The sequence below is a fragment of the Mycobacterium sp. 852013-50091_SCH5140682 genome, assembly GCF_001665685.1.
GTDB lineage: Bacteria > Actinomycetota > Actinomycetes > Mycobacteriales > Mycobacteriaceae > Mycobacterium.
Genome location: NZ_LZTB01000029.1, coordinates 1 through 55,244, shown reverse-complemented (window position 1 = coordinate 55,244; position 55,244 = coordinate 1). Strand labels below are relative to the sequence as shown.

The following is a 55,244-nucleotide window of genomic DNA, read 5'->3' as shown; positions in this document are numbered from 1 at the left end:
ATGAGGCCGCACGGGCGACGGGGTCCCTGCTGGTATCGGCCGCCGACGTGACCCGGGGTCACGATATTTGCGCGGCCGATCCATGGGTTTACGGCTATACCTTCTCCGCAAGCCCGCTGAAGTACGGTCCGATGGCCTATCACCCGACTCTACGAGCCATGACCGAGATCGCAGCGCAGATCAACAGAACTCTCGATTCGAGATAGCCGCCCGCGCAGTCGCATTCGCCGGAGCCGGCCGGCCCTATGCCGAGGCTCCTCTGGCGACGCCGAGTCGCTCGGCAATCTGATCGGCAGTCTGCAGACCGGTCAGGATGGCGCCGTTCATGGTCCCGACCCACTCGCCCGCGGTTTCCGTGCCCGCCCAGTGGATGCGCCCGTGTGGCGTGGTGAGGGCCTCGCCGTAGCTCACCGTTGCGAAGGGCGGCGCGGCCGGATGCGGGCCACCCGGGGCGAAAGGTTCTGTGCCCCAACAGTGATCGATGTAGTCGATGGGGCTCCCGGCGTGTGGGCCGTACAGGTCGACCAACTGGTCGAGCACCAGTTTCCGCCGAACGTCCGGACCGAAGCCGTCGTACACCCGAGCGGTGCAGAAGACCATCAGGATGCCCGGCCCGTCATCGCTGGGCGAGACGTCGAAGGTGATGAACACCGGCGCGGTATCGGTCACTGCCTCACCCGAAAGCCCCTCAGACCGCCAGAATGGCTTGTCGTAGGCGACGAACGCCTTGCTCAGCGCGCCCATTGGAAAGCTCGTCGTGAGTCCCTCAATCTTTTGCGGCAAGGCCGGTTGGTACTCGATGTAAGCCCGATGCTGGGGGGCCGCCGCGACGATGGCGTACTTGGCATTGATCACCGCCGTATCGGTGTAGACCGTGACGCCGTGATCGTCTTGGGAGATCTGACGGACCCGGGTGTCCAACACAATTCGGTCGCCGAGCTGCTCAGCGAGCCGCTTGGCAATCTCTTGAGTGGTTTCGGTGACTCGATACTCGTTCTGCCCGCCTTCGACGGCGAGCATGTGGTCGAGCCCGCCCACGGCCTGGATATAGCGCAACACATGCAGCAATGACACGTCTAGTGGGCTGCAGCCCCACTGCACCTTGGTGACGATGAACATCAGCGCGCGAGTGCTGGTCACGGCCTGCTGCTGGTCGAGCCATTCGCCGAACGAAATCGCGTCGAGTTCGCCGGCGTTGGGTGAATTTCACGCGGCATCGACATCGATGGTTTCCAGCAGGTTGGTCATCTCCCCTTGGATGCGCCCCAGGTCCTCCAAGTCGACCGGGTCGACCATCGGAAGGGTGCCCGTCCAAGGGCGACGCTGCCCGGCCATCCACAAGAGGTTGACGCCTTCATCGAACTGCGGGGTCAGCGAACACCCCAAGCGCTCCATCAGGTCACGGATCGCGGTGTGGCGCTGCGCAACCCACGTCGCACCCAGGTCGACCTTGACCCCGGCGACCTCGCCTGTGAAGGAACGGCCACCGACCCGGTCACGGCCTTCAATGACGAGAACTGATGCACCCTGACTGGACAGCCGATCCGCGGCGCTCAAGCCGGCGAAGCCCGCTCCGACAACTACGACATCGACTGATGCCACCTGCGCGCCGCCCTCCTGCGGTACCGACATGGTCTGCTCTTTCATGGTTTCCTCCGTCGCTCGGCATGATGCGTAACGGATTGCCTTGGCAATCCGCATATCTCGCAACTGACACGACCAGTGTCGCCAGCGCTGGCCCGGGGCCGCCACGGCAGTGCCCACCAGTTTCTGGCGCGAAGAGGTGCATGGTGCACCAAAATCGTTGACTTTCGCGCTCCGATTACGACGTTTGGCCCCGGGGCATGCCGGACCCGCGGTCTATTGCCCGGGCGTTGCGGCTTGGTCAGCGGGCGCGGGCTGGGCCGGTGGCTCCAGTTGTGGGTAGCTCGGCGGGGTCGCGTTGGTAACCTCACCGGTGGGCACTCCGGTCTTCGGCGGCGCCCCGGTGGGGCTCTCCAACAGCGGCTGCGGCCAAGGTCCTGCGCTGGAGACCATTCCCGGCAGGGTTCCGGTGTCGGACTGCAAGAGGGCCGAGGCGCTGTCGGGCGGCACGATTCCGCCTTGCACCCCGTAGCGCATGTTGGTGTAGTTCAGGATGAACGACTGATTCGGCACCGGAGGACCAGGCTTGCTGTTGGGCAGACTCACGGTGGTCTGGGTCGGATCAGCAGTGGGCCCGCTGGTTCTCACCCCGCGGGTGTCGGTGGTGTGCGGGGGATAAGTGTATGCGCCCGTGCCGAATTCGTAGGTGTAGGCGCCCTGGTACGGAATGCCGGGCACGCCTGGGACAAACGGCAGAATCGGGGGATCGGCACTCGCGATCCCGCTGCCCGCCGAGCCCATTGCCAGGATCATCGCGCCGCACGCGACGCATTGACGGATTCGAAGTGGTGCCACAGACCTCTCCTTTCTCATGTTGACGGAGTTCAGATCTTGATCGGATCGCCGTAGATGGCGTACGAAAAGTGGCTGGCGGCAGTCGAAATGCGCAAGTACGCGTATGAACGAATGTTGACGTCGCCACCGCATGCGTCGGCTTTGACGTGAAGGTTGTCAACGCCGAGCGACGCGGTGTTGCCGGGGCTCAGTGCCATGTTGGTCATCGGCAGGTCGACGATCACGCCGGGTTGGACGATGGTTTCCAAGAATCCGGCGACGCCGGCGCTGCCACCGACGGTGGTCGGGGGAAGCCCGACTGCACCAGCGACGCCACCGGTGCCACCCACCACCAGACCCGCGGAAACGTCCGATTGGCATCCCAGCTGATAGCCCAGGATGAACAGGCTGTCCTGGATCGGGCTCGCGCCACCGGTCGCCGTGGCCGTCGCCGTCGCGGTGACAAACGCCTCGCGTGAATTGGACGCCGCAGCAAGGTTGGGAACGGAATTCACCACCTCGTCCTTGATCTGCAGGTCGAGCTGCCAGCCGTCCGGCGAAGTCTTGTCATAGACCTGCGGAGCCATGTGGATCGGCTCAGCCTTGACGGCAGGCGCCGCGGACAAGCTCGCTACCCCCATGGCCACAGCCGCAGCCGCGAGAACGGGCGAGGACGAAAACCTCAGCCTCACGTTGTATTCCTTTCATGTTGTTGGTGATGTCAGGTGTGCGGCCGGATCTGAGTCCGGGTGCCGAGTAAGGATTCAGCCGATACTGTGCCGGGCATCTGCTTTCTGGCTCTGGCTTCTTTTCGGGCCCGTGGCCACGTTGTGGTTGTGCAGTGCTCGGTAGGCGAGAAAGTAGATGAGGCCCTGGCTTCCCCACGTGATCAGAGCGGCGGTGTAGAAGAACGTGCGGTTCTGGTCGTCAAAGGGGAGGGGGAAGAAGTCGTAGCTCATCGCGATGGCTGAAGCCGCAGCGGTGACCAGACCGGTTGCGACGGCGAGCTTTTGGGCACCAGACTCCCAGAGTCTCTTGACGAAGTACGCCAGGAACGCGGTCGTGAGCAGGTTGACCACGACATAGAACGTTGCCGGAGCGACGTGGAGCGTCTCGTCGTGAAACTTCCGGAGGAACACGCCACCGGCGATGGCGAGCCCGAACACGCCGATCTCGACGGCAATCGTCGGCTTGTATCGATGGGTGACGGCCATCAGACCCATGACGAGGATCAGCGTGAAACCGAACGACCGGGAGAACGCGTCGAGGAAAAAGGAGATGTCGTAGGCGACGCCGCCCTCTGCGGGGCCGAGTAGAGACCCGATGAGGAAATTGGTGGCGGACACGCCGACGACCAGACATTCAAGGCCGAGCAGGTAATTGCCGTAGGTTCGGATGAACTTCCATCCGAAGCAGTAGCCGACGGCAGCCAACCAGACAGCGGCGGTAAGGAAGATGAGATCCTTCATCGCAGTGATTCCTCTCGAAGTGCAGATCGCGGTGGGATCGACGTGCAACTGTCGCCGTTCAGTGACCCCAGTCACAACGACAGGGCGCACCTGCTTTGAGCCGGAAGAGGTGCAGCGTGCACACATCCGAGCTCAGGGGACACGGCGCTGCAGCCGGTCGAACCAGCGAAGTGCGGGCAGCGCCAACAGCGTTGCAGCGGCCAGAGCGAGAAACGCGGTCGCCGGATGCGTGACGAGCAATCCGACAGCCGTGGCGAGGACGACGCCGCCCAGATTGCCCGCCATCCAGATGAGCCCGGCTGCTGTGCTCTCGGCGTCGGGGGCGTGCCGCTCACTGAGAGCCAGCACGATGGGCAGTGCCGGAAGGAGGAGGAAACCGACCCCGATCAACGTGAGGAACCCCATCGTCGTGCTGGGGACCAAGGCCAAGTGCACGCACGCCACGGCCGTGAAACCGATTCCCACGCCCATGATTTGGACCTCCCGGCCACGCCGATCCGCCCAAACCGGCACGGCGGCGCAGCCGATGACACCGGCGATCATGGTGAACGCCAAGATGAGCCCGGCAGTCGACTCTGAGACTCCGGCCGGTTCCAGCAGTGGCTGGACGAACGTCGCGAGCGCGATGAACGTACCCATCGGGATGGCTACGACAGCGCACAAGCGCCGCAGGTAGCGGTTGCCGAATGCGGTGCGGAACGCACGAAGGCCACCGGTCGCGCGAATGGCCTCGGCACCTCCCAGCGGCTGCGAGAAGCGCAGCGCCCCAAGCAGACACAGCCCGGCATCCAGCGCCAGCAGGGCGGTGATGATGGTGAGGGCATGGATGTTGCGCTCGCCTGGCAAGCACGCGCCGAGCAGATATCCCACGACCATCCCGCCGAAAGTGGCCGACGATGCGACGGCAATTCCGACTGTGCGGTCCTTCACGGCGAGATAGCCGACAGCGAGCCCCGGGATGGCGTTGAGGACGAAGGGCTGTCCGACCGCGGCAACAACCTGTCCGGTCAGTGCCCACGTGAAGTCGTCCGCAATCAGCCTCACGAATGCTCCGCAGGCGGTGAGGATCGCGCCGGCGATCAGGGCGGGCCGGAAGAACCGATCCAGCGTGAGGCCTGCCGGGATGGCGAGCAGCACGTAGATCAGCGGAAAGACCTGAGACAGCCAACCGATTGAGGCTACTGAAACTCCGAAGTGCCGCGCGGCGTCGTCGGTCACCGGCGCGTAGTTCACGACGAGCGCCTGGGTGGCGGCGGCGAGCAGTCCATACGCGACGAAGACGGACCACCGGCTCTTCGCGTGCTCCGCGATGCCGGGTTCTTCGAGTGTTACCTCCGCACGCGTAACGGTGACTCGCTCCTCGGCAGGAGGTGTCCGGGTTGGGCTTTGTAGACGAAATGCGTTGCGTTTCTGGGCAGTACGTCGAATCACGACCAGCGCGACGGCGGCATGCGTCGCCGTCGCCTCGGCCAGACTCATCCGGCGTTCTTCGTCTGATCACCCGCGGTGGCATCGGCGGTCACCACGGCGCGGTCGGTGATCGTTGACTTCCGGGGACCCGCATCACCCGCGGCGATGCGCCGACGAAGCACGAACAGCCACCAGCCGAAGCCCAGGGCCAGCAACACCGCCAGCGGAAGCAGGTTGGGCCGGAAGTCGGGCAGCAGAACCAGCGCGGCCAGCACGATTGTGAAGCTCGCGAGGCCAAGAATGTGGATTGGCCTGCGGAAGCGTCCGAGGTCGAAGAAGCCCGGTTCCGATTTCGGGAACGTGCCGCGGGCGTCGGCAACGAGCATTCCTGCCGTGGTGAGGATGTAGACCCCGACATATCCGATGGTTGCCATGCCCAGGATGTAGGCGAATGCGGCTTCGCTGAACAGTGCTGTGACCAGGAAGAACGCGGAGACTGCTGCCGATCCCCACACCGCGGAGGTCGGGACCCGGTGCTTGGCGGACACCGTGTTGAACACTCGCGCGAGTGGCGTCATGTTGTCGCGTGACATGGCGTAGAGCAGGCGGGTCGCGACGAGCATGTTTGCCAACACGCACACCAGGATGTTCGTCAGGGCGATGGCGACGACGAAGTCTGCGAAGTGCGGAGAGATCTGTGAAGCGATGATCTCTTCGATGGGTGTCGCACTTCCGTTGACGGCCTTGCGATCTCCCGTCGCCAGCAAGAACGTGACGTACATGAAGAACTCGATCACCGCGGCCGTCCCGAGCGCCATGAACATCGTGCGCGGGATCACTCGACGCGCGGCCCTGGTCTCTTCCGCGATATCGGCCGGCGCCTCCACGCCGAGCAGTCCGAACAGCGCGCCCAGGCTCGCGACCATCCAGGCGAACATGTACGGCGACGTAGCCGTGTCACCGTGCGACGCCAAGTAGCTCAGTGGCTGGCCGGCGTGCCTGAGGAGCACGACGAAGATGAGGACGAAGGCCGTAACCCCTACGGTCAGAAAGATTTCGAGAATGACACCGAGGTTGTTGATCGCCGTCGCGAGTCGAATGCCGTAGACGTTGATCAGGACACAGACCAGCAGAACGATCGCGGTGGTGCCGACCAACTCGGGGGTGGTCGCGTTCCAACCGATGAGCCCGGCGAAGTACGTCGAGAAGGTGTAGGCGACCCCGGTGAATCCGGAGATGAAGCCGATCAAACCCAGGTAGCCCGTGAACCACCCGAGGCTCGGATGGACGAGCCGACTGGTCCATTGGTAGGCGTAGCCGGCAAGCGGGAGTTTGACCGCGAGGTCGGCCGCGATCATCGCCCAGATGGCGAAGATGACGACGACAACGGGCACTGTCCAGACAAAGGCGGGTCCAGCGGTGCTCAGGCCGAAGCCGAAGCCCGCATACACCGCTGTCGTCGCACTGATCACGGCGAATCCGACGCAGAACGAGGCGAATGGACTTACTGATCGGTCCAGCTGCTGGGCATAACCGAGCTGCTTCAGGACCAGGTCTTCCTCGGCAGTCATGAGACCTACCTATCTGAGCGTCCGGCGACCAGCCGGAGGTGGATGTGATGCGAGAACTGCGAGCGAACGAATATTCGTTCGTATGAGTGACGTACGCTACTTTCGCCCGAGCGCCATGTCAACGGTCGGCTGATCGCGGGACTCGCCAGTCGGCGGCGGAAGCGCGAATTACCTTGGCGTGCTTAGGGTGTGCGCCTCGTCGGGCGCAGTAACTGCAGCGGCGAACGGTATGCGCCGCTGTCTCGGTTCAGTCGGCCCGATGTCCGACGAGCATCGAGCGCGCCATCTGCCAATGCAGCTCGGCGACTTCCTCGGGCTTCATCGGGCCGTCGGTCTGGAACCAATTCGCGACACGATCACACATGGCGATGATGGCGATCGAGACAATCGTGACCTCGGCGTGCGGCACCTCGGGGGCGAAGGCTGTCACGCGGTCGCACACCAGATTCAAGTAGGCGCGTTGCGCGGAGAGCAGTCTGTCGTAGTCATCGGTCGACAGGAACTGGCCGGCGGTGGCCGTGTTGAGAACGAGATCCGCGACGCGAGCAATGTGCATGTTCTGGATTTGGTACAGCACGTGTCGGCGGACCGTCTCCCGCAGTTCTTCCTCGGGATCGAGGCCGCTCACGTCCGCCGCGTTGTCCATGAAGTCGGCCAGCACCCGGGAGACCGCCTCGGTGAGGATCGCTTCCTTCGAGGGAAAGTGGCTGTACAGTCCAGGCGCCTTGATGCCGGCGGCTTCAGCGACTTCCCGAACGGTGAAGGCGCCGAATCCGCGATCGGCGACGATCGTGATGGCGGCTGCCAGGATCCTCTCGCGCATGACGTCCGGATCGAAAACCCGGCCGAGGCTCGCGATGGCTGCTGAACGGTCCAGCTCCGGGGGGCTCGCGGCATGCCGGGCCGAGGAACCTCTTGCGGATGTCATGTGTCCTCCAGATAGCCGGGTCGGTCCAAGGTTACGACCCTCGGGTCGGGCCTGAATTCGGTGGCCCGTGCGGTACCGGCACATGAATGCAGGGCGAACTGTTGACGGGAACCAGTGTCGAACGTAGCCTAACGAATGTTCGTTCGTAAACTTGCGTGATGAATCCGCACCGACTGGCGTACCTCGGCGAGGGCGCGATCTTGGAAGGGGCACGACATGGTGTCTGTAGGTATTGCCGGCGTGGGGCAGATGGGCGGAGCCGCTCTGCGGATCTTGCTCGACCATCTGCCCGATGCGCAGTTCTTGGCGATGGACCGTTCGCCTGAAGCGCTCCGCCGCGCTGAGGCGCTCGACCCGAGACGCGTTCGAGGACAGATGGTCGACGTCACCACGGGGACGGTGGAGCTGGACGGGCTTGACTTGGTGCTCAACATGTCTGGGCCGTTCTATGCCGGCTCGGGCAGCCTGGCCCAAGCAGCGTTGAGGGCGGGCACGACGTACATCGATATCGGTGACGACCTCGAGGCGACCGAGACGGTCCTGGCTATGGACGCCGATGCCAAGCGCGCGGGCGTCGCGCTCGTCAGCGGTGCGGGATGGTCCCCCGGAGTATCGAACTGGTGCGCCGCCCGACTGCTTGACGAATTCCCCGACAGTGACGGCGTCCAGGTGGTGTGGGCGACTCACGAGCGGGACCCGGGAGGACTCGCTCCGTTGCGCCACATGCTCCACATGGCGGTCACGCCGTGCCCCGTTTGGCGCGACGGGCAGTGGGTGCAGTCGCCGGGTTTTGTGCCGGAAACAGCCGCGACGTTCACCTTCCCCGATCCACTCGGCGTCATCCAGGCATATGACACCGCTCATCCAGAGCCGAGGACCCTCGCCAGATTCTTCCCCCGGTTGCGAAACGCCAGTTGCAAGGGGTCATTGCGCCCCGACTGGGCCAACGCAGCATTTTCGACGCTGGGGCGCATCGGATTCGGCCACGATGACGTCGTGGTGAACATCGCCGGACAGGATGTGGAACCGGCGGAGTTCCTCTGGAAGATGATGTGGGCACGGCACGAGGCATCGGCCAGACCGAAGAGCGGTAAACCGTTGACGGCGCTGTTGATTCAAGTTCTCGACGGGCCCCGCGTGCAGGGTGCCGTTGCACTGATCGATGACGCTCCGATGTCGCGTGGTACGGGCCTCGGTGCGGCGGTCGCCGCACTTTCGGCGCTGCGGGAATGTCCTCCGCCGGGAGCGTGGGGGCCGGAGATCGTCCCCTGGCAGTTCGCCCTCACCGAGTTCGAGAGAATCGGACGCTCGCTGGGCGGATTCGGGCCGGGTATCCAGAGCCTCGCAGCCGAATCTGCACCCCTTTCGTCGCCTGCCGGAGTCTGAGGGATCTCGATGACGCACTCTTCGGACACCGAGCACGCGAGCCTTGCCGAGACGGTGGCTCGCTGGGCGGCAACACGACCGACAGCCGTCGCATTACGGTGCGGCGGAACGGCTCTCACATGGCTGGAACTCGACGAAGCGATGACCCGCTTCGGTGCCGCACTGCGTACTCGCGGTGCGCGAATCGGCGATCGTGTCGTGTTGCTCGGAGAGAACAGCCTGGAATGGGTCGTCGCATTCCTCGGGTGTCAACGCGCACGCCTGATCGTCGTTCCGATGAACACCCGGCTCGCACACAGTCAGATCGCGGCGCAGGTCGCCAAGGTCGACGCCAAGGTGGTGCTTCACGACGCAGGCCTCGTCCCTCCGGACCTACTCGCTTCGACCGGCGCTCAGTGCATCGAGCTCGAGGCGCTGCTACGGGAGGAGGGACTGGTTCCCCCTGATCAGGTTGCCGCATCTGACGATTCGGAAGGCGATGACGTTCCCGCGCTCATCAGCTTCACCTCAGGTACCACTGGTATCCCCAAGGGTGCAGTCATCGGCAGTGTCGCGATGTCTGAGCTGGCATACGCGTTCTCGGACTATTTCGAAACGGGCCCGGACGACAGCACCCTCATCGTCGTACCGATTTTTCACAACACGGGCTTCGCAGATCAACTGGCGCACATGGTCGCATCCGGCGGGACGACGAACTTGTTGCGGCGTTACCGGACCGGGGAAGCGGCAGCGGAGCTGATAGCTCGGCCGGTGACATTTCTGGCGGCCGTACCGAGCATGCTGCGAATGCTGATGCTGCACGACGAGGCTGACGCGATCTTCGGCGGCATGCGCGCAATCATGTACGGCGGCAGCGCAATGCCCGAGGCCTGGGTGCAGGAGCTCCTTCGGCGGTGGCCACACCTCAAGCTCGTACACGCCTATGGACTGAGCGAGTTCACATCGGTGTGCACGTTCCTGCCGAGTGACTTGGCCGCGACCAAAGCCGAATCCGTGGGACGGCCGCTGCCTGGCGTCGAATTGCGCATCGTCGACGAGTCGGGCGCAGACGTAGAACCTGGCGGGTTGGGAGAAGTGTGGGTCGCCGGGCCGACGCGAATGCTCGGCTACTGGGATGAGCCGGGTTGGACGTCCGAGAAGATGACCGGACAGTGGCTGCGCACAGGCGATATCGGTCGCATCGACGACGACGGACTGCTGTGGCTGCACGGTCGGGCCGACGAGGTGATCAACCGCGGGGGTGAGAAGATCATGCCCACGTTCGTCGAGTCACATATCGCTCGTCACGAGAACGTAGCGGCCGCATGCGCTTTCGGCTATGCCGACGATATCCTTCAACAGCGTATCGCGGCGGCCATCGAGCTTCGCCCGGGCGCGGCCTTCGATGAGCAGGACCTCGTCGGGTTTCTTCGGACGTGCCTGCCCGACTATGCGATTCCCGATCGATGGGTCCTGTACGACGCGCTTCCCCTCAACGCATCCGGCAAGTTCGATCGTAAGACCGTCCGTGCTGACTTCGATGCAGCACTGAACCCGAAACCACTGTGACTGAAAAGGGATATCTGCCATGACCATCGAATTCGATGCCGCCGTCTTCAGGACGCCGAACGCGCCACTGACCATCGAGAAAGTCTCGCTGCCGTCGACGCCTCCGCCCGGCGACGTACTCGTGCGGCTCAAGGCGAGCGGGTTGTGTCACAGCGACTTTCACGTGCTTGCCGGTGAGTGGGGCGTGCCGACACCCATGATTCTCGGCCATGAAGGCGCCGGGATCGTCGAGAGCGTGGGGGAGGGGGTGACTTCCCTGGCGAAAGGCGATCACGTTGTGCTGTCGTGGACACCCTCATGCCGCAGGTGCCGCTACTGCATCAGCGGGCGGCCCGTCTTGTGCGACATGGTCAGCCAGCATTCGGCCAACCATCTGTCCTTCGACGGCCGGTCGCGGATCACCGGGGCGGACGGCAAGGACGTCCTGAGCTTCGCCGGCGTCGGCACGTTCGGCCAATATGCGATGGTGCCCGAATCCGGCGCGATAGCGATCCGTGACGACGCGCCCTTCGAACAGTCGGCATTGATCGGCTGCGCCGTCACCACCGGTATCGGGGCCTCGGTCAACACCGCCAAGGTGCGGCCCAGTGACATCGTGTTGGTCATCGGCTGCGGCGGTGTCGGACTCAACGCCATCCAGGGTGCGCGCCTGGTCGGTGCGCGGCAGATCATCGCCGCCGACATCTCCGACGAAAAGCTGCGACAAGCAAGGGTTTTCGGGGCCAACGAAGTCATCAACAGCGCGCAAGAGAATCTGGCGGAGAGAATCGCACAACTCACCGACGGGCGTGGTGTGGAGGTCGCCATCGAGGCCATCGGACTGCCGCAGACCATTGAGGCTGCCTATGCCGCCTTGGCCCGAGGTGGCACCGCCGTCGTCGCGGGCCAGGTGGCGGACGGCATGAAGATCACCATCGACCCGTTCGTCATGTCTGATCAAGAGCTTTCCCTCATCGGCTCGAACTATGGCTCAAGCATGCCGGCCACCGATTTCCCCTTGCTCGTCGAGCACTACATGCACGACCGCATCGACCTCGACTCGCTCGTGACCCGCGTCATCGCCCTGGAGGAGATCAACGAGGGGTTCGACGAGATGAAGCGCGGCGTCGGTATCCGTTCGGTGATCAAGTACTGACGGTCGATAACCGTCCACGGGAGCACGCTCGGGCGAACCAGCGAATCCCCTTGAAATAGGGAGAGAAATGGCACAACGAATCGTGATGGTGGGCCTCGGCGCCACCGGTGTCGCCATGGCACAGTCCCTGCTGCAGCGCGCCGACGTCGAGATCGTCGGTGCGGCCGATCGCAACCCCGCGGTGATCGGCACGGACCTCGGCGCCCTCGCCGGCAGTGCGGCGAACGGCGTGACCGTCGTCGACGATCCCGCGGGCCTGCCGCCGGCCGAACTTGCGATCGTCGCGACGACGTCGGATCTGAACCACGTCGCCGACACCATCGTGTCGTTGCTCGAGCGGTCGTACAACGTGATGAGCATCTGCGAGGAACTGGCGTACCCGTGGTCGAGTCATCCGGAGATCGCACGCCGTCTGGACGACACGGCCAAAGCACACGACGTGACCGTCCTGGGCACCGGGGCGAATCCCGGCGTCCTCATGGACACGCTGCCGCTGCTGCTGACCACGCTCTCCCAGCGCGTCGACCGGGTGATCATCCGTCGCCGAACGAACATGTCACGGTACGGGGCGATCCTGTCGAAATTCGGTATGGGCCTGACACCCGAACAGTTCAGTGCCGCACAGGCTTCCGGCGCCGTGGTCGGTCACTACGGTTTCGAGCAATCCATCAGTGCGCTCGCGAGCGGCCTCGGCTGGACCTTGGACACAATCGAGGTCGCCCAGGTGAGACCCGCGATGGTCAGCGAGATCAGACGCGTCGGCCGGCACATCACCATCGAACCCGGCCAGATCGCGGCCGTCACCCACGCCGCCCGTGGATTGTGTGGCGGCCGAGCGGTGATCGACCTGACCTCGCCGACCGGCTTCGAATCGTTCGTGAGCACCATCGCAGCAGCGGTCAACGTCGCGACGGCGGTCATCGGCGCGCCCAGCGGATTGCTGTCCATGGGAGACCTGCCGGTACGTGCTCTGGCGTCGAAGACTGTTCGGCTCGAAGGGTGCAACATGCACCGTCCGCCCGTTTGATTGGTTGAGAGGTGCCATGGCGCGCCACCGGGCGAAGCGGCCATAGTGAGATGTACGCCACACCAAGCGCTCGACGTTTCCTCAAAGCTCTACTCACAGAAAGAGATACGCGATGACAACCGCAGTTTCGAACCTCAGGAAGCTTCCCCACACGGCGGACGTCGCGGACATTCGCGCCGTCGTCGCCGAGGACGGCGGCGTGATCATCGAAGGCCTGCTCACCCCCGATCAGGTCACCCGGTTCAACGCCGAGATCGAGGCGCCGCTGGCCGCGCTGACTCCCGGCGGTAAGCACGAGCTCGAGATCGTCAACGAGTTCCACGGCGCCAACACCAAGCGCCTCACCAATCTGGTCACCCACAGCCCCGCTTTCCGGAACGAGATCATCAACCACGACCTGGTGCATGCCCTGTGTGATGCGACCTTCCTCGAGGAATCCGGCACGTACTGGATGACCACCGCCCAGGTGATCGAGATCGGGCCCGGCAACCGCGCGCAGTTCCTGCACCGCGACCTCGAGAACTGGTTCCCCTTCGTCGGCATGGGCCCCGCCGGCCCGGAGATCACCCTCAACTTCCTCATCGCCCTCACAGACTTCACCGAGGAGAACGGCGCCACCCGCGTCATCCCGGGCAGCCACAAGTGGCCCGATTTCCAGGATCGCGGCACCCCCGAGCAGACGGTTCCCGCGATCATGAACGCCGGCGATGCCCTCTTCTTCAGCGGCAAGACCGCCCACGGCGGTGGCGCCAACGTCACCACCGATCAGTACCGCCGCGCGGTCTCCTTCGCGTTCAACCCGGGCTTCCTGGTCGGGGAGGAGGCCTACCCGTTCCTGGTCGATCGGGACGTGGTGAAGACCCTCCCGGAGCGCGTCCAGCGCATCCTCGGCTTCCGCTCGCAGTACCCGACCGGCTCGCCCGGCCTGTGGATGGTCGACTACCGCGAACTCGCCGACCACCTCGGCCTGTAGCGGACAGTCACTGGCGGACCGGGGACGGTGTTGAAGTCAGGAAGCGACAGCGAGCACACTCAGGGCATGACGCCGGATCAGCTGTGGCCTGACGCATCCGATCCGGTCCGCCGATTGATCCGCGAACTTGCGGAGATGATGTTGGCAAGGTCCGGGGAGGTCATCGACGAACTGACGGCGGCGTCGCTCCAGGACCCGAGGTACAAGGCGATTGCCGACGATCCGGTGCTCGCGGATGTCGATGCCCGCCTGGTGGTCTCGATCCTCAAGCACTGGCTGACGTCCAACATCGCCGAACCCGGACGCCGGGTCGCCCCCGCGACCGGAAGCGCGATGCGCACCTATGCACGCGATGTCGTCCTGCGCGGCCTGACCACCGACGATGTCCTGTCGTGGCGGTCCGGTCAACGCGTTGCCTGGAAATGGTGGCTGGCCGCGTGTTTCCAGGCAACCGATGACGCTGAACAGCTTCGCGAACTGATCGAGGTATCCGGGAACTCGCTCACCACCTTCGTCGACGACTCCATCGCTGAACTCGCCGAGCACATCGGCCGGGTGCGTGAGGAGTTCGCCGCCGGCTCGCAGCTGCAACGCTACGCGACCGTCGAACTCCTGCTCCAGGGCTCAGACATCGCACCATCGCGCGCCGAAGTGCAGCTCGGCTACGCGCTGACCGGATCGCACGTCGGCGCCGTCGTGTGGGTCGACTCGGAGCAGGATGTCGGCTTGCTTGAGCGTTGCAGCGAGCAGGTGATGCGGGCCTGTGGCGCGGACCGGCGGCTGACGGTGGTCGCAGGCACCACCGCGTTGTGGCTGTGGATACCGGCGAAGACAACACCAACGGTCGACAGCCTCGCCGAGCACCTGGGGCGACGGCGCGGTGTGCGCGTGGCGCTCGGCCGAACGGCGCCCGGCGTCAGCGGTTTCCGGCGAACACATATGGATGCTGCCGCCGCGCAACGACTTCTGGCGCGCCTCGATTCCGGGCTGTCGATCGTGCGCTACGAAGACGTCCACTTGGTGGACCTGTTGTCGACAGACGTGTCCTCTGCTGACCAGTTTGTGGCGGATGTGCTCGGTGAATTCAAGGACGCCAGCCCGGCGCTGCACCAGACCGTGCTGACCTACGTGGACGAGGGACTCAACCGCACGAGTACCGCCGAACGGCTTTACACCCACCGCAACACCATCGATCGACGCCTTGCCCGCGTCGACGAGCTCCTGCCGAAACCGTTCGCGCGCAATCCGATCGAAGTGACAGCTGCCCTGACGCTGCTTCGGGTGCGCGCCGGGCAGTGAGGCGGTCCGCGTGCTTCGCGGCGATGTGCGGACTCGATTCAGCCGTGCGGGATGCGAATTTCCATCTGCGCCAGGGCATTGCGCACACCGATGCTGCGGGCGAGGCGTGAATCGAGAACCGGGCCGGCGATGCCGCGCAGCGCCGACACCGGACGCCAGCGCCCCGGAACGACGACGCTTGGCCGTCGGTGTACCAGCCCGTCGGCAATCGCGGTGGCGGCAGTGTGCGGTTGGATGCGTTTGAGGACGAATCGGGGCATTTCCGATAGCAGCGCCGACACGTGGGGGTCTTCGTCGACGCCCTGGCGGATCATGTCGGTTTCGATGAGTGAGAAGTACGCGGTTGTCGCGGAGGCCCCGTGCTGTGCCAGCTCGACGCGTAGTCCACGTCCGAGTTGTTCGACGGCGGCTTTGCTCATGGCGTACGGAATGGCGCCTGCGCCGTTGATGAATGCGAACACCGAACTCACCAGGACGAGTTGTCCTCGGCTGGCGATCACCGATTCGATGCTGGCCGAGACGGTGTTGACCACACCGGCCACGTTCACGGACATGACGCGGCCGACCTCGTCGGGAGTGAGTGTTCTGAATGTGCCGCCGGGTCCGAGTATCCCGGCGTTGGCGATCGCGACGTCGAGGCGCCCGAACCGGTCCTCGGTGCGGCGCACGGCCTCACGTACGGAGTCGATGTCGGTCACATCGCAGGTGACAGGGAATGTGCTGCCGGCGGGAAGAGCGGCCATCAGTTGCTGAGCTGCGGACAGATCGATGTCAGCCAGTGCCACTTTGGCGCCGCGGCGGGCCAGTGCCGCGGCGGTCGCGGCCCCCAGTCCTCGGCCCGCTCCGGTGATCAGGACAACCTTGCTGGCCAGCGAATAGCGTTCCACCGCAGTGGTTTTCTCGATCGATGTGGTCGCCATGGTTCAGGCTCCGCGCTTGCGGCCGAAGGTGGCGCGTCCGTTGCGGCGCACCATCGCCACGGTGGTGGCGATACGGCCGCGGGTAATGTCGGGTTGCAGGCCAGCGCCGAGGCGGTGCAGTTGATCGGTGTGCCAATTGAGGTCAAGAAGTCCATCGAGCGACTTGATGTCGACGACTTTGCCAACCACCGGGGGCATCCCGGACCGAATGTTGTGGGCGGTCAGGGTTTCAGTGCGTCCGGTCAGGATCGCTCCGGCGGCGTCGGTCGTGGTTGCGGTGGGGCGACCGAGGCCGATGACGTCGCATTCACCGTTGGACACGGCGTCCTGCATCGCGGTGCGGGAACGGAATCCGCCGGTGACCGCCAGCGGGATGTCGCCAATCAGGTCGCGCACGGTGCGGGCGTACTCCAGGAAGTAGGCTTCCCGGGCCCGGGTGCTCGCGGCGGCAGTGCCCATCATCGCCGGCTGCTCGTAGCTGCCGCCGCTGACCTCGATGAGGTCGAGGCCTTCGGAGGCCACCGCCGCCAGAACTCCGCGGGATTCGTCTTCGCTGAACCCGCCACGCTGGAAGTCGGCCGAGTTGAGTTTGAGGGCGACGGCGAAACTGGGTGAGACTCGGGCGCGGATGGCGCGGATCACCTCGATCAGGAACCGCATCCGCCGCTGCGCGTCACCGCCCCAGTCGTCGGAGCGCTGATTCGACAACGGCGAGAGGAACTGCGCGACGAGATAGCCGTGTGCGCCGTGAATCTCGACACCGTCGAAACCTGCTGTTTCGCATACCGCCGCGGCCGTCGCGAAGCGGTTGATGATGGACTCGATCTCCCCGCCGGTCAGCTCGCGAGGCGTGACGGCGCCGGGAAAATTAAGCGGAACCGCACTGGGGGCGACGGGAACATGGCCCAAGGCCAGCGGATTGGATTGGCGGCCAGGGTGATTGAGTTGGGCGAATATCGGGACGCCGGCGTCCTTCGTTGTCTTTGCCCAGCGCGACAAGGCGTCCAGGTGGTCCTCGTTCTCGATGACGATGTTGCCCGGTTCTCCGAGCTGGGTGCGATCGATCATGACGTTGCCGGTGACCACCAACCCGTATCCGCCCAGGCTCCACGCGGTGTAGAGGCGCTCCAGGCGCTCGTCGGGGGCGTTGCGTTTATCGCCGAGTGCTTCACTCAACGCGGCCTTCATGATGCGGTTCGGTAGCACCAGGCCGCATGGAAGGTTGAGCTGGTCGTGCAGTGAGGTCATGGGTGGTCCTCTCGGATGAGGTCGGGATCGGGCCGGTGGCCGGCGACGCGGGCCGGGACGAGGTATAACGATCGGTTTACTGGCCTATGACAGTAGTAGACCGAATGGTATATTTCAAGGCATGCAGGTACGCGAACGTTTGATTGCCGCGACAGCCGAGTTGATGGAGCGCCACGGTGTCGCGGGTACTGGTATCGCCGGGATCGTCGAGACCAGCGGCGTCACACGCCGTTCGATTTACGTCAATTTCCCGGGCGGGAAGGCGGAACTCGTCGCTGCCGCAACACGTTCGGCGGGCGACGAGCTGGGGGCGCTGCTGCGCGACCACCTTTTGGAGCCCAACCCGGTCGGGGCCTTCAGCAAGATCTGGGCCGAGTATCTCGTCGAGTCGAATTTCGAGGGGGGCTGTCCCATCGTCGCCGCGGCGAGCGGTCGCGACGAAGCGTCTGAGGCCGCCGACGCTGCCGCTGCGGTATTTGACCAGTGGACACAGCTGATCGCCGCGCGGCTGTCCTTGGACGGCATCAAACCCGATGTCGCGCAATCACTGTCGACCACGATCGTCGCCGCGATCGAGGGCGCAGTTGTGCTGTCGCGCGCCGCACGGTCGACGACCGCGCTGGAGCAGGTCGCACACCACCTGGACGAACTCGTCGCCGCGCACCGCCCTGCACCGCGCAGCGCACGGCGCAGCCGCTGAAAGCTGAGGCCGACGTCGGCGGTGGTCAGCGCATCGCTTCGATGGCGGCGTCATGGGATGCGATGGCGGACTGACGCTGATCGCCCAACCCCACAACAACATTGACCATCATCGGTTGCAGTACGTCGCGGACCGGATCAGCGACATGGGCAAGGTGGCCACCAAGTTCGAGCCCGACGAATCCATGGACGGCACTCCACAATTGCGGTGCGATCAACTCTGGATTCTCGTCGGCGCGCACGCGCTCGCTGTCCACAAGGCGACGGCACCCCTGGACCATGTGCGCGTAGGCCAACTGAAAGTTGTCCGCCCGGCCGCCGGACATCGTGGGCTGGTCGGGCGGCCGATAGCTGCCACGCGTGGACAGGCCGAACATCAGGTCGTAGAGGTGAGGATTGGCCTGGGCGAATCGTCGGGATGCCAGGGCCATCGCGAACAGCGCGGTGACGGGATCGGCACTGGCCGGCGCCGCACGGAACGCGTCGCCCAACTCCTTGAATCCTTGCTCGGCCACCGCCTCCAGAAGCTCGGGTAGACCGCCCAAATGGTGATAGACGGCGATCGTGGATAACCCCGCGGCCTCGGCCACCGACCGAGCCTTGATTTCGCCCGGCCCTTTGTCGGAGAGCAAGGAGATGGTTGCCGAAACCAGTTTCGCGACAGCCTGTTCGCGATCCAGCCGCGGCGTCGCGGTCCGGTTCGGCTTGGTCATCGGCACCGTCTACCTCCTTTGCCGGGCCGCCCCTTGCAAGGAGGCTGCCTGCGATGCACACCACGACGCGACTGTTCGCGTGTGGCCGGGCCACGTATGCGAGTCCCGGCGACGCCAGTCTATAACGAGGTTCTAGGAATGAACGCCTCGCCGAGGTGACGGCTCTGCCCTGGCATTGGCTGAATGTTTGGGCAACCCGGCTTCCCGGCGTGACGAGCGGTCGTGGTTCATGACACCCCCACTAGTAAATCGATCGGTATACTCACAGTCTCGACCGTAGCGCGCTTATGCGACGCCGATTGTGGTTGGTGAGCAGTTGAGTCTCCTCGGGTGGGCGGCCATCACATGTGTCCCTGTAACGGCACCATCGGTCCCGCCCTGCTCGAATGATCACCTCCGGTAGAGCACTCCGGTGGTCTGGTTGCGCACGGCACGGGCGAGCGCGACCCGTTGCCGTTCACCTGTGGACAGGGTGGAGCTGGGTCGATCCAGGCCGAGATAGCCAAGACCGAGTTCGACCAACCGCTCCGCCATCTCGAGGAGCTGGGTGACGATGGCGGTCGCCATCGAGCGCATGTTGCGTGGCAGGGTGTCGACAATCGTTGAACTCCAGGCGATCACGTCGTCGAGCACTTTAGCCGTCGCCTCGGCCAGGTTGATCCCGGCGACGCGAGGGGCCAGGGCACGCTCGCTGAGTCTCGCGCCCCGGCACGTTGGGCACGGACCGGTGTGGATGAACTTGTTGACCCGATTGAGGCCGCCTTCGCTGGCGGCTTTGTCGAGTGCTTCCTGCACGGCGAGGCGGGTATTGCGGTAGGTGAAGTTGACTTCGAATAGCTTGCCGTTCTTCGATGGCACGGTGATGCGGTGCTTGTCCGCGGGACCGTTCAGGACGACGTCGCGTTCGTCGTCGGTGAGATCGCGGTAGGGAATGTCGGTGCGTACACCGAGTTCGCCCACCATCTGGGGCATGACGGTCAGGCCCATCATCTTCCAGGGAGCCACTGCGCCGTCGGCGATGGTGAGTGAGGGGTCGGGAACCAGCAGAGCGTCGTCGACTTCCCGCACGACTCCTAGACCGCCGCATGTCAGGCATGCCCCGTCGGAGTTGAAGGCGAGCGCCTCTGCACCTGGCGGGGTGAACGTGACCCTGCAGACCGGGCAGGTGAGGTCCAGTCCGGCGGCGACGTCGATTGTCGGTTCTTGACGGTGCCCGTTCGGGCAGACGTGTTCGGCGAGGCGGGAGAAGGCCAGGCGCAGGACGTTGAGCAGTTCGGTCGACGTGCCAAACGTGCGACAGGCACCGGGGACACCCGGTCGCTGCCGCAACGCGAGCGCGGCAGGGACGTGCCGGACGCTGTCGACGGTGGCCTTGGTGGCGTGCGACATCCTGCGGCGGGTGTAGGTCGACAGCGCTTCGATGTAGCGACGTGACCCCTCCGCGTAGAGAACGCCCATCGTCAACGACGACTCTCCCGAGCCGGAAACCCCTGCGATGGCCACCATTTGGTGCAACGGCACGTCGACGTCGATATCGGTGAGGTTGTGCACCCGCGCACCGCGGACCTCAATCGTGGTGGGCGCGGCCGACCCCTCGTCGAAACCGCTCCTGGTATGGGACACGGCGCGCCCCTTTTGTCTCGGAGTACCGCAGCTTGAACACCACCCATGGGTGTGGTGGTGGGATGAGTCGGTCAGTCGAGGGTGACGATGACCTTGCCCGCCTTGGCTTTTCCGTCCTCCACGTACGCCAGGGCTTGCAGGGTCTGGTCGAAGGTGAAGGTCGTGTCGATGACGGGGCGCAGGTGCCCGGCATCGTAGAGGGCGGCTAGTTCGCGTAGCTGCGCTCCGCTGGCGTGCATGAAGAAAAACGAATAGCGCACACCGATTTTCTTGGCGGTCTTGCGGACCTTTCGGCTCAGGAACGAGAGCACGAATTCGAATGGTTTGGGTGCGCCGAGTTGCTGGGCGAATCCGGCGTCGGGTGGGCCGGTGACGCTGATCGCCAGACCGCCGGGTGCGAGCACGCCCAGCGACTTTGTCAGGTTCTCACCGCCCACGGAGTCCACGACCAGGTCATAACCCGACAGGATCTGAGAGAAGTCCTGGCTGGTGTAGTCGATGACTTCGTCGGCGCCGAGTTCTCGCACGAGGCCGGCTCGAGCGCTGCTGGCGGTGGTGGCAACGTGCGCACCGAGGTGTCTGGCGAGCTGGATCAGTGTCGAGCCCAGACCACCCGCGCCTGCGTGGATCAGGACTTTCTGACCGGGTTGGATCTTGGCCTTCTCGACCAGGATCTGCCAGGCTGCCAGCGCCACCAACGGCACCGCGGCTGCCTCGTGTAGCGACAGGGACGCCGGCTTGAGCGCCACGTCATCCTGGTCGATGGCGATGTGCTCGGCGAAGGCCCCGATCCGAAGGTCACGTGGCCGCGCATACACCTCGTCTCCGACGGCGAACCCGCGGACGCCGGGGCCGACCCGGGTGATCACACCGGAAACATCGTGGCCGAGAACGAAGGGGGCCTTGTATTTCAGCAGCTGCTTGAACTCACCGTTGCGCACCATGATGTCCAGTGGGTTGACGCCGGCCGCACTCACCTTGACGAGCACGTCGCGTTCGCCGACGGTCGGTTCGGGTACGACGGCGGCGCGGACCTCGTTCTTGCCGTATCGCGCGACGACGAATGCCTTCATGGAGTCGTTCCTTCTTGGTGGGTGCTGGGCGGAAACTGGGCGGAGTTGTGCGCGTTACGTTTCGAGCAATTTGTTGGCATTGCTGATCCCCGAGGCCAAGACCTCATCGGACAGTGCGGGGTCGGAGACGGCGCGGGCGAGTTGCAGGGTGGCGACCAGGAGGGTGAACAGTCCCAGCGCAGTGGTGCGTGCCGCGGTGGGATCATGCGGGGACAGCAGCGCGGCGATCGTGTTGACAACGGCTTGCACGCCATCGGTGTAGGACTGGCGCACAGCGTCGTCGCAGCGGCTGACCTCGTCGAGCAGGGCGGCGTTGGGGCAGCCCGATTCGGGGTGGTCGCGATGATAGGGGGAGAGGTACTCACGCACGTACGCGTCGATTGCAGCGCGTCCAGACGGTAGTCCGCTCAGAACCTCGTGCTGGGCACGCAATTGATCGGCCATGACGTTGGCCACCAGGTCACTTTTCGAGGGGAAGTGCGCGTAGAAAGCCCCGTTGGTCAGGCCTGCGTCCGCCATCAGTGTCGCAATGCCCGATGCGTCGATGCCGTCCTGCTTGAAGCGTGCGCTGGCGGTGTCGATGATTCGGCGCCGGGTTTCGGCTTTGTGCTGCGCGTCGTATCTCGGCATTGCTGACCTTCCCGATCACCTTCGAAATCCCGTCCTTGCCAAGACTACCACTTTGTCTTATGGTCATAATATTATGATCGTAATATACGACGCAAGTTAGAAGGTCCACCTGCCGTGACGTCACCGACCGACCCGTTGACCCTGGCGTGCGGACAGATGGGCACCGCCCCAGGCTCTACCCAAGAAAGGCCCCCGATGACCACCTGGAAAGACGCACCAAATCGCACGATCGACGTCAACGGCACCTCCTTCACCTACCGCGAACTCGGCAAACCCTCCGAGGTGCCCGTGGTGTTCCTGCACCACCTGACCGCGGTCCTCGACGACTGGGATCCGCGTGTCATCGACGGCGTCGCCGCACACCACCGCGTCATCACCTTCGACAACCGCGGTGTCGGAGCCACCGGCGGATCGGTGCCCGCGACCGTCGAACAGATGGGCACCGATGCCATCGCGTTCATCCGGGCACTGGGCCTGCAGAAGGTCGACCTCCTCGGGTTCTCCCTCGGCGGCGGTGTCGCGCAGATGGTCGTCCTGCAGGCCCCCGAATTGGTCCGGCGCGCCATCGTCGCCGGATCCGGACCCCGCGGCGGCGGCGGCATCGACAAAATGGGTTCAATCGTCGGCCTGGCCTACCTCAAAGCCCTGCTGACCCTCAGCGACCCCCGCAACTTCCTGTTCTTCCCTCGCGATCCCGAGGGAAAACGGGCGGCGACGGACTACCTGAACCGCCTCAAGGAGCGGACCGACAACCGCGACAAGCGGATCTCGCTCCAGGCCGCCCTCGCTCAGATCAACGCCATCCGGCACGCCGGTCGCTCACAACCCGACGATCTCTCGGTCGTTACCCAGCCGGTACTGGTCGCCAACGGAGACGACGACCTCATGGTCGCCAGCAGCCACTCGGCCGACATGGCCCGTCGACTGCCCAATGCGCAACTCAAGATATATCCGAATTCCGGGCACGGCGGCATCTTTCAGCACCACCAAACCTTCGTCCGCGACGCGTTGCAATTCCTCGCCGACTAACCCACCACCAGGAGAAGATCCCCATGGCCCCCGAACGCAACAGCGACGACCGCCCGGTCACGTCCTACCAGCACGCCCCGACCCGCACCGTCACGGCAGCCGGTGTCACCTACGCCTACCGCGAACTCGGTCCCCGACAAGGTATTCCCGTGGTCCTGTTCGTCCACCTCGCCGCGACCTTGGACAACTGGGACCCCGCGCTCGTCGACCCGATCGCAGCGCAGCACCGCGTCATCGCCTTCGACAACCGTGGGGTCGGCGCCTCTACCGGTACCGTTCCCGGCACCGTCGAGGCCATGGCCGATGACGCCTATACCTTCATCACCGCCCTGGGCTTGGACACCATCGACGTCTTGTCCTTTTCCCTCGGCGGTATGGTCGCTCAGGCCCTGGTGCTCAAACATCCCGAACTCGTCCGGAAGTTGATGCTCACCGGAACCGGGCCCGCGGGCGGCAAGGACATCGACAAAGTAGCGGGCACAACATATTACGATATTTTGCGGGCCACCCTCACCCGCAGCGATCCCAAGGAGTTCTTGTTCTTCAACCGTGATGACACGGGCAAGGCTGCTGCCCGCGCGTTCATCAAGCGGCTGGAGCAACGTACCGAGGGCAGGGACGCAAAAATCAGCACCAAGGCCTTTCAAACCCAGCTCAAAGCCATCAAACGCTGGGGGCGCTCAACACCCGCGGACCTCTCCCGCATCGGAATTCCAACACTGATCGCCAACGGCGACAACGACCGCATGGTCCCTTCGATCCTCTCCGAGGACCTGCACCGTCGTATCCCTGGATCCCAACTGATCATCTATCCCAACTCCGGCCATGGCGGCATCTTCCAGTACCACAGCGAGTTCTCCTCGGCGGCAATCGCATTCCTTGATCAGTGACGAGCGGCCCGCTGTCGGGCGCGCGGCGTGGACGACGTTCCGTTTCAATGTGGCGTGAAGGAGACCCCAGGAAGTTGCGCAGCCGTCAGGCGGTAGAGGCTGTTCATGAGAATGTCCGGATTGGATCGGTGCCGTTTCAGGTGGCGGCGACAGCGCGGATATGGTCGAACATGTGGCCTTTGGGTCCGCTGACGTCGCTGATCTCGATCACGGTGCCTTGGTCGAATTCGGTGTCGAAGTAGGCGAATCGGCCGCGCTCGCCGCCGATAGTAACGGAAGTAGTCGGTTTGGACTTTCGGGATGTAAAACCAGGGGCCGACGCCGTGTTGGACCCATTGGCCCATCGACGCCTCGATGTCTCGCACGATGTACCCAATTTGGCGCCTGCCGGATGGTGGACCAGAAGTCGATGTCGTGGCCATACATGATGGTCGCGCCGTGCGCCTGCAGATCGCGAAACAGGTTGAGACCGCGGGCGACTGCGTCCGGGTCGGTGAGCACACCCGGGTCAGGAAAGCCACGGCCTTGGCGACATCGGCGGGTGTCTGCGGACGTTTCATCGGGGTGGCCGCCTCATAGCGGGAGATGAACGAGGTCTCGTCGTCACCCCGCTCGGCGGCAGAGTAGCGGTGCACCTCATCGGAGATGCGCTGCTGTATGCCGGTCCACACGGCGCCGGGGCATACGGCATTGACCCGTACCGCCGGGACGAGCATGGTCGCCAGGCTCTTGGTGTAACGCAGGGCCGCGGCCTAGCTCGCGGGGTACGCGCCGGCGGTCGCCCGGGCGGAGCAGTCGGAGGGACCAACGGTATCGCGGCGGCTTCCTCCATGAGGAGCCGTTCGGGTTTGAGCGCAACATCGGCCTCGCTGACGGCGATGTATTCGGCGAACGTACCGATGCGGTCTTGGCTCAGTTTCGCGTACACCTGGTCACCGGGCTTGTGCCGGTGAACTCCGGGCCCCGTCTGCGCGACCACGCCGGCCACGTCGTTGCCCAGGACGAGCGGAAGCTTGTACGGCAGTAGAGCTTTGAGTTCGCCTTTGCCGATCTTTAGATCGAGGGGGTTCGCTCGCGGCACGCACCTGAACCAGGCCGTCATCGTCGCCCAGTTGCGGTACTGGGATGTCTACTTCGGCGACGCCCACTGTTTTGCTGTAACGGTTGAGCGCGAGCGCCTTCATAGTGCCTCCTCCAGGCTCCTCGTGGGTGCCGGCGTCGGGTGGGAGGCGCGCAGCGATTTCTTGTCGGTCTTACCGACCGGGTTTTTGGGGATCTCGTCGACCACGATGATCGCGGCGGGACGCTTGTAGCGTGCGAGTTTGGTTGCGCACAGGTCTTGCAGCGCAGTGGGATCAATCGTGGCGGCCGGCCGTGGCTGCACGTACGCCACCACGATCTCGCCCCATTTCTCGTCGGGCGCCCCGATCACGGCGGCCTCCAGCACCGTGGGGTTGCTGACCAGGACATCCTCGATCTCGGTGGGGTAGATGTTCTCCCCGCCGCGGATGATCATGTCTTTCGATCGCCCGGCCAGGGTCAGATAGCCGTCGGCGTCCAGATGCCCGATGTCGCCGGTGTGCAGCCAGCCGCCGACGACGGTGCGTGCGGTGTCAGCCGGGCAGCCGAGGTACCCGCGCATCACATTGGGACCTGCGATCAGAACCTCGCCGTCGGTACCCGGCGGTACGTCCGCGCCGGTCTGGTCGATGATCCGGATCTGTTGTCCGGGAAAAGGTTTGCCGACGGTGCCGGCCCGGCGTTCGCCTGCGATGGGGTTGATGGTCGAGGCGCACGTTCCTTCTGACAGTCCGTAGCCCTCGACCAGAGGAAACCCGAAGCGGCTTTCGAAGCGGTTCAGCAGGTCCGCCGAGGCCGGTGCGGCGCCGCAGATCGCGAACCGCACCGACGAGGTGTCCGGACGCACGTCATCTGGTTGGGCGGCGAGCAGCGTGTAGATGGTTGGTACCGCGCTGAAGAAGGTGGGGCGCTCGCGTTCGACGATGTCGAAAAAGGTGGCGGGGTGGAATCGGTCGGCGATGACGACGCTGGCTCCCGCCAGCAGTGGGGTGAGCACGCTGACCACGATGCCGTTGACGTGAAACAGCGGAAGAATCAGCAGGCTGCGATCGGACGGACCGATCTGCAGTGCCTGCAGCCCCATGTCGGTCATCGCATCCAGATTGGCGTGGTCGAGCATCACCCCTTTGGGTCTGCCGGTGGTGCCGCTGGTGTAGATCAACAGCGCCAAGGCTGACGAATCCTCGTGTGGTGGTGCGCTTTCGCTCCGGGGCCGGGTAGGTAGATCACCGACCAGCAGATTGACCACGCCGACGTTGGTGGTGGGGTTCTGGTCGGTCAGCAGGACGCGGGCGCCGGAGTCATCGAGTTGCCGGTTGACTTCGATGCCGGTGAGACTGGGGTTGATCGGGGTGACTGCCGCGCCCAGTCGCCAGGACGCGAACAGCGCGATGACGAATTCGATGCGGTTGGGTAGTTTGACCGCGACGACGTCACCGACGCCGATTCCCACGTCGCGCAGCTGGTCTGCCGCGCCTCGGACACGGTCCAGCAGCTTCGCATTGGTCACGTTGTCGCGTCCGTCAGAGACGGCCCGCCCGTTCGGGTCGTTCGCGGCGCGACGGTCCGGCAGCGAGCTGAGGTTCATGAGCGCCCCTGGAGGTGGCGGGTGAGGAACTCGGTCTGGTCTGATACCAGCTTCTCGAATGCGTCACCGAGGTAGAACTCGAAATGGCCTGCGTCGTAGTGCTTGATCTCGCCCAGCGGTGCCGTGAGTGCATATCGCTCGGTTTGTTCGGGTGGGGTCACGGTGTCGGTATCGCTGATACAGAACAGAATTGGGTACTTGATCTTCTTGGCCGCGCGGCCGGGGCGGTACGCCATGATGGTCGGCGCCACCCGAGCGGCAACCTCGTTGCGGAACGTCGTGTCCGCGGGCAGCAGGGCTTGGTATCCGGGCAAGGCGTCGGGGGCGTTCATCAACGCCAACGTTCCGGGGGCTCCAGCCAGGGGAATCGTGGCCGGCGCCCCGCGGCGGATCATCGCGATATAGTCTCTGGCCACGTAGGGCAGTACCTTCAGGGTGGCCACCGGACCGAGTGCAAGTGCGGAAGCAAGCCCGTCGGTAAAGGGGCATTGCGCCACAGCCGCTTTCAGTTCGGGATGGCGTGAGGCGACGGTGATCGAATGTCCTCCACCGAACGAGCTGCCCCACACCGCGATGCGTGTGCCGTCGACATCGTGCCGACTCTTCATATAGGCGATGGCAGCATCCCAGTCAGCCAACTGACGGCGGATCGACAGCAGCTGACGGGGTTCGCCAGTGCTATCGCCGAAATGCCGATAGGTGAAGGCCAATGCGGCAATGCCGGCCCCCGCGAACGGCTCGGCGAAAGCGTCCAGGCGCATCTCGCGGGTTGCGCCGAGGCCGTGCCCGAGGATCACCACCGGCGGCGACGTCACCCCTGTCGGCAGGTAAAGCCATGCGGCGCAGGTATCTACACCGGAGCCGAACGAGACGTCGTGCCGGGTGAATGACTGTGCGGTGGCCATCACTTGCTCACCGCCGTGGCGGCGGTGCCGACGTGCGGAACCCGTCCCGTCTCCAGAGCTTCGGCGTAGACCTCGGGGTTGTAGAGCGGCAGCTCGCCGGTGGACTCGGTATCGGCCAGGTACTGCAGCATCAACTGCTGGCCGATTGGGGACTGATCGGTGCCGAGGAACTCGGTGCGCTCGATATGCAGGCCCTCCGACAGCGACATCGAGCCGCCGAAGTAGACCGACCTCTTGATGCCCTGCACCGAGCCCTTGGTTCGCTGACCGAAGTATTCGGCGAGTTCGGTGGCGCGGGTGACGACATTCTCGGGCGCTACAACGTCGTCAACCGCACCATTGGCCAGTGCCTGCGCGGGCGTGAACGGTTTGCCTTCCAAGATTGCGACCAGTGCCCGGTGGGTGCCGATGAGGCGGGGCAGGCGTTGGCTGCCGCCACCGCCGGGCATGATGCCGAGCAGGACTTCGGGCTGTCCGATGAAGAAGTCACCGTCAGCCATCACACGAAGGTCGCACGCCCACGCGAACTCCGCACCCAACCCCAACGCCGAACCATTGAGCGCCGCAACGAAGATCACACCACTGCGGTTCATCCCGAGGAACGTCGCGTGCAAGCGGTCAAGTTGGGCGACACCCCCCAGTGGCGTCTTGTTGAGAACCGCATCGGGAACTTTGGCGTTTTCGACGCCCCGGGCTAGGCGTAGAGCCGCCGAAGCGGCACGCCGGCTCAGTTCCGGAACCGCGGCGCCCTCGGCTTGAAGCCAGCGCACATCAGCGTGACTGACGAACCGGCCCGGGCGTGCACCGGTGAAGACCACCGCGTGGACCCCGGGGTCGCGGTCGACTCGGTTGACCACCGCCTCGAGTTGATCGGCGATCTGAACGCCGAACAAGCTGTGCGGTCCGCCGTCGACGCGCACAACCCAAACGGTGCCGCGGTCCTCGATCACGAGTTCGCCTTGTTGCTGATGATGTGCCATCGAGGACCTCCTGAGCTGACGTCTATAACGAAGTTATGGAATACTATAACGAAGTTATATTGATGACAAGGGTCCGAAAAAATGGATCGCTAGCAGCGAAAAGGGGGCGCCACCATGGCGAGCGCGGACGATGTGCCAAGGGATGGTGGCGCAAGGGGGCGCCTGATTGTGGCCACCGCACGACTACTGGCTGTTTACGGCCCGTCGGCAATCAAGGTCCGCGCCGTAGCTGCAGAGGCCGGCCTATCGACCATGGCCGTTTACAGCCACTTCGGAGGTGTCCCCGAACTGACTCGCGCCGTCATCGGACACGGATTCAACACCCTCGATGCGGCGTTCGCCGGTGTTCCCGTCACCAACGATCCCGTTGCCGACCTCGCTGCCATGGCATTGACATGCCGACGCGTCGCCCACGACAGTCCACACTTGTACGACTTGATGTTCGGGCTTTCAACCCGCGCGACCTACCGGCCGTTGACGTGCGAAAATCGGCCCGGGGCAGCGACTCCGGCCTTCGGCAGCGCGTACGCACATATCTTGAAAGCGTGCCAACGGCTTGTCAGATCCGGCCGGGTCAGGCACCAGGATCCCACGATCGTGGCGGCCCAACTGTGGAGTCTTGTCCATGGCTTCATCACCCTCGAACTGGCCGACACCTTCGCCGCCAACGACGATGCGGTGCGGGAAGTGCTGATACCTCTGGGTATCAATTTGTCTGTCGGACTGGGTGATTCACGCGAACGCGCTGCGCTTTCACACGAACGGGCCGCAAAGATGCTCGGTTGATCCGTCGGCATTCATGCCGGTACGTCCGTGAACTGCGCGGGCATTCTCTGCCGGCCGCGGTGGATCCATCCTGAGCGATCAGGTTGGGCTATTTGCGCGGTGCCGCGGGCGAACGGTGTCGGCGGTTGTCGCATGCCAGCGCCGGCAGTCGGTGACCAGGGGACTATGCCCAGGCCTACACCGCCCGACCCAAAGCCACCCCCACCGGTGCCCTCGAGCACTTCCGCATCCGCCACGACACCGTCGATCAATTCGGCAAACTCACCCTGCGCCACGGCAGCCGCCTACACCACCTCGGCATCGGACGCCGCCACGCCGGCACCCCCGTACTGATCCTGGTCACCACCAACACCGTGTCAGTCATCAGCAAAACCGGCTACCACCTCATCGCCGGCCACCACATCAACCCCGACCGCAATTACTGGCCCAACCAACAAAAAACCCCGGCCAAAGGCCGGGGTGATCTGTAACCAATGACTCGACTCATGTGTAACCCATGACCCGACTCATCACACTGTGTCCGAGGGGGGACTTGAACCCCCGCAGACGGCCCTGGTCAGGACGTTATCGCCCGGTCTACCTGCTGAAACACATCACTGCAACTCACCGCAGATACTCCCGTTTTCGCGCAGTTTGTGTCCAAAGGGTGTCCACGCTTGGCCGGCGACCGTCCATGGTTCGCCGGCTTCGTCGCGCCAGTGCCGCGGTCGGGTGAGGCACTTGCGCGCTGTCTACCGCCGGCATTTGCGCAGTTCCCGACATATGCCCGATTCCGGCATTTGCGCTGGTTACGACATATGTTCGAGTTTCCTTGCAGCCCTTGATAATTCGCGATCGCTTGAGTTAGCTTCGGCGCATGACAACCACCATTGACACCCTGCCGGCCGACCCTGAGACCGCCGCGCTCGATCTCATCGTTCATGCCGCGGAAGCCGCCACCGGCAGCACCGCGTTCCGTGCCGTGCTGCAAGACCTTGCCGGTGCCCTGCACGCCGAAGGCGCGCTCGCCAGCCTCGCGTGGGCGGACGCTCGACTCGTCGCCGGCGCGGTGTCGTTCGATGCGTGCACTTCAGCGGATCCGGTCGGATCGCTGCGCCGTCGCGCCGCCGTGGTGCGCGCCGGCCGCGGCCCTGGTTGCGTCGACCCCGCCGGCGTCGCCCAGGCGCTCGACGTCGCCGCGACCGTGCTGGACGTGATGTGAGCGGGCCCGGCGCACGCTACCGCTCCCGCCGGCATGGGCCCCGCTGATCGAGGGTTACCTCAACGCGGTCCGGTCAACCTTGAGCCCGGCGGCTTCTATTTCGCGCGTGAGGTCGATCTTCCAAGCGCCGCGGGCGTCGACCTCGACGTAGACAAGGCCGTCGAGGTCCGATGGTGTCTCGACGTCGGCGTCATAGAGCATCACCACTCGATCGCGGCCGAGCAGCGCGAAGAAGTAACCCATCTCGAAGACGACGTTTTGCCGCGCTCGCGGCCGGTCGGCCGTGTCGGTGGCTGCGCGTCCGAGATCGTCGCCAGTCGCCAACACGATCGCAAAACCTGCTGTTGCAGCATACTTTTCGAGTTTCTCGAGGATGGTCGATCCGCCGCTGACCTGTTCGTGAAGGATGATTGGCTCGATGCCCGTGAGGTTGCGAACGAAGCGCGCGACAGTCTCCTTCCGCTCACTGTTACGGCCGTGGACGATGAATATCGCGGTCTTGTCGCCCGGCTCGCTCACGGCCACCTCGAACGGTGTCTCCGGTGCATCCTCGTCCTGCATCTCCACTTCGGCGATCGCAGCGCGAAGGTATCCGATTCCCCGTTTGATTCCTCGACGCCTAGCTTCGTCGAACGCGCTCTGCGGTGTGCCCGTTGAGTACACGCTCAGCGAGTACCTGTTTTCGCGGAACTCAGCAAGAGCCGTGCTTCCCTCGCCGACGGTGTGGCGCAACACTGCCTCAGTCGTGGTTCTCCACTCGCTGAAGTCGTCTGGATCGCCGTCCTTGGCCGCGGCGATCTGCTTTTCGATGAGCTCGACCTTGCGAGACTTGCTGGGAGGCACAGAGGTCAGCTTGTCATAGCGGCGGACGAATCGGAGCACAGCGTCGGGTTAGCCGTTCCGGACCGTTGCGCGCGGCAAGGTATCGCTGCATCGCCGGCCCGCTGTTGATCCGGACCCGCAGCATCCGCCGATAGCCGGCCATCCAGCATTGCGCCAGCGCCAGCTGTCCGCGGTACGGGTTCCGATCGCCGGGCTCGGCGAGTGAGCCTTCGTAGAGCGCTCGCGTCGCTTCCTGCCGTGTCGTCACCCGGCCATCATGCAGGCGCGGGGGCCGGCAGCTGCGGATCCCACGCCGACGACCAGGACCACGGCGACGATGGGTGGATTTCGAATCACCCCATCGGCCGACGTTGAGAGGTTCGCCGTGAACCTCTCAACGTCGCCGGCGCACTGAATCACCAGGGGCCGTCGATGTCGACGTCGCGTTCGAACGCCTGCTGCGTAGACATCTGCGGCACGGTCTGCAGCAGCGAGAAGCTGTAGGCGCCGCCTTCGTCGTCGTCTGATTGGCAGAGCTTGCGTAGCTGGTCGATCTCCGACGGGAAGAACATCCCTTTGCGTGGTTGCCTGGTATCAACGGTCTGCCCGTAGATACCGGCCGTCTTCGTGACCGCCGCGCCGGCGCCGGCCTCATGCCAGCGGAGAATCGCGCCCCGCAGAATGGCCTTTGCCGGCCTGCGGTGCGGGAACTCCGGTTTCGTGATGCACGGTGCGACGAGTTCGGCCATGCCGAGCGCGTCTTCGCACATGTCGGCGGCTTTCGCCGGGTCGATCTTGGCGAAGTTCTTCAGATCCGACGGCGCGATCAGGGGCCCCGGATCCTCGTTCGGCTCGGTCATTCGGCGGTCTTCGTGCGCGAGGTCTTGGCCCTGGTGCTCGACGGCTTCGGGCGCGCGGGTCCGTCGGCCTTCGCGTAGGTGCCGGCCGCGATCAGCTGCTCGCCGAGCTTGTCGGGCACGTCGACCAGGACACCGGTCAGTGTGTTCGTGAGCTTCATCGGTTCGTACCTTTCCGGGTGGGGTGCCTCCCGGGGAGCCGCTAGCGGGAACGAAGGCGCGCAAGGACGCGCCGCGCTCACCCGGGAGGCAGGTTCTCAGGCGCCGATGTGGAGCTTCACGACGCGCAGCGGGTGCATGACCTTCCAGCCCAGCCGCCATGTCACCCGCACACCGATCGAATCCGAGCTGAAGTACGCGTGCTCGCTGCGCGCCAGGCGGATCTGCGACTGCGCCCCGATCACCGCGGACTTGTCGACGACCAGCAGACTCGCGTCCGGCATGGACGGGGTGACCAGCACCGGCAGGGAGAGCAGGCGCCGTTCGGCCGTCTCAGTGCCGGCGCCGACCAGGCTCTCGTTGGAGTCGGCGGCGCGCTTGAGCTTCGACAGCGACGCCCACGTCAAGGGGTTCGCCACGATATGTGTGGCCGTGCCGTTGTCAGACTCGATCATCGCGACTGCGTCGGTGATCCGGTCGAGGTTCGCCTCGATCGGTGTCACGATCTCGGTGATGCCCGCGTTGAGCAGACCGACCGGGCCCGGGCCGGCGACCGGATTGCCTAGATACGCCGCGTTGGCCTTCGTGACGACGCTGCGCGACAGCGAGTCGACGACCATCTTCGCGGCCTCTGGCTGCTGCAACTGCTCGTAGGAGTACTTGCCGAGAGTGGCGACCTTGCCGGTGAGCACGACGACCTCGTCGAGATCCTGGTCCGCGTCGCCGATCTCGGCACCTTCAGCGACGAAACCACTCACGCCGTCATCGGCGACGTACGGCACACGCACGGCCGGTTCGTCGCCTTCGATCTGCCCGACCACGGTCGCGGTCTGCAAGATCAGCGCGTCGGGCACGACGTCGCCGGGCACGAACGCGTTGACGTCAGGTGACCATGCCTTGGGCGATGTGGAAGTGGTCTTGGTTGCCATTGGTGAAACCTCTCAGGAGGGCGGCAGGTGTCCGGTTTCCGGACAGCTGCTTACGAGTGGTGAATTCCGCTGGCCTACAAGGCTTTCGCGGTTGCCCTCCTGGGGCGCGCTTGCGGCCGGGGTGACCTTCCCGGGCGTGACCCCGGCCGCAGCACCCGAGTCTAGACGTCGTCGGCGACACCGCGGCCCATGACGACGCCGACCATCGCCTCACGGCCAGTCGGTTTGGCGACGGGACGACCGACGGTGAGACCCTCGCGCCGGTTGTGGGTCGGCTTCAAGATTCCGAGCGTGTCCCTGGCTCCGCTGATCGCCGCTGCGACCTTCGCGGCGTCGACGACACCCTCGTCGTCGAGCAGGCCGGCCAGCTCGGTACTGGACCACAACGCCGCTGGCTTGAGACCGTCGGCCGTCGCGAGCCGCTCGACCTCGGCCCGCTGAAGCGCCGTAACCCGCTCTGCGAGCTGATCCCGCTCGGCCTCAGCCTCCCTCAGCCGGCGCCGGTACTTGGCGGCTTCCCGGCCACCCTTACCGTCGCCGGCGTCGTCGTCCTGGTCCTCGTCGACGTCTGAGCCGTCCTCGAGGACGGTTTCCGGCGTCACGGTGTCAGCGACGGCCGTTTCGGCTGTCTCCGTGGCGCTGGGCTCGATTCCGGCCGTCTCGGTGGTCGTCGTGGTGTCGGTGGTCTCGGTGCTCATCGGTTGGTCTCCTTCGTGTTGTACGGATCGAAAAGTTCGACGCCGGGATACTGGCCGGCCTCAATAGCCGCCGTGATGCCCAGCCGGTCAGTGTGGCGCCTGTCGATCAAAAAGCTGTTGAACACGAACGTCTGGACCGACCTGCTCACCATGAGCGGCCGGCCATCAGCGTCCGTCACGATGTCAGCGTCGGTCGTAGTGAACCGGCCGGCCTCCCGATTCGCCACCCAACGCTGCGAGTAGTCCTCGACATCAGCCAGCGTGATTTCATACCGCGGACCCGCAGGTCGCTCGCCGACGTCGGCGAACAGGGCCCGGGCTGCAGCCCGCAAGTCATCTTGGTTACTCAATTTCAGATCTCCTTCTCTCCGTTGATAATTCGTTCATACGATGACGCTCAGATCATCGACTCGTCCCACGGCTCGGGCGGCATCACAGCGATCGCCGCCAGCCAGTCCCCCGACGTGTCCTTCTCAGGGGGCGGCCGGTCGATCACCTCAATGGCCTCCGCGATCTCGCGCGCCTGCTTGATCAACGCAGCCAGCGCCGGGCCCGCCGTTGCGGGATCATCAAGCGCCTTGCCGATCCGCGCTTGCAACGCCGCAAGCAGTGCTCGGCGATCACCAGATCGCGCAGCAGCCGACACCGACACCGGCGTCACCTTCCGCGGTGCCCGCTTGGCCGGCACCTTCCTTGCCGGCGCCTTCTTCGCCGGCTTGGCCGGCTCGTCGTCCTTCACAGCCCGCAGCGCCGGCCGCCTCCGCTCAGTCATGTCCGTCCTTCCTGCAAAAAAGAAAACTTTTCGGGGAGAGCAAGCCGCCGATGCCTTGAGGTGCGGCGCTGGGGGCGGGGCCGGGTCACTGCCCCTGGGTGCTGGTCGATGTCGGCGGTGGCCTTCTCGGGAACCGTCCGGAGTTCGGGGCCGGCGGCGGGGTGACGTCGACCGAGATGGTGGTGTGGATGCCGATGCACCGCGGGCCGCAGGGTGTCAACTCCTGCTGGGCCTGCCTCGCTTCGGCGATGTCAGCCCAGTAGGTGACCTCCGCGTTGTGTGGCCCGGACGCGGTGGCGCGGTGGCAGACCAGCACGCCGCGGACGGTCATCTGTCGGTCTCCTTGGTGTCGGTGGTCGGGTGTTGTGGCTCGCTGAAGAGGTCGGCCGGGGTGTCCCGCACCGGCGCCGGTGGTGGGCTCGGCGCGTGGGAGCAGCGGATGGCGATGTCGGCGGTCAACCCGTCGGGGCCGAGCCGCCACCCGCTCGGATCGCAATATCGGCATCGGCGGATCGCAGCTCGCCGGTCGGCGCCGGCCTTCTCGACGTCGCGGCGGGTCATGCCGACTCCTCAGCTGCGGTCGCGGCGTCGCGACACGGGGCGCAGTCCGGGGGCGGGTGTTCGAGGTGTGCGTGACGCCGGCAGCGCCACCCGTAGGTGCCTTTGATCCACGGTGGCGGTTCAGGTCGCGCTGCTGGCCGGCGAGGCGCCGGCCGCGCTGGCTCGGTCGGCCTGGAAAACATGTTGCGCAAGGCGAGCGTGTTCTGCCGCTGCTCCCATCGCTCGTGTATCCGTCGGCGCCGGCCGCAGGCGCCGCAACTGGCGTCGGTGCCGTTGGGCATGTGCAGATCGCAGTAGAGCTGCGGTTCGGGGTCGGGGTCGTCGTCGACGAGTTCGGCGTCGACCCACGCGTCAACGGGGTCGGTTTGCTTTGCGGGCTGATTTTGCGGGGGCGGGTCGTTAGCCGGGTCGGGGACGGTCTCCGCGTCGAGCGGTTCGGGTTCGTCCGCGCGCGCGTCCCTCTCTCCCGAAGTAATACCCGAAGCAATAACCGAAGGGGTGCACTCTGCTGACCCCACTAACGGGTCACTGGTGACCCCACTAACCGCCTCTGCTGACCTCACTAAATCGTTCGTGAGGTCAGCGTTAGTAGGGTCACTGCTGACCCCACTAACGGAGTCGTTCTCGTTTGCTGGCATCAGCAGCCGATCTCGTGCGTCTTCCGATTCCCGCGTGACCTTGGCGCCGGCTCGGTAACGACCATGAGCCCATGCCGGACGCCGGCAGTACGTGCACGCTTCACTGTTTCCGGTGACACGCCGAGCTCGTCGACCAACTTGTCGTTAGCCCGCCAAGCGTTGCGTCCGTCAGGGTCGGCTGTGGCGCCGATGTGGGCGATCACGAGACGCTGGGCGACCGGAATCGGCTTGCACTGCCTCACGGCGTCCTGCCATTTCATCTTCGAGAAGCTCATTTGCGGTCACGAGTCACCACCGGCCCGCTCGGCGGGCTCCGGTGGCACGTAGATGCGGCAGAAGGTGCAGGTGTCGCCACTGTCGACGGGCACGGTGCAGTGCCGGCATTGGCCGGTGATGTCGGCGGGCACCGTGCAGACGAGTTCCACGCGGGCGTAGTACTCGCGGCGACTGCCGTTGTGGTCCGTCACGGTGATGTCTACGACGTCGCCGTCGACCTCTACGTGGGCGACTGAATCCCGCTGGCCCACAATGCCAGTCGGGATCGGGAACCACGAGGCGGATGCCAGACGGGCGGCGATCTCCTCTTGCTCGGTCACGCCGCGCCGCGCGGGCCGTCGGTGCGCTGCACGGTGTTCGCGTCGAGGTAGGCGCGGACGTCGGTCCAGCGGTAGAGCACCTTGTGTCCGACCTTGATGAACTTCGGGCCGGTGCCCTTGTAACGCATCTGCGCCAGCCCGCTTTCGGTGCAGTGCAGCACCTTCGCTACCTCTGCCGCGCGGCCGAGTTCGTTGGGGTCCATGCGAATGTTCTCCTTGGTGTCGGCAATATCAGCAGGATTCTTGATTTCTGCTGTGTTGCTTTATCAGGGATACCACATTGCTGGAATTTCACGCCACAAGGCCGTAGCGTGTCGGAAATGACGACAAGCGATGACCAGTCCGATTGGGCGGCGGCGGTCACCAAGCAAATCGGCGCCGAGGTTCGGCGACTCCGTGGCAAACGCTCCGCGCAATGGCTCGCAGAACGGACGGCCAAATGCGGCTGGGGAATCTCCCGGCCCACGATCAGCGAGTTGGAAACGGGTAAACGCAAGACGGTGACGGTGCAGGAGCTCCTGGTGCTCGCGCACGCGCTGAACACGTCTCCCGCCGCGCTGCTCTATCCCGGTCCCTACGATCGCGAGATTGAAGCGCTGCCCGGTCGTGAACTCACAGAATTTGATGCAGTGCAATGGTTTTCGGCGCTCGGTTATTGGGCGGACGTTCCGCAGGCGCGCAACGACGGCAATGTGTGGCTCGGCAACACGCGGGCTCTGCGGTTGTCACGTGAGCTTGCGTCTGCTCAGGGCGCACAAAACATGCTGCTGATGCGGGGCGAGTTCGACCGCGACCGTGAGCTGATCGCGAACTACGACGATCAGATCCGCAGGCTCAAAGCCGAGCTCGCGGCGTTGCACGAGGGCGACCAGGACGACGATGGCGACGATTAACCGCTACAGCACGGCCGCGGGGGAGCGGTGGGAAGTCCGGTACCGGCAGCCGAACGGAATGACCAGCCGCAAACGAGGATTCACGACCAAGCGCGACGCGTCGGCGTGGGCAGCGAAGGTCGAGACCACCAAGGCCGAGGGTGCGTATGTGTCACCGGCGCGCGGCCGGGCGACTGTCGGCGACCTGGCGGTCGGATGGCTGGCCCGCCAGGAACAGGCACTTTCGCCGTCGTACTACCGGACGATCGCCTACGCCTACGGCAAGCACGTCGAGCCGAAGTGGGCCGCGGTCCCGGTCGGCAAGGTGGACAGTCTCGACGTGAAGGCGTGGGCTGCGTCCATGACTCGCGACGGGTCGAGCGCCACCGTAGTGAACCGTGCGATCGGCATCCTTGCCGGCGTGCTCGACGACGCCGTTGAGCATCGGGCGCTGGCGTTCAATCCGGCTCGGCGGTTCAAGCGCGGCGAGAAACCGCAGAAGGCGCCGAAGCGCCACGTCTACCTGACCGAGGCAGATGTGTGCCGGCTGGCCGAGGAGTGCGGCCGATACGCCGACCTGGTGCTGACTCTGGCTTTCACTGGCCTGCGGTGGGGTGAGGCAATCGCGTTGACCGTCTCCGACATTGAGTTCCTGAAGCGTCGTATCTCGGTGCACCGCAACGCCGTTCAGGTTGGGCAGGAATTCGAAGTCGGGACCACGAAGGGCAAGGAGAACCGAATGGTGCCGGTAGCGGCGTCGGTGCTGTCCCGGCTGGCTGCAAGGTGTGAGGGGAAAGCCGCCGGCGACCTGTTGTTCCCAGCCCGCAGCGGTGGGTACTTGAAGCGACCGAGCTATGACTCGACAGGCTGGTTCAACCGGGGCGTTGAGCGCGCCGGCGTGCAGACGATCACGCCGCACGATCTGCGGCACACGTGCACATCGTTGGCGGTCAGCTCCGGCGCGAACGTCCTTGCGGTGTCACGGATGCTCGGCCACAAGGATCCGAGCGTCACGTTGAGGATCTACGCCGATCTATTCGACAGTGACCTCGACGCGGTGGCGGTCAATCTCGACGCGAGGATCGCGGATAGCGTCCAAAGTGTGTCCAAAGAGCCTGTGGACCGGCGCCGTAGTCGCCAGAAAAACGCTGTCTAGCTGCGGTGATGCAGCAACCGTGTTGTGTGTCCGAGGGGGGACTTGAACCCCCACGCCCGTTAATAGGGCACTAGCACCTCAAGCTAGCGCGTCTGCCATTCCGCCACTCGGACTTGCCAACCTCAGTGGTTGGGCGCCTAAGGCTAACGGATTGAGGGCCCAGGTCCCAAACCAGGTCGGTGCAAGCCGCCGTGTCGGCCCGCCGCGCGATGGTGCCCGCAGTGGTACGAATGGTGACTGTGACTGACCCCGTGGGCAGCGTGGACGAAGTGGTCGACATCGTCAGCGCTCTGATCAGGTTCGATACCTCAAACACCGGCGATCCCGCCACGACCAAAGGCGAGGCCGACTGCGCCGAGTGGGTCGCCGACCGGCTTCGCGAGGTCGGCTACACCACCGAGTATGTCGAAGCCGGGGCACCCGGCCGGGGCAACGTGTTCGCGCGGCTGGCCGGCGCCGACAGTGAGCGCGGCGCGTTGATGATCCACGGGCACCTCGACGTGGTGCCCGCCGAGCCCGCGGACTGGAGCGTGCATCCGTTCTCCGGTGCGATCAAAGACGGTTATGTCTGGGGCCGCGGCGCGGTCGACATGAAAGACATGGTCGGGATGATGATCGCGGTGGCCCGGCACTTCAAGCGGGCCGGCATCGTGCCGCCGCGCGATCTGGTGTTCGCGTTCGTCTCCGATGAGGAACACGGCGGCACCTACGGCGCGAACTGGCTGGTGGACAACCGGCCCGACCTGTTCGCCGGGGTCACCGAGGCGATCGGCGAGGTCGGTGGATTCTCGTTGACTGTTCCCCGCAAGGAGGGCGGCGAGAGGCGGCTCTACCTCATCGAGACGGCCGAGAAAGGGCTGTCCTGGATGCGGTTGACGGCCCGGGGCCGGGCCGGACACGGCTCGATGGTGCATGACGACAACGCCGTGACGGCGATCGCCGGTGCGGTCGACCGCCTGGGCCGGCACCGCTTCCCCTTGGTCCTCAACGAGGCGGTGGAGCAGTTCCTCGCCGCGGTCTCCGAGGAGACGGGCTACGAGTTCGACGTCGACTCCCCGGACCTCGACGTGGCGATCGAAAAGCTCGGCGGGGTGGCGCGCATCGTGTCGGCCACGCTGCGCGACACGGCCAACCCGACCATGCTCAAGGCCGGCTACAAGGCCAACGTCATCCCGGCGACGGCCGAGGCGGTCGTGGACTGCCGCGTGCTGCCGGGCCGCAAGGCGGCGTTCGAGCGCGAGATCGACGAGCTCATCGGTCCGGACGTCACCCGCAGCTGGGAGCGTGACCTGCCGTCCTACCAGACCACTTTCGACGGCGATCTGGTCGACGCGATGAACGCCGCGCTCTTGGCGGTGGATCCCGACGCGCGCATCGTGCCGTACATGCTCTCCGGCGGCACCGATGCAAAATCGTTCCAGCGGTTGGGGATTCGCTGCTTCGGCTTCGCCCCGCTGAAGCTGCCGCCGGAGTTGGACTTCGCCGCGCTGTTCCACGGGGTGGACGAGCGGGTACCCGTCGACGCATTACAGTTCGGCGCGAAGGTCCTCGAACATTTCTTGACGCACTGCTGAAAGGACACCATGAGCAATTCCCCGTACGACAACCTGCCACAGTTGCCGACCTTCACGCTGACCTCGGAGTCGGTGACCGACGGGCAGCCGCTGGGCAACGACCAGGTCAGCGGCATCATGGGCGCGGGCGGTTCCGACGTGTCGCCGCAGCTGAGCTGGTCGGGGTTCCCTGCTGAGACCAAGAGCTTCGCGGTGACGGTGTACGACCCAGACGCACCGACCGGATCGGGCTTCTGGCACTGGGCCGTCGCCGACCTGCCCGCGAGTGTCACATCCCTGCCTGCCGATGCCGGTAACGGCGACCCGTTGCCCGGTGGCGCGGTCACCTTGACCAACGACGCCGGCCTCAAGCGCTTCTTGGGCGCGGCCCCGCCGGCCGGACATGGTCCGCACCGCTACTACATCGCCGTGCACGCGCTACCGGTCGAATCTCTTGAGCTGCCCGACGGTGCCACGCCGGCATACCTCGGGTTCAACCTGTTCGGCCAGGCCATCGCTCGCGCCGTCATCCACGGCACCTACGAGCAGAAGTAGCTTCTCCGGCGAGCAGACGCTGAGGTCCTCGACACGCCGGGCCAAAGGGGACGTTTACGTCTGTTCGCCGGGGATGGCTGAGCCCACGGCATCGGACAGCGACGCGAACCCACCCGCGTGCAGGCGTTCGGCGATGCCGTCGTGAATCTGCTTGGCCCACAGACCGCCGCCATAGATGAATCCGGTGTAGCCCTGCAGCAGCGTGGCCCCGGCGGTGATCCGGTCCCAGGCGTCATCGGCGGTCTCGATCCCGCCGACGCTGATCAACACCAGCTTGTCACCCACCCGGCGGTATAGCCGGCGCAGCACCTCGGCCGAGCGCCGGGCCACCGGTGGCCCGGAGATGCCACCCGCCCCGAGATCGTCGACGCCGGGGGTCGCCAACCCGTCACGCGATATCGTGGTGTTGGTAGCCACGATTCCGGCGAGGCCCAATTCGACTGCAAGGTCGGCAATTTCATCGATATCGGCGTCGGAGAGGTCGGGCGCGATCTTGACCAGCACCGGTTTGGTGGTCTCCGCCTTGACCGCAGCGAGGATCGGCCGCAGCGAGGACACCGCCTGCAGGTCGCGCAGTCCGGGTGTGTTGGGTGAGCTGACGTTGACCACCACGTAGGCGGCCAGGTTGCCCAGTTGGCGCGCACTCTGCGCGTAGTCCTCGACCGCGCGCTCGGCCGGGGTGACCTTCGTCTTTCCGATGTTCACGCCGATCGGCACGTCGGGCGTGTGCCGGGACAGCCGCGTGGCCAAGGCGCCTGCGCCCTCATTGTTGAAGCCCATCCGGTTGAGCAGCGCGCGGTCCTCCGGCAGCCGGAATAGACGCGGCTGCGGATTGCCCGGTTGGGCGGCCGCGGTCACGGTGCCCACCTCGGCGTACCCGAAGCCCAGCGCACCCCAGGTGGCCAACCCGCGGCCATCCTTGTCGAATCCGGCGGCCAGGCCCATCGGGCCGGGAAACCGCACCCCGAACACCGTGCTGGCCAACACTGGATCCGACGGCGCCAACCAGCGGCTCAGCGCGCGCCGAAACGCCGCCGGGCCCGATGCGACGCGCAACAGCGCGAACACCCAGACATGGATCCGTTCGGGCGGCACCAGGAACAGTGCCCGCCGCAGCGCGCTGTAGATCACGGCGTCGGCTGATCCGGGGTGCCCGGCGTGGTCGCGGCGGTCTTCCTGCGGCGCAACAGCACCCGTCGACTCCCGTCTGTATAGGCCCGCACCCGGGTCAGTTCCCAGCCGCGGTACTCCGCTTCGATGGACAGCCGGATGGAGGCGCTGAGCCTGGTCACATCGGGTGGCAGCCGCAGCGGCACCCATTCGTACTCGTCGGAGAGCCCCTCGGGATCCCATCCCGCAGGCATCCGGCCGCGTTGTATCGACGTCACGGTCAGCCCCCCGCGTGCGGGATCACCTGCACGCCCGCTCCCGAGCCGGACACCACATACAGCGTGCCGGACTTGTCGTCATAGGCCAGGGAGTTAGGTTGCTGCACGGTTCGATAACGCACCTTTTCGACGGGGATGCCGGTGTCAAGATCGTAACCAATGACCGTGTTGTCGGCCGTCTGTGACACCCAGGCCAGCCGTGATGTCCCAACCAGTCCGTACGGCGCGGCCCGCACTGGGTAGCGCTGACGCATGATCAGCGGGTCGGTACCGAACACCAGCAGCTCGTCGCCGCGGGTGTCGGCGACCAGGACCCGGCCGCGCGGATCGACCGCCATGGTGGTGGCGCCGTCGCCGGCCCGCAGCGCCTGCTCGGCCTTGGTGCCAGTGACGTCGACCTCGGTGACCGAGGTCTGGCCGCGGTCCAACACCACCGTGGTATTCCCCTGGGTGGCAAGTTCATCCACCCGCGCGAAGATCTTCAGTTTGGCGCCGACCTGGTCGGGGGAGCTCAACGTGTAGACCGCGCCGTCGGCGCTGCCCAGCACCGTTTTGCCGTCTGCGCGCAACGCGATCGCGGTGAAGTCGGTGTCCTGCTCGCCACCGACGGTGACTTTGGTCGCCTTGCCCGCCGCGATGTCGACGCGGAAGTAACCGCCCCGGGTCGCCAACACCAGGCCGCCGTGGCCGTCATCGGCCATCGTCGACGCCGTCGCGGGCAGCAGCACCGTGCGCGGCGGCTGAGTTCCCGCCACGAGGGTGACCATCGACTGCCCGTCGGGCCCCGGTCCGAGCACGGCCAGGTTCGCCGTTGCTGGATCGAACACCGCGGACTGCGCGCGACCGCCGACGGGGCGGACTTCGCCGTCAGGGACGCCGGTGACTGGTGGCGAAACCGCGGCCTGGGCGGGTTCGATGGTCGGTGGCGGAGCGTCGGCCGGGTTCGACGAACAACCCGGCGCGAGCAGCAGTGCCAGTGCTGCCACGCCAGCACGAATAGGCTGACCTGCAGGGATTAGGCGCAACAGACGGCTCTCGTTCGGGGCGGATGGTTGACCGACCAGTCTATGCACCGGCGCCGCGGGTGTTTGGACGCGTCCGGCGCACATGCTTGCATAAGCAAGAGTATGGTTCGAAGCATGACCCTCGCCGCAGACCGGGAACCGGGGTACCAGGAGTTTGCTATCGAGGACATTTCCACGGGTGTCCACGCCAGTGGATTTGGCCAGGTCGGGGACGGCCGTACCTTCTCCTTCTACATCGAACGCGGGCAGCTGATCATCGAGGTGTACCGACCGCGCCTGTCCGGACCGGTGCCCGCCGAAGAAGACGTGGTGGCGCTCGCCACCCGCAAGCTGACCGATATCGATCTGACCGACGAGCGCAGCTTGTCGGCGACGGTGCGTGACGCGGTCGCCGACGCGCAGCCGGTACCGCGACTGGGGCGCTGACCGAACCCCCACGGTACGGTCGTCGTCGTGATTGACGTGCCGGCGATGTCGTGGCTGCAAGTTGTCGTGCTGTCGATTGTGCAGGGGCTCACCGAGTTTCTTCCGGTCTCGTCGTCCGGACATCTCGCGATCACGTCGCGGCTGTTCTTCCATGACGACGCAGGCGCCTCGTTCACCGCGGTCACCCAACTCGGTACCGAACTGGCCGTGCTCGTCTATTTCGCGCGGGACATCTGGCGGATCGTCAAGGCCTGGTTCAACGGGCTGTTCGTCGCTGCGCACCGGGACGCCGACTACCGACTCGGCTGGTTCGTGATCATCGGCAGCATCCCGATCGGGGTGTTCGGGCTGCTGTTCAAGGATGAGATCCGCACCGGCGCACGTAATCTCTGGCTCGTCGCGTCGGCGCTGATCGTGTTTTCGGCGGTGATCGCCGCGGCCGAGTACTTCGGTAAGCAGACCCGCCAGGTCGAGCAGCTCACGTGGCGCGACAGCGTGGTGGTCGGATTGGCGCAGTGCCTTGCGCTGGTGCCCGGCGTATCGCGATCCGGGGCGACGATCAGCGCCGGGCTGTTTCTCGGGCTGGACCGCGAACTGGCGGCCCGGTTCGGTTTTCTGCTGGCCATCCCCGCGGTGTTCGCGTCAGGGCTGTTCTCGCTGCCCGACGCGTTCCACCCGGTCGGGGAGGGTATGAGCGCCAGCGGTCCGCAACTGCTGGTGGCGACGGTCATCGCCTTCGTCGTCGGCTTCGCCGCTATCGCCTGGTTCCTGAAATTCCTGATATCCCACAGCATGTACTGGTTCGTTGGCTACCGCGTGGTGGCCGGCGCGGTGGTGCTCGTGCTGCTGGGCACCGGCGTACTGGCCGCACAATGATCGAGCGCTTGCGCGAGGAGCTGATATGACCGTCATCCTGCTGCGGCACGGGCGCTCGACGTCGAACACCGCCCAGACTCTCGCGGGCCGGTCGGAGGGCGTCGACCTCGACGAGCGCGGCATCGAACAGGCCGAGGCCCTCGTCGGCCGGGTGGGGGAGCTCCCGGTGCGTGCGATCGTGCGGTCGCCGCTGCTGCGCTGCGAGCGGACGGTGCAGCCGCTGGCCGCCGCTCTCGGGGTGGAACCGATCGTCGACGACCGGCTGACCGAGGTCGACTACGGCGCGTGGACCGGCCGCAAGATCGGCGAGCTGCTGAAAGAACCGCTGTGGGGCGTGGTGCAGCAGCAGCCCAGTGCCGCGGTGTTCCCCGACGGCGAGGGACTGGCCCAGGTCCAAGCCCGTGCGGTGGCGGCGATCCGGGAACGGGACCGCGCGCTGGCCGCCGAGCATGGCGGCGACGCGCTGTGGGTGGCGTGCACCCACGGCGACGTGATCAAGGCGATCCTCGCCGACGCGCTCGGCGTGCACCTCGATGGCTTCCAGCGCATCACCGCCGATCCGGCGTCCATGAGCGTGATCCGGTACACCGACATGCGGCCATTTGTCGTGCACATCAACCACACCGGTCCTCAGCTGAGCGCCGGACTGGCTGCCAAACCTGCCACCGATGCGGTGGTCGGCGGGTCCACCGACTGACCGTCGGTGCTCTAACCGGTATTTTGGAAGGTGCCATGGCCCGCGCAATTCACGTCTTCCGCACTCCCGACCGCTTCGTGGCCGGGACCGTCGGTCAACCCGGTAATCGGACCTTCTACCTGCAGGCTGTCCACGACAGCCGGGTGATCTCGGTCGTGCTCGAGAAGCAGCAGGTGGCGGTGCTGGCCGAACGCATCGGCGCCCTGCTGCTGGAGATCAACCGGCGCTTCGGCACCCCCATCCCGCCCGACACCGGCGAAGTGGCCGATCTGCGGCCGCTGATCACGCCCGTGGACGCCGAGTTCCGCGTCGGCACCATGGGCTTGGGCTGGGACTCCGAAGCGCAGACGGTGGTGGTCGAACTGCTGGCGGTCTCTGATGCCGAGTTCGACGCATCGGTGGTGCTCGACGACGCCGAGGAAGGCCCCGACGCGGTGCGGGTGTTCCTGACGCCCGAGTCGGCCAGGGAGTTCGCGACGCGGTCCAACCGGGTCATCTCGGCTGGGCGGCCGCCCTGCCCGCTGTGCGATGAGCCGCTGGATCCCGACGGACACATCTGCGTACGTACCAACGGCTACCGGCGCGGTGCCATCGCCGGAACCGAAGATGACGCCGAGGGCTGACGGCGAGCCGGACTCCTGTGACGTCGATGAGGCGTTGGCCGGCGGCGAACTCACGGTGATCGGTCGGATCCGTTCGGCGAGCAACGCCACCTTCCTGTGCGAGGCGCAACTGCGGGACGCTGTGGTGCACTGCGTGTACAAACCGGTGCGCGGCGAGGCCCCGCTGTGGGATTTCCCCGACGGCACACTCGCAGGCCGCGAGGTGGCCGCGTACCTGGTGTCGGTGGCTCTGGGGTGGAACATCGTGCCCCAGACCATCATTCGCGACGGACCTGCCGGCATCGGAATGGTGCAGCGCTGGGTGGACCAGCCGGGGGATGACGCGGACGTGAGGAGCGAAACAGGCACCGCGGACGTGGGCAGCGACGAACCGGCGCAGGCGGAGCTGGATCTCGTCGACCTGGTGCCCGCGGGCCACGTCCCACCCGGTTACATGCCGATCTTGCAGGCCTACGACTACGCCGGTGACGAGGTGACGCTCGTGCACGCCGACGACCCCCGGCTGTATCGCATGGCGGTCTTCGACGTGCTGATCAACAATGCCGATCGCAAGGGTGGGCACATCCTGGCCGGCGTCGACGGAAACGTCTACGGCGTCGACCACGGTGTCAGCCTGCACCACGAGGACAAACTGCGCACCGTGCTGTGGGGCTGGGCGGGCAAGCCGGTGGACGACGACACGCTGGCCGCGGTGGCGACGCTGCGGGACCGACTGGCCGGTGATCTGGCCGAGCAACTGTGCGACCACATCACCGACCGCGAGGTTGTGGCGCTGCGGGCCAGAGTTGGTGGGCTGCTGGACAATCCGGTGATGCCGACACCGGACCGGCGCAGGCCCATCCCGTGGCCGGCGTTCTAGCCTCTGTGGGGCGTATGTTCGTGTCGCGATCAGGTAACTCGCTACTCTAGGCGGCCACGGCGGACACCCGCAGACTGTGCTCAGCCAGATCGGCGGTGAGTGATCGGAGCACGTCATGCAGCTGATGTTCGTCATGCCCCACACGATGGAACTCGCGGCGTTGACCCAGCCGTGGGAGCTCACCGTCACCGGAGCGGACCAGGCCATGATGGCCAGGCGGGCCGAGGAACTTGGATACGGGTTGCTCGCGGTACCGGAGCATTTCCTGGTGCCGCGCTCCCACGTCGCACTGACAGGACCGCACTACTTCCATTCCACGGTCGCCCAGGCCTACCTCGCGGGGGCCACACAGACTATCCGGCTGACCACCTGCGCCACTCTGCTACCGCTGCAGCATCCGGTCATCATGGCCAAAGCGTTGGCGACAGCGGACTGGATGAGTGGCGGCCGGATCGGCGTCACGTTCGGTATCGGTTGGGACGCCGAGGAATTCCGGATGCTCGGGGTGCCCTTTCATGAACGCGGGCGGATGGCCGACGAGTATCTCAGCGCCATCATCGAATTGTGGACCAGCGAGTCGCCGAGATTCGACGGAAAGTACGTCACGTTCGACGACGTCGCATTCCAGCCAAAACCAGTGCAGCAGCCGCACATCCCCATCTGGATCGGCGGCGATGCCGACCTGGCGCTCCAACGCGCGGCCAGGTTCAGTTGCGGGTGGATGCCGTTTCTGACCCAGCCCGAGCAGTTCCCCGCCCGGATCGACTTCATCAAATCCCAGCAGTCCTATGACGGCCGGCCGTTCGACGTGATGTACGGCCTGGGCACCTCACTCATCGGCGAAGGGCATGTGGTCAAGGATGATCCGACCCAGCGTCCGGGCATGAGTGCGGGCGAGATCATCGACAAGCTCGGCCGGTTCAGCGAACTGGCGTGACGATCAGCAGTGTGCCGATACCGCCGGTGCAGGATGCGACGGAGTACCTGGACTACGCGCAGTGGGTCATCGAGGAGATCGCGCCCGCTGTCTAGTGCCGGATGGCCACTGTGGAATCTCTACTCCGGCAGCGGTTTACGCCACTCGCGGACATTGACCTCGATGCGGTCGCGCCTCGACCCCGACCACGTTGTCGCCAGCCCATAATGGTTGGCCAGCAGCACGATTCGCTCACCGAGCAGTGTCTCGGTGCGCTCGGTGATCTCGGCGGACGCCGATTCGTCGCCGGCCGCGGCTGCGCGTATCAGCGCCTGCGGTAGCGCCGGGTGCGGGCGAAAAGCGCTGTAGCCCAGGTAGAGCACCGGATCGGGGTCGCCGAGGCGGGCGGCGTCCTGTTCGTGGAAGAAGGTGTACGCCCACTCGCGGTAGCGGTACCAGTCGTTCGGATCGGGGTTGGGTGTCCGTTCGTCGTCGATGTCGTGCGTCGCGCAGGTGGTGCAGCACGAGAAGCACATCCGGGCCAGGATGCCTTCCGACTCCAACTGGGTGAACAGGTACTGCAGCCGCCCGTAGTCGCCGGTGTCCTGCCACGTCGCCTGTTCGGAAAGCCGTTGGGCCCACATCGATTCCAGTAGTGCCGTGGCTTCCTCGGGCCGGACCACCCCGGAGTCGTCCACCCACGCCGTCACCCAGTCGCGCAGCTCGTCGAATTCCCAGAACCCAGCGACCAACCGCGTGCGGATGAAGCGGCTGAGCTCGTCGAGATCGCCGGTCTCCCAGTCGAGGATGCGCATGGCCGGCTAGCGCTTCCGTCCGAATCCCTCGAACGGATTCCACGACTGGCTACCCCTGGTCACGTGCAGGTAGTACGCGTAGTTGGCGGTGCTCATCGCGACCGAGGCCACGGCGATACCTGCGGCGCGGCCGACGCTGTCGGGCACGTCGAGCACTACCAACACCACCGAAAGGGCCATCGCGAAGCCGAACAGGGCAAGTCCCTTGCGCCACATGCCCTTGACGAAGAAGTAGATGGGGCCGAAGAAGAAGGCCAGGAAGTTCGAGCCGATGCGCAGCTTGGTGCCGAACGGCAGTGACCGGTAGGCCGCCTTGGACTCGGGCGATGAGTTGGGCAGGCCGTAGAGGCTGAAGAAGTCGAACCGCCTCTGCCAGGCGGGGGACAGGGTCATGCTCGGGGTTTGCTCGGTCACCCGATGGATCCTAACGGTGCCGGGGAGCCGGCTTTGCCACATGATCGGGACAACCGCCACGCCCCAACCCCGATTCGAGGTCCGTCCCGCGCACCAGTCAAACTGACTGGATGCACTCGACCGATGCCGACCTGGCCGCTGCCGTGGCCAAGGAGGCCGGCGAGTTGTTGCTGGCCGTGCGCGAAGAGATCGGTTTCTACGACCCGTACTACCTCGGCGACGAGGGCGATCTGCGCTCCAACGCCCTGATCCTGGACCGGCTCGCCGCGGCCCGGCCGCAGGATGCGGTGCTCAGCGAAGAGGCGGTCGATGATCTGTCGCGGGTCGATGCCGACCGGGTGTGGATCGTCGATCCCGTCGACGGCACGCGCGAGTATTCACTGCCGGGCCGCGAGGATTGGGCCGTGCACATCGCGCTGTGGCAGCGGCACCGCGCAGGCGGTCCCGGGCTCACCGATGCGGTGGTGGCGTTGCCTGCCCGCGGCGAGGTGTACCGCAGCGACACCGTGCAGCCCCCGCCGCCCCGTCGGGACGGCCCGATCCGGATCACCGCCAGTACCAACCGGCCGCCGCCGGTGCTGTGGCGGATGCGCGAGCGGCTGGACTTCGAGCTGGTGCGGATCGGTTCGGCCGGGGCCAAGGCGATGGCCGTGGTCCGTGGCGATGTCGACGCCTACGTCCATGCCGGCGGACAGTGGGAATGGGATTCGGCCGCCCCGGCCGGTGTGCTGCTGGCCGCTGGGTTGCACGCCTCCCGGCTGGACGGGTCCACGCTGGTCTACAACCGCGCCGACCCCTATCTGCCGGACTTCGTGATGTGCCGCCAAGAGCTCGCCCCGATCCTGCTCGAGGCGATCGGCGCGGCGTGATCGAAAGGCGGGAATGGATCTGCGTTCGTCGTTGTCTGTGTGGGGTGAACCGAGGCTGTCTTCGGTGACCCGACCGACCGGGGGAGACCCGTGCTGACCGAGCACCCTAAAGTCGAAGCCATGCAGTCTTGGCCGGCGCCGAACATCCCTACCCTGCCGGGGCAGGGTCCTCAGCTGCGCCTTTACGACACCGCAGACCGGCAGGTCCGCCCCGTCGCGGCGGGGCCGACGGCCACCATGTACGTCTGCGGCATCACGCCCTACGACGCGACGCACCTGGGCCACGCGGCGACCTATCTGACTTTCGACCTGGTCTACCGCCTGTGGCTGGACGCCGGGCACACCGTGCACTACGTGCAGAACATCACCGACGTCGACGATCCGCTGTTCGAGCGCGCCGCACGCGACGGCCTGGGCTGGCGTGCGCTCGGTGACCGCGAGACCCAGCTGTTCCGCGAGGACATGACTGCGTTGCGGGTGTTGCCGCCGCACGACTATGTCGCCGCCACCGACGCGATCGGCGAGGTGGTCGAGGTGGTCGAGAAGATGCTGGCCTCCGGTGCGGCGTACGTGGTCGACGATCCGCAGTACCCCGACGTGTACTACCGCGCCGACGCCACCGTGCAGTTCGGCTACGAATCCGGATACGACCGCGAGACCATGCTGCGCCTGTTCGGCGAGCGCGGGGGAGACCCGGACCGGGCCGGCAAGGGCGACGAGCTCGATGCGCTGCTGTGGCGCGCACACCGACCCGGCGAGCCGAGCTGGCCGTCGCCGTTCGGGCCGGGCCGTCCCGGTTGGCACGTGGAGTGTTCGGCAATCGCGTTGAGCCGCATCGGCACCGGCCTCGACATCCAGGGCGGCGGCAGCGACCTGATCTTCCCGCACCACGAGTTCTCCGCCGCGCATGCCGAATCCGTCACGGGGGAGCGCAGATTCGCGCGCCACTACGTGCACGCCGGGATGATCGGCTGGGACGGGCACAAGATGAGCAAGAGCCGCGGCAACCTGGTGCTGGTGTCCCGGTTGCTCGCCGACGGCGTCGACCCGGGCGCCATCCGGCTCGGGCTGATGGCGGGGCACTACCGCGCCGACCGGTACTGGAGCCAGCAGGTGCTCGACGAGGCCAACGCCCGGCTGGAACGCTGGCGGCATGCCACCGCCATGCCCGGTGGCCCGGACGCCACCGATGTGATCGCGCGGGTTCGGCAATACCTCGCCGACGACCTGGACACCCCGAAAGTCCTTGCCGCTCTTGATGGTTGGGCTGACGACGCGATCGGTTACGGCGGGCACGACCCCGAAGCGCCGCGCGCGGTGGCCACCGCTGTCGACGCGCTGCTGGGTGTGAAGCTCTAAGCCGGGCGGTACGTTGGCGGCATGAGTTCAGTCAACGGCAAGGTTGTCTTCATCACCGGTGGTGCTCGCGGGGTCGGCGAGGAGGTGGCCCGCCGTCTGCGCCGCAAGGGCGCCAAGCTGGTACTCACCGATCTCGACGAGGCGCCGCTGGCCGCTCTGGCCGCCGAGCTGGGTGAGGAGCATGTGCTGACCGCCCTGGCCGATGTCCGTGACCTGCCTGCCATGCAGAAGGCTGCCGATGCCGCCGTCGAGCGGTTCGGCGGTATCGACATCGTGCTCGCCAACGCCGGTATCGCGAGCTTCGGCTCGGTGCTTCAGGTGGACCCCGAAGCGTTCAAACGCGTCATCGACGTCAACATCACCGGCGTCTTCAACACCGTCCGCGCCACGTTGCCCGAGGTGATCAAGCGCCGCGGCTACGTGCTGGTGGTGTCCTCGCTGGCAGCGTTCACCTCCGCGCCGGGGCTCGCGGCGTATCACGCCTCCAAGGCGGGCGCCGAGTACTTCGCCAACACACTTCGACTGGAGGTCGCCCACCTCGGCGTCGACGTGGGTTCGGCCCATATGAGCTGGATCGACACCCCGCTCGTGCAGGACGCGAAGTCGGATCTCTCGACGTTCCGCGTCATGCTGTCCAAGATGCCCGGGCCGATCAAACGGACCACCACGGTGGACAAGTGCGGTGCGGCGTTCGTCAAGGGCATCGAGGGTCGCAAGAGCCGCATCTACTGCCCGGACTGGGTCGGGCTCTTCCGCTGGATCCGCCCCGTGGTGGCAACTCCGTTGGGAGAGCGCGACATCCGCAAGTTCACTCCCGAGCTGCTGCCTAAACTGGACGCCGAGGCCGCTGCGCTCGGCAGGTCTACGAGCGCGCGCACCGAGGCGCTGGAGAAGTAGCCAAACGCCGAGTGGCCAGTTGCGCACGCATATTCGCGAAATGTGTGCCACAACTGGCCATTCGGCAGTCGTAGCGGAGAAGTAGCGGCGGGCTACAGGGCCGGCGCGCCGATGTCGGGTGCGACCACGACGTTGACGCCGTCGAGGCGCAGCCCGCGGATCTGGTCCTCAGGGGTGCGGCTGTCGACGATGACCGTGTCGAAGTCGCTCAGCGGGCCAAGGGCGTGCAGTGCGCGGCGCTCGAACTTCGAGTGGTCCAGATAGGCGATGCGGGTGCGCGCCGACTCGAACATGGCGCGCTTGACCAGCACGGTGTCGTGATGCTGGTGAAAGCAGATGCCGTCGGTGACGGCGGAGGTCGACATGATGAAGATATCGGCCCGGATGTTCCGCAGTGCCGTGAGCGTCAACGATCCCATGTAGGCCCGGCACCACGGGTAGTACTGGCCGCCGAGCGCGATGACATTCAGGCCCGGCTGGTTCAGCAGGGCGTCGAGCGCCGACTGGAAGTTGGTGATGACGGTCAGCGGCTGACGCTCGGGCAGCTGGCTCACCAGATGCAGCCCCGTGGTGGAGTCGTCGATGATCACCGACTGCCCGGGTTCGATCATCTGCAGCGCGGCGTTGGCGACGGCGTGCTTGTCGGCGACGTTCTGGCGGGCCCGGAATTCGGTGCTGGCCTCCGAGAGGGTGCTCGGCATGGCTGTCGCGACCCCGCGGGTCTTGCGGATCAGCCCCTGGGTGGCCAGGGTGTCCAGATCGCGGTGCACCGTCATCAGGCTGACCCCGAACGCGTCGGGCAGATCTTCGATCTTCACCGACCCGGCGGCCATCACCATTTCCAGAATGGCGGCGCGGCGTTCATTCGGTCCAGCCGGAGGCTCGGCCTGTCCGTCGCGGTGCGACCGACCAATACCCGCTGGGTTCGGCATCGGGCCTCCTGTTCTTGTTGCGACGGACGGGACGCGCGCCGCACGCCCCGTCCGTACCTTACTTAGACGTTGATCGCGCTCACGGTTGGTTCAGCTTCTCGTTGGACAGATCGCCCGAGGCCAGGTTCTGGGCGACCAGGGCGGGCAACTGGGCGAGGAAGGCGTCTTTTCCGGTCACCACGTTCTGGTAGTACTGGTCGACGTTCTGCGGTGTCACGGGCGGCATCTTGTACACGTACTTCTGCTCGACCGGCTCGCCCTTGACGGCGCGCTGTGCCACCGCGATGCCCTCGGCCATCTCGACCCGGCCGTGCTGCAGCGACGTGCCGATGAACTTGCCGCTCTTGACCGCCTCCAGGCCGTCCTGGATGCCGTCGATGCCGACCACGGGAACCGACTTGCCGGCCTCCGAAAGGGCCTGCACGGCACCGAGACCCATGTCGTCGTTCTCCGAGACGATGCCGTTGATCTGGTCACCGAAACTGGAGATCCAGTTCTTCGTCTTGTTGACCGCCTCGTCACGCTTCCAGTTGGCGGTGTCGATGGCCAGGATCTTGATGCCGGGGTACTTGGCCAGGGTGTCTTTGATGCCCTTGGTGCGGTCGAGTTCGGGGGAGGATCCCAGCGGGCCCTGCAGGACCACGATGTTGCCCTTGCCGCCGAGCTTGTCGGCCATCATCTGCATTTCCTGGGCGCCTGCGGCGACGTCGTCGGGCAGCACCGAGGATTTCAGAGCACCCGAATCGGCCAGCGCGGTGTTCACGGCGATCACCGGGATATTGGCAGCTTTGGCCGAAGCCATCTGCGGTGCAAGGGAATCCGCCTGCACCGGCACGATCACGATGGCGTCCACCTTCTGGTTGATCAGCTGGTCGACCTGGCTGGCCTGAGTCGAGACGTCACCGCCGGCGGAGTTCCACACCAGGTCGATGTTGTTGGCCTTGGCGTAGGCCTCGGCGCCTTCCTTGCCCTGGGTGATGAACGAGGACATGTCGTAGACGGTGACGCCGACACGCGTCGACGGCTGGCCGTTCTTGGCGCTGGGATCACCTGCGCCACAGGCGGCTACGGACACCATGAGGGCGAGAACCGCTGCCGTGACAAGCATGCGGGTCAGTCTGCGGGACATCGGGGTGGTGCCTTTCTCTAAGTGAATGAGGTTGGGGTGCAAGCGTTTCGGGTCAGCTGCTGCGTCTGCGCACGGCCCACACGTCGACCGCGACCGCCGCGACGATCAGCACGCCGCTGATGACCTTCTGCCAGTAGGCGGGGACGACGAGGATGTCCAGGCCGTTGTTGAGGGTCTGGATCAGCAGCAGGCCCAGCAGGGTGCCCCAGACCGATCCGCGGCCGCCGAGCAGGCTCGCGCCACCGATGACGACGGCGGCGATGGCGGCCAGCTCATAGCCGGACCCCAGATTGGGCGGGCCGGAGATGACGCGGGAGGACAGGATGACGCCCGAGAGCCCTGCCAGCGCACCGCTGAGGGTGTACACCGCGATGAGGATCTGCCCGGATTTCACGCCGGCGACGTCGGCCGCGGTCCGGTTGCCACCGACGGCGTACACCCGCACCCCGAACGAGGTCTTGCGCAGCACCAGGTACGAGATGATGAAGCCGGCGATCATGATCAGCACCGGCAGCTGGACGCCGAAGAGCGTGGTGTTGGCGATCTTGCCCCATTCGCCGGGCAGCCCGTTGATGGGTGCACCGCCACCGATCACGTAGGCCAGGCCCGAACCGGCCGTCAATGTGCCCAGTGTCGCGACGAACGGCGCCACCCCCAGCTTGCTGACCACCACCCCGTTGAGCAGGCCGATCAGCAGACCGACCACGACACCCGCCGCGAGTCCCAGGAAAATCCGGTCGGGATGGCCGACCACCACCGAGGACGCGGTCATCGCACTGACCGCGATGACGCTGCCCACTGACAGGTCGATGCCGCCGGTGAGGATCACGAAGGTCTGTCCGAGGGCCACCAGCGCGAACGGCGCGGCGGCCACCAGGATCGTCAGCGCGTTGTCCGGCGTGGCGAACCGGACGCTGCGGTAGCTGAAGTAGGCCATCACGAGCAGCAGCACGATCACCATCGAGTTGCGGATCGCGAAGTTGGTGAGCCAGGTCCGGTCGAAGCGCCTGGTATCCCGCACGGCGTCCGCGGGCGGAAGTTTGTTCGCCTGGTCGGTAGCGGTTGACATGGTGTCCTCTCGAGGGGTCGGCGACGCGGTCACGCGACTTCGTCTTGTTGGGTGGCTTCCTGGCCGCTGGCGTAGCGGAAGATGCGTTCCTGCACGTCGTCGGCATCGAGTTGGGCGCGGGACAGTTCCCCGGCCACGCCGCCGCTGCGCATCACCAGCACGCGATGGCTGAGCCCGATGAGCTCGGGCATGTCGGAGCTCACCAGGATCACCGTGAGCTCTTATACACATCTGACGCTGCCGACGATCGCAT

At 65.7% G+C, this 55,244-nt stretch carries 60 protein-coding genes, 1 tRNA gene and 4 pseudogenes (1 of these 65 running past the window's edge); 25 read left to right on the top strand and 40 right to left on the bottom strand.

What is annotated here, in order from left to right; genetic code table 11:
* A protein-coding gene (locus tag A5784_RS10170; RefSeq protein ID WP_082944744.1) for an SGNH/GDSL hydrolase family protein crosses the window boundary here: on the top strand, positions 1-206 show its 3' end. Its footprint begins 775 nt before the window's first position; the window shows 206 of its 981 coding nt (coding positions 776-981); the start codon falls outside the window, past its left edge; its stop codon occupies positions 204-206.
* Positions 207-243: 37 nt separating this feature from the next.
* Here A5784_RS10170 and A5784_RS39800 read toward each other — a convergent pair.
* The 7 genes and pseudogenes from A5784_RS39800 to A5784_RS37465 form a co-directional block, all read right to left on the bottom strand.
* Positions 244-1,632, bottom strand: a pseudogene (locus A5784_RS39800) (flavin monoamine oxidase family protein).
* Positions 1,633-1,860: 228 nt separating this feature from the next.
* Positions 1,861-2,439, bottom strand: coding sequence for a hypothetical protein (locus tag A5784_RS10160; protein WP_156750479.1), 579 nt, complete (start codon positions 2,437-2,439; stop codon positions 1,861-1,863).
* 29 nt (positions 2,440-2,468) lie between these two features.
* Positions 2,469-3,059 carry an MspA family porin gene (locus A5784_RS10155; protein WP_062830401.1) on the bottom strand — a complete coding sequence of 197 codons (591 nt, stop codon included), beginning with the start codon at positions 3,057-3,059 and terminating at the stop codon, positions 2,469-2,471.
* A gap of 123 nt (positions 3,060-3,182) precedes the next feature.
* Positions 3,183-3,887: a hypothetical protein gene (locus A5784_RS10150; RefSeq protein ID WP_064944782.1), complete on the bottom strand. Its 705-nt coding sequence runs from the start codon at positions 3,885-3,887 to the stop codon at positions 3,183-3,185.
* Between the two features lie 132 nt (positions 3,888-4,019).
* On the bottom strand, positions 4,020-5,366 hold the full coding sequence (locus tag A5784_RS10145; protein ID WP_082944743.1) for an MFS transporter: 1,347 nt from the start codon (positions 5,364-5,366) through the stop codon (positions 4,020-4,022).
* Complete coding sequence (locus A5784_RS10140) at positions 5,363-6,868, bottom strand: APC family permease (RefSeq protein WP_064944781.1); 1,506 nt, start codon at positions 6,866-6,868, stop codon at positions 5,363-5,365. The genes A5784_RS10145 and A5784_RS10140 overlap by 4 nt, the downstream gene beginning before the upstream one ends.
* A 247-nt stretch (positions 6,869-7,115) precedes the next feature.
* A complete protein-coding gene (locus A5784_RS37465; RefSeq protein WP_197514686.1) occupies positions 7,116-7,796 on the bottom strand; it encodes a TetR/AcrR family transcriptional regulator in 681 nt (226 codons plus the stop codon).
* Positions 7,797-8,012: 216 nt separating this feature from the next.
* Between A5784_RS37465 and A5784_RS10130 the strand changes: the two genes are divergently transcribed.
* The 6 genes from A5784_RS10130 to A5784_RS10105 all read left to right on the top strand — a co-directional run bounded on the left by A5784_RS10130 (position 8,013) and on the right by A5784_RS10105 (position 15,164).
* Entirely contained in the window at positions 8,013-9,182 is a 1,170-nt protein-coding gene (locus tag A5784_RS10130; RefSeq protein WP_064944780.1) for a saccharopine dehydrogenase family protein, read from the top strand.
* 9 nt (positions 9,183-9,191) lie between these two features.
* Complete coding sequence (locus tag A5784_RS10125) at positions 9,192-10,730, top strand: class I adenylate-forming enzyme family protein (RefSeq protein WP_064944779.1); 1,539 nt, start codon at positions 9,192-9,194, stop codon at positions 10,728-10,730.
* 19 nt (positions 10,731-10,749) lie between these two features.
* A complete protein-coding gene (locus A5784_RS10120) occupies positions 10,750-11,865 on the top strand; it encodes a Zn-dependent alcohol dehydrogenase (RefSeq protein ID WP_064944778.1) in 1,116 nt (371 codons plus the stop codon).
* Positions 11,866-11,932: 67 nt separating this feature from the next.
* Positions 11,933-12,892: a dihydrodipicolinate reductase gene (locus A5784_RS10115; protein ID WP_064944777.1), complete on the top strand. Its 960-nt coding sequence runs from the start codon at positions 11,933-11,935 to the stop codon at positions 12,890-12,892.
* A 112-nt stretch (positions 12,893-13,004) separates the two neighbouring features.
* A complete protein-coding gene (locus A5784_RS10110) occupies positions 13,005-13,865 on the top strand; it encodes a phytanoyl-CoA dioxygenase family protein (protein WP_064944776.1) in 861 nt (286 codons plus the stop codon).
* Positions 13,866-13,931: 66 nt separating this feature from the next.
* Positions 13,932-15,164 (top strand): PucR family transcriptional regulator, encoded by a 1,233-nt coding sequence (locus tag A5784_RS10105; RefSeq protein ID WP_064944775.1) that lies wholly within the window; start codon positions 13,932-13,934, stop codon positions 15,162-15,164.
* Between the two features lie 38 nt (positions 15,165-15,202).
* On the opposite strand, the gene A5784_RS10100 is transcribed toward A5784_RS10105, so the two are convergent.
* Positions 15,203-16,084 carry an SDR family NAD(P)-dependent oxidoreductase gene (locus tag A5784_RS10100; RefSeq protein WP_064944774.1) on the bottom strand — a complete coding sequence of 294 codons (882 nt, stop codon included), beginning with the start codon at positions 16,082-16,084 and terminating at the stop codon, positions 15,203-15,205.
* 3 nt (positions 16,085-16,087) lie between these two features.
* Positions 16,088-17,332, bottom strand: coding sequence for an NADH:flavin oxidoreductase/NADH oxidase family protein (locus tag A5784_RS10095; protein WP_064944773.1), 1,245 nt, complete (start codon positions 17,330-17,332; stop codon positions 16,088-16,090).
* A gap of 121 nt (positions 17,333-17,453) precedes the next feature.
* Between A5784_RS10095 and A5784_RS10090 the strand changes: the two genes are divergently transcribed.
* Positions 17,454-18,032, top strand: a complete 579-nt coding sequence (locus tag A5784_RS10090) for a TetR/AcrR family transcriptional regulator (protein WP_064944772.1) — start codon at positions 17,454-17,456, stop codon at positions 18,030-18,032.
* A 25-nt stretch (positions 18,033-18,057) separates the two neighbouring features.
* Here the strand turns inward: A5784_RS10090 and A5784_RS10085 are convergent, their stop codons facing one another.
* The 4 genes and pseudogenes from A5784_RS10085 to A5784_RS10070 form a co-directional block, all read right to left on the bottom strand.
* Positions 18,058-18,744 (bottom strand): TetR/AcrR family transcriptional regulator, encoded by a 687-nt coding sequence (locus A5784_RS10085; protein ID WP_064944771.1) that lies wholly within the window; start codon positions 18,742-18,744, stop codon positions 18,058-18,060.
* A gap of 399 nt (positions 18,745-19,143) precedes the next feature.
* Positions 19,144-20,367, bottom strand: a pseudogene (locus A5784_RS10080) (excinuclease ABC subunit UvrA); the annotation flags it as partial.
* A 71-nt stretch (positions 20,368-20,438) separates the two neighbouring features.
* Positions 20,439-21,440, bottom strand: coding sequence for an NADP-dependent oxidoreductase (locus A5784_RS10075; RefSeq protein WP_064944770.1), 1,002 nt, complete (start codon positions 21,438-21,440; stop codon positions 20,439-20,441).
* A 54-nt stretch (positions 21,441-21,494) separates the two neighbouring features.
* Complete coding sequence (locus tag A5784_RS10070) at positions 21,495-22,070, bottom strand: TetR/AcrR family transcriptional regulator (protein WP_064944769.1); 576 nt, start codon at positions 22,068-22,070, stop codon at positions 21,495-21,497.
* Between the two features lie 195 nt (positions 22,071-22,265).
* Between A5784_RS10070 and A5784_RS10065 the strand changes: the two genes are divergently transcribed.
* Both A5784_RS10065 and A5784_RS10060 read left to right on the top strand, forming a co-directional pair.
* Positions 22,266-23,099, top strand: a complete 834-nt coding sequence (locus A5784_RS10065) for an alpha/beta fold hydrolase (RefSeq protein ID WP_064944768.1) — start codon at positions 22,266-22,268, stop codon at positions 23,097-23,099.
* A gap of 23 nt (positions 23,100-23,122) precedes the next feature.
* Entirely contained in the window at positions 23,123-23,989 is an 867-nt protein-coding gene (locus A5784_RS10060; RefSeq protein WP_064944767.1) for an alpha/beta fold hydrolase, read from the top strand.
* 44 nt (positions 23,990-24,033) lie between these two features.
* Here A5784_RS10060 and A5784_RS39795 read toward each other — a convergent pair whose 3' ends face one another.
* From A5784_RS39795 to A5784_RS10040, 5 genes and pseudogenes are all read right to left on the bottom strand, one after another.
* Positions 24,034-24,732, bottom strand: coding sequence for an SDR family oxidoreductase (locus A5784_RS39795; protein WP_353651906.1), 699 nt, complete (start codon positions 24,730-24,732; stop codon positions 24,034-24,036).
* Positions 24,733-24,893: 161 nt separating this feature from the next.
* Positions 24,894-25,091: pseudogene (locus A5784_RS39790) on the bottom strand (alcohol dehydrogenase catalytic domain-containing protein); the annotation flags it as partial.
* A 78-nt stretch (positions 25,092-25,169) separates the two neighbouring features.
* A complete protein-coding gene (locus tag A5784_RS10050) occupies positions 25,170-26,657 on the bottom strand; it encodes a class I adenylate-forming enzyme family protein (RefSeq protein ID WP_064944765.1) in 1,488 nt (495 codons plus the stop codon).
* Positions 26,654-27,562 carry an alpha/beta hydrolase gene (locus tag A5784_RS10045; protein WP_064944764.1) on the bottom strand — a complete coding sequence of 303 codons (909 nt, stop codon included), beginning with the start codon at positions 27,560-27,562 and terminating at the stop codon, positions 26,654-26,656. The genes A5784_RS10050 and A5784_RS10045 overlap by 4 nt, the downstream gene beginning before the upstream one ends.
* Entirely contained in the window at positions 27,562-28,542 is a 981-nt protein-coding gene (locus tag A5784_RS10040; RefSeq protein ID WP_064944763.1) for an enoyl-CoA hydratase/isomerase family protein, read from the bottom strand. Before A5784_RS10040 ends, A5784_RS10045 begins: the two co-directional genes overlap by 1 nt.
* 114 nt (positions 28,543-28,656) lie before the next feature.
* Between A5784_RS10040 and A5784_RS10035 the strand changes: the two genes are divergently transcribed.
* Entirely contained in the window at positions 28,657-29,328 is a 672-nt protein-coding gene (locus A5784_RS10035) for a TetR/AcrR family transcriptional regulator (protein WP_064944762.1), read from the top strand.
* A gap of 856 nt (positions 29,329-30,184) precedes the next feature.
* Positions 30,185-30,529 carry a hypothetical protein gene (locus tag A5784_RS10025; RefSeq protein WP_064944760.1) on the top strand — a complete coding sequence of 115 codons (345 nt, stop codon included), beginning with the start codon at positions 30,185-30,187 and terminating at the stop codon, positions 30,527-30,529.
* A 54-nt stretch (positions 30,530-30,583) separates the two neighbouring features.
* Here A5784_RS10025 and A5784_RS10020 read toward each other — a convergent pair whose 3' ends face one another.
* The 12 genes from A5784_RS10020 to A5784_RS09965 form a co-directional block, all read right to left on the bottom strand.
* The gene (locus tag A5784_RS10020; RefSeq protein WP_156750477.1) at positions 30,584-31,372 is read right to left on the bottom strand and encodes a TIR domain-containing protein; all 789 of its coding nucleotides are present in this window, start codon (positions 31,370-31,372) and stop codon (positions 30,584-30,586) included.
* Between the two features lie 13 nt (positions 31,373-31,385).
* Positions 31,386-31,619, bottom strand: coding sequence for a ribosome modulation factor (locus tag A5784_RS37450; RefSeq protein WP_082944742.1), 234 nt, complete (start codon positions 31,617-31,619; stop codon positions 31,386-31,388).
* Between the two features lie 148 nt (positions 31,620-31,767).
* Positions 31,768-32,211, bottom strand: coding sequence for a hypothetical protein (locus A5784_RS10015; protein ID WP_064944758.1), 444 nt, complete (start codon positions 32,209-32,211; stop codon positions 31,768-31,770).
* On the bottom strand, positions 32,208-32,369 hold the full coding sequence (locus A5784_RS38210) for a DUF7302 family protein (protein ID WP_156750476.1): 162 nt from the start codon (positions 32,367-32,369) through the stop codon (positions 32,208-32,210). The genes A5784_RS10015 and A5784_RS38210 overlap by 4 nt, the downstream gene beginning before the upstream one ends.
* A gap of 96 nt (positions 32,370-32,465) precedes the next feature.
* Positions 32,466-33,296, bottom strand: coding sequence for a phage major capsid protein (locus tag A5784_RS10010; RefSeq protein ID WP_064944757.1), 831 nt, complete (start codon positions 33,294-33,296; stop codon positions 32,466-32,468).
* A gap of 161 nt (positions 33,297-33,457) precedes the next feature.
* The gene (locus A5784_RS10005) at positions 33,458-33,994 is read right to left on the bottom strand and encodes a hypothetical protein (protein ID WP_064944756.1); all 537 of its coding nucleotides are present in this window, start codon (positions 33,992-33,994) and stop codon (positions 33,458-33,460) included.
* Positions 33,991-34,344, bottom strand: coding sequence for a hypothetical protein (locus A5784_RS10000; protein WP_156750475.1), 354 nt, complete (start codon positions 34,342-34,344; stop codon positions 33,991-33,993). The genes A5784_RS10005 and A5784_RS10000 overlap by 4 nt, the downstream gene beginning before the upstream one ends.
* Positions 34,345-34,391: 47 nt before the next feature.
* The gene (locus tag A5784_RS09995) at positions 34,392-34,733 is read right to left on the bottom strand and encodes a hypothetical protein (protein WP_082944741.1); all 342 of its coding nucleotides are present in this window, start codon (positions 34,731-34,733) and stop codon (positions 34,392-34,394) included.
* Positions 34,734-34,851: 118 nt separating this feature from the next.
* Positions 34,852-35,097 carry a hypothetical protein gene (locus tag A5784_RS09990; RefSeq protein WP_064944754.1) on the bottom strand — a complete coding sequence of 82 codons (246 nt, stop codon included), beginning with the start codon at positions 35,095-35,097 and terminating at the stop codon, positions 34,852-34,854.
* A complete protein-coding gene (locus A5784_RS09985; protein ID WP_064944753.1) occupies positions 35,094-35,327 on the bottom strand; it encodes a hypothetical protein in 234 nt (77 codons plus the stop codon). Before A5784_RS09985 ends, A5784_RS09990 begins: the two co-directional genes overlap by 4 nt.
* A gap of 919 nt (positions 35,328-36,246) precedes the next feature.
* Positions 36,247-36,561, bottom strand: a complete 315-nt coding sequence (locus A5784_RS09970; RefSeq protein ID WP_064944750.1) for a hypothetical protein — start codon at positions 36,559-36,561, stop codon at positions 36,247-36,249.
* Positions 36,558-36,764, bottom strand: coding sequence for a helix-turn-helix transcriptional regulator (locus tag A5784_RS09965; protein ID WP_064944749.1), 207 nt, complete (start codon positions 36,762-36,764; stop codon positions 36,558-36,560). The genes A5784_RS09970 and A5784_RS09965 overlap by 4 nt, the downstream gene beginning before the upstream one ends.
* A gap of 117 nt (positions 36,765-36,881) precedes the next feature.
* On the opposite strand from A5784_RS09965, the gene A5784_RS37445 reads away from it, so the two are divergent.
* Together A5784_RS37445 and A5784_RS09955 are read left to right on the top strand one after the other, a co-directional pair.
* Positions 36,882-37,454, top strand: a complete 573-nt coding sequence (locus A5784_RS37445; RefSeq protein ID WP_082944740.1) for a helix-turn-helix domain-containing protein — start codon at positions 36,882-36,884, stop codon at positions 37,452-37,454.
* Entirely contained in the window at positions 37,441-38,589 is a 1,149-nt protein-coding gene (locus tag A5784_RS09955) for a site-specific integrase (RefSeq protein WP_064944748.1), read from the top strand. Before A5784_RS37445 ends, A5784_RS09955 begins: the two co-directional genes overlap by 14 nt.
* Before the next feature lie 27 nt (positions 38,590-38,616).
* Here the strand turns inward: A5784_RS09955 and A5784_RS09950 are convergent.
* Positions 38,617-38,702: transfer RNA gene (locus A5784_RS09950), tRNA-Leu, on the bottom strand.
* A 117-nt stretch (positions 38,703-38,819) separates the two neighbouring features.
* Between A5784_RS09950 and A5784_RS09945 the strand changes: the two genes are divergently transcribed.
* Positions 38,820-40,163, top strand: a complete 1,344-nt coding sequence (locus A5784_RS09945; RefSeq protein WP_064944747.1) for a M20/M25/M40 family metallo-hydrolase — start codon at positions 38,820-38,822, stop codon at positions 40,161-40,163.
* Positions 40,164-40,172: 9 nt separating this feature from the next.
* Positions 40,173-40,697 carry a YbhB/YbcL family Raf kinase inhibitor-like protein gene (locus A5784_RS09940; protein ID WP_064944746.1) on the top strand — a complete coding sequence of 175 codons (525 nt, stop codon included), beginning with the start codon at positions 40,173-40,175 and terminating at the stop codon, positions 40,695-40,697.
* A 54-nt stretch (positions 40,698-40,751) separates the two neighbouring features.
* Here A5784_RS09940 and A5784_RS09935 read toward each other — a convergent pair whose 3' ends face one another.
* Genes A5784_RS09935 through A5784_RS09925 form a run of 3 tightly spaced genes read right to left on the bottom strand, consistent with a single transcriptional unit; the run spans position 40,752 to position 43,113 of the window.
* The gene (locus tag A5784_RS09935; RefSeq protein ID WP_082944745.1) at positions 40,752-41,825 is read right to left on the bottom strand and encodes a quinone-dependent dihydroorotate dehydrogenase; all 1,074 of its coding nucleotides are present in this window, start codon (positions 41,823-41,825) and stop codon (positions 40,752-40,754) included.
* Positions 41,825-42,061, bottom strand: coding sequence for a DUF5703 family protein (locus A5784_RS09930; protein WP_442931116.1), 237 nt, complete (start codon positions 42,059-42,061; stop codon positions 41,825-41,827). Before A5784_RS09930 ends, A5784_RS09935 begins: the two co-directional genes overlap by 1 nt.
* Positions 42,062-42,087: 26 nt before the next feature.
* Positions 42,088-43,113, bottom strand: a complete 1,026-nt coding sequence (locus tag A5784_RS09925) for a hypothetical protein (RefSeq protein ID WP_197514687.1) — start codon at positions 43,111-43,113, stop codon at positions 42,088-42,090.
* 111 nt (positions 43,114-43,224) lie between these two features.
* On the opposite strand from A5784_RS09925, the gene A5784_RS09920 reads away from it, so the two are divergent.
* From A5784_RS09920 to A5784_RS09895, 6 genes and pseudogenes are all read left to right on the top strand, one after another.
* On the top strand, positions 43,225-43,536 hold the full coding sequence (locus tag A5784_RS09920) for a hypothetical protein (RefSeq protein WP_064944742.1): 312 nt from the start codon (positions 43,225-43,227) through the stop codon (positions 43,534-43,536).
* A gap of 45 nt (positions 43,537-43,581) precedes the next feature.
* Positions 43,582-44,412, top strand: a complete 831-nt coding sequence (locus A5784_RS09915; RefSeq protein WP_064944789.1) for an undecaprenyl-diphosphate phosphatase — start codon at positions 43,582-43,584, stop codon at positions 44,410-44,412.
* Between the two features lie 25 nt (positions 44,413-44,437).
* Positions 44,438-45,109, top strand: a complete 672-nt coding sequence (locus A5784_RS09910; protein WP_064944741.1) for a histidine phosphatase family protein — start codon at positions 44,438-44,440, stop codon at positions 45,107-45,109.
* Between the two features lie 35 nt (positions 45,110-45,144).
* On the top strand, positions 45,145-45,732 hold the full coding sequence (locus A5784_RS09905; protein WP_064944740.1) for a DUF3090 domain-containing protein: 588 nt from the start codon (positions 45,145-45,147) through the stop codon (positions 45,730-45,732).
* A complete protein-coding gene (locus A5784_RS09900) occupies positions 45,716-46,591 on the top strand; it encodes an SCO1664 family protein (protein WP_064944739.1) in 876 nt (291 codons plus the stop codon). Before A5784_RS09905 ends, A5784_RS09900 begins: the two co-directional genes overlap by 17 nt.
* A gap of 115 nt (positions 46,592-46,706) precedes the next feature.
* Positions 46,707-47,623: pseudogene (locus A5784_RS09895) on the top strand (TIGR03619 family F420-dependent LLM class oxidoreductase).
* Positions 47,624-47,647: 24 nt separating this feature from the next.
* On the opposite strand, the gene A5784_RS09890 reads toward A5784_RS09895, so the two are convergent.
* On the bottom strand, positions 47,648-48,322 hold the full coding sequence (locus tag A5784_RS09890) for a DUF6891 domain-containing protein (protein WP_082944738.1): 675 nt from the start codon (positions 48,320-48,322) through the stop codon (positions 47,648-47,650).
* A gap of 6 nt (positions 48,323-48,328) precedes the next feature.
* Complete coding sequence (locus tag A5784_RS09885) at positions 48,329-48,715, bottom strand: DUF2628 domain-containing protein (protein WP_064944787.1); 387 nt, start codon at positions 48,713-48,715, stop codon at positions 48,329-48,331.
* Between the two features lie 131 nt (positions 48,716-48,846).
* On the opposite strand from A5784_RS09885, the gene A5784_RS09880 reads away from it, so the two are divergent.
* From A5784_RS09880 to A5784_RS09870, 3 genes are all read left to right on the top strand, one after another.
* Complete coding sequence (locus A5784_RS09880) at positions 48,847-49,605, top strand: 3'(2'),5'-bisphosphate nucleotidase CysQ (protein WP_064944738.1); 759 nt, start codon at positions 48,847-48,849, stop codon at positions 49,603-49,605.
* A gap of 120 nt (positions 49,606-49,725) precedes the next feature.
* Entirely contained in the window at positions 49,726-50,964 is a 1,239-nt protein-coding gene (gene mshC / locus A5784_RS09875; RefSeq protein WP_064944737.1) for a cysteine--1-D-myo-inosityl 2-amino-2-deoxy-alpha-D-glucopyranoside ligase, read from the top strand.
* Between the two features lie 21 nt (positions 50,965-50,985).
* On the top strand, positions 50,986-51,861 hold the full coding sequence (locus A5784_RS09870) for an SDR family oxidoreductase (RefSeq protein WP_064944736.1): 876 nt from the start codon (positions 50,986-50,988) through the stop codon (positions 51,859-51,861).
* A 92-nt stretch (positions 51,862-51,953) separates the two neighbouring features.
* Here the strand turns inward: A5784_RS09870 and A5784_RS09865 are convergent, their stop codons facing one another.
* From A5784_RS09865 to A5784_RS09850, 4 genes are all read right to left on the bottom strand, one after another.
* Positions 51,954-52,793, bottom strand: a complete 840-nt coding sequence (locus A5784_RS09865; protein ID WP_082944737.1) for a DeoR/GlpR family DNA-binding transcription regulator — start codon at positions 52,791-52,793, stop codon at positions 51,954-51,956.
* 79 nt (positions 52,794-52,872) lie between these two features.
* Positions 52,873-53,901 carry a substrate-binding domain-containing protein gene (locus tag A5784_RS09860; RefSeq protein ID WP_156750474.1) on the bottom strand — a complete coding sequence of 343 codons (1,029 nt, stop codon included), beginning with the start codon at positions 53,899-53,901 and terminating at the stop codon, positions 52,873-52,875.
* A gap of 73 nt (positions 53,902-53,974) precedes the next feature.
* Positions 53,975-54,991, bottom strand: a complete 1,017-nt coding sequence (locus A5784_RS09855) for an ABC transporter permease (protein ID WP_064944734.1) — start codon at positions 54,989-54,991, stop codon at positions 53,975-53,977.
* Between the two features lie 29 nt (positions 54,992-55,020).
* A complete protein-coding gene (locus A5784_RS09850; protein WP_197514685.1) occupies positions 55,021-55,194 on the bottom strand; it encodes a hypothetical protein in 174 nt (57 codons plus the stop codon).
* Positions 55,195-55,244 lie beyond the last annotated feature (50 nt).

Coding starts and splice junctions, on each gene's coding strand:
- A5784_RS09920 (WP_064944742.1), top strand. CDS start 43,225: ATGACCCTCGCCGCAGACCGGGAACCGGGGTACCAGGAGTTTGCTATC.
- A5784_RS10140 (WP_064944781.1), bottom strand. CDS start 6,868: ATGACTGCCGAGGAAGACCTGGTCCTGAAGCAGCTCGGTTATGCCCAG.
- A5784_RS10035 (WP_064944762.1), top strand. CDS start 28,657: ATGGCGAGCGCGGACGATGTGCCAAGGGATGGTGGCGCAAGGGGGCGC.
- A5784_RS10060 (WP_064944767.1), top strand. CDS start 23,123: ATGGCCCCCGAACGCAACAGCGACGACCGCCCGGTCACGTCCTACCAG.
- A5784_RS09885 (WP_064944787.1), bottom strand. CDS start 48,715: ATGACCCTGTCCCCCGCCTGGCAGAGGCGGTTCGACTTCTTCAGCCTC.
- A5784_RS10040 (WP_064944763.1), bottom strand. CDS start 28,542: ATGGCACATCATCAGCAACAAGGCGAACTCGTGATCGAGGACCGCGGC.
- A5784_RS10110 (WP_064944776.1), top strand. CDS start 13,005: ATGACAACCGCAGTTTCGAACCTCAGGAAGCTTCCCCACACGGCGGAC.
- A5784_RS10005 (WP_064944756.1), bottom strand. CDS start 33,994: ATGAGCACCGAGACCACCGACACCACGACGACCACCGAGACGGCCGGA.
- A5784_RS10050 (WP_064944765.1), bottom strand. CDS start 26,657: ATGAACCTCAGCTCGCTGCCGGACCGTCGCGCCGCGAACGACCCGAAC.
- A5784_RS10130 (WP_064944780.1), top strand. CDS start 8,013: ATGGTGTCTGTAGGTATTGCCGGCGTGGGGCAGATGGGCGGAGCCGCT.
- A5784_RS09880 (WP_064944738.1), top strand. CDS start 48,847: ATGCACTCGACCGATGCCGACCTGGCCGCTGCCGTGGCCAAGGAGGCC.
- A5784_RS10065 (WP_064944768.1), top strand. CDS start 22,266: ATGACCACCTGGAAAGACGCACCAAATCGCACGATCGACGTCAACGGC.
- A5784_RS09985 (WP_064944753.1), bottom strand. CDS start 35,327: ATGACCCGCCGCGACGTCGAGAAGGCCGGCGCCGACCGGCGAGCTGCG.
- A5784_RS09910 (WP_064944741.1), top strand. CDS start 44,438: ATGACCGTCATCCTGCTGCGGCACGGGCGCTCGACGTCGAACACCGCC.
- A5784_RS09865 (WP_082944737.1), bottom strand. CDS start 52,793: ATGCCGAACCCAGCGGGTATTGGTCGGTCGCACCGCGACGGACAGGCC.
- A5784_RS10095 (WP_064944773.1), bottom strand. CDS start 17,332: ATGACCTCACTGCACGACCAGCTCAACCTTCCATGCGGCCTGGTGCTA.
- A5784_RS10010 (WP_064944757.1), bottom strand. CDS start 33,296: ATGGCAACCAAGACCACTTCCACATCGCCCAAGGCATGGTCACCTGAC.
- A5784_RS10120 (WP_064944778.1), top strand. CDS start 10,750: ATGACCATCGAATTCGATGCCGCCGTCTTCAGGACGCCGAACGCGCCA.
- A5784_RS09870 (WP_064944736.1), top strand. CDS start 50,986: ATGAGTTCAGTCAACGGCAAGGTTGTCTTCATCACCGGTGGTGCTCGC.
- mshC (WP_064944737.1), top strand. CDS start 49,726: ATGCAGTCTTGGCCGGCGCCGAACATCCCTACCCTGCCGGGGCAGGGT.
- A5784_RS10100 (WP_064944774.1), bottom strand. CDS start 16,084: ATGGCGACCACATCGATCGAGAAAACCACTGCGGTGGAACGCTATTCG.
- A5784_RS09940 (WP_064944746.1), top strand. CDS start 40,173: ATGAGCAATTCCCCGTACGACAACCTGCCACAGTTGCCGACCTTCACG.
- A5784_RS10015 (WP_064944758.1), bottom strand. CDS start 32,211: ATGACCGAGCCGAACGAGGATCCGGGGCCCCTGATCGCGCCGTCGGAT.
- A5784_RS10085 (WP_064944771.1), bottom strand. CDS start 18,744: ATGACCAAGCCGAACCGGACCGCGACGCCGCGGCTGGATCGCGAACAG.
- A5784_RS09945 (WP_064944747.1), top strand. CDS start 38,820: ATGGTGACTGTGACTGACCCCGTGGGCAGCGTGGACGAAGTGGTCGAC.
- A5784_RS10075 (WP_064944770.1), bottom strand. CDS start 21,440: ATGAAGGCATTCGTCGTCGCGCGATACGGCAAGAACGAGGTCCGCGCC.
- A5784_RS10070 (WP_064944769.1), bottom strand. CDS start 22,070: ATGCCGAGATACGACGCGCAGCACAAAGCCGAAACCCGGCGCCGAATC.
- A5784_RS09860 (WP_156750474.1), bottom strand. CDS start 53,901: ATGCTTGTCACGGCAGCGGTTCTCGCCCTCATGGTGTCCGTAGCCGCC.
- A5784_RS10090 (WP_064944772.1), top strand. CDS start 17,454: ATGCAGGTACGCGAACGTTTGATTGCCGCGACAGCCGAGTTGATGGAG.
- A5784_RS10125 (WP_064944779.1), top strand. CDS start 9,192: ATGACGCACTCTTCGGACACCGAGCACGCGAGCCTTGCCGAGACGGTG.
- A5784_RS09965 (WP_064944749.1), bottom strand. CDS start 36,764: ATGGACCCCAACGAACTCGGCCGCGCGGCAGAGGTAGCGAAGGTGCTG.
- A5784_RS10145 (WP_082944743.1), bottom strand. CDS start 5,366: ATGAGTCTGGCCGAGGCGACGGCGACGCATGCCGCCGTCGCGCTGGTC.
- A5784_RS09905 (WP_064944740.1), top strand. CDS start 45,145: ATGGCCCGCGCAATTCACGTCTTCCGCACTCCCGACCGCTTCGTGGCC.
- A5784_RS10025 (WP_064944760.1), top strand. CDS start 30,185: ATGACAACCACCATTGACACCCTGCCGGCCGACCCTGAGACCGCCGCG.
- A5784_RS38210 (WP_156750476.1), bottom strand. CDS start 32,369: ATGAAGCTCACGAACACACTGACCGGTGTCCTGGTCGACGTGCCCGAC.
- A5784_RS09890 (WP_082944738.1), bottom strand. CDS start 48,322: ATGCGCATCCTCGACTGGGAGACCGGCGATCTCGACGAGCTCAGCCGC.
- A5784_RS10105 (WP_064944775.1), top strand. CDS start 13,932: ATGACGCCGGATCAGCTGTGGCCTGACGCATCCGATCCGGTCCGCCGA.
- A5784_RS37445 (WP_082944740.1), top strand. CDS start 36,882: ATGACGACAAGCGATGACCAGTCCGATTGGGCGGCGGCGGTCACCAAG.
- A5784_RS10115 (WP_064944777.1), top strand. CDS start 11,933: ATGGCACAACGAATCGTGATGGTGGGCCTCGGCGCCACCGGTGTCGCC.
- A5784_RS09855 (WP_064944734.1), bottom strand. CDS start 54,991: ATGTCAACCGCTACCGACCAGGCGAACAAACTTCCGCCCGCGGACGCC.
- A5784_RS10150 (WP_064944782.1), bottom strand. CDS start 3,887: ATGAAGGATCTCATCTTCCTTACCGCCGCTGTCTGGTTGGCTGCCGTC.
- A5784_RS09900 (WP_064944739.1), top strand. CDS start 45,716: ATGACGCCGAGGGCTGACGGCGAGCCGGACTCCTGTGACGTCGATGAG.
- A5784_RS09955 (WP_064944748.1), top strand. CDS start 37,441: ATGGCGACGATTAACCGCTACAGCACGGCCGCGGGGGAGCGGTGGGAA.
- A5784_RS09930 (WP_442931116.1), bottom strand. CDS start 42,061: ATGCCTGCGGGATGGGATCCCGAGGGGCTCTCCGACGAGTACGAATGG.
- A5784_RS09990 (WP_064944754.1), bottom strand. CDS start 35,097: ATGACCGTCCGCGGCGTGCTGGTCTGCCACCGCGCCACCGCGTCCGGG.
- A5784_RS37465 (WP_197514686.1), bottom strand. CDS start 7,796: ATGACATCCGCAAGAGGTTCCTCGGCCCGGCATGCCGCGAGCCCCCCG.
- A5784_RS10155 (WP_062830401.1), bottom strand. CDS start 3,059: ATGGGGGTAGCGAGCTTGTCCGCGGCGCCTGCCGTCAAGGCTGAGCCG.
- A5784_RS10045 (WP_064944764.1), bottom strand. CDS start 27,562: ATGGCCACCGCACAGTCATTCACCCGGCACGACGTCTCGTTCGGCTCC.
- A5784_RS09915 (WP_064944789.1), top strand. CDS start 43,582: ATGTCGTGGCTGCAAGTTGTCGTGCTGTCGATTGTGCAGGGGCTCACC.